Annotated in this window: 56 protein-coding genes and 1 other RNA gene (2 of these 57 only partly in view); 20 read left to right on the forward strand and 37 right to left on the reverse strand. The window is 62.8% G+C overall.

Going from position 1 to position 56036, the window contains the following annotated elements:
• From ACFSNN_RS24585 to ACFSNN_RS24595, 3 genes are all read left to right on the forward strand, one after another.
• Positions 1 to 1020: the 3' portion of a hypothetical protein gene (locus ACFSNN_RS24585; protein ID WP_465263559.1), read on the forward strand. It extends 390 nt beyond the left edge of the window; only the last 1020 of its 1410 coding nucleotides appear in the window; the start codon falls outside the window, past its left edge; its stop codon occupies positions 1018 to 1020.
• Positions 1021 to 1044: 24 nt separating this feature from the next.
• Positions 1045 to 2616 carry a sigma-54 dependent transcriptional regulator gene (locus ACFSNN_RS24590; RefSeq protein ID WP_134458152.1) on the forward strand — a complete coding sequence of 524 codons (1572 nt, stop codon included), beginning with the start codon at positions 1045 to 1047 and terminating at the stop codon, positions 2614 to 2616.
• A gap of 267 nt (positions 2617 to 2883) precedes the next feature.
• Complete coding sequence (locus ACFSNN_RS24595) at positions 2884 to 3384, forward strand: dihydrofolate reductase (protein WP_134458150.1); 501 nt, start codon at positions 2884 to 2886, stop codon at positions 3382 to 3384.
• 157 nt (positions 3385 to 3541) lie between these two features.
• Here the strand turns inward: ACFSNN_RS24595 and pmbA are convergent, their stop codons facing one another.
• Complete coding sequence (gene pmbA, locus ACFSNN_RS24600; protein WP_012433939.1) at positions 3542 to 4912, reverse strand: metalloprotease PmbA; 1371 nt, start codon at positions 4910 to 4912, stop codon at positions 3542 to 3544.
• A 316-nt stretch (positions 4913 to 5228) separates the two neighbouring features.
• Between pmbA and yjgA the strand changes: the two genes are divergently transcribed.
• The gene (yjgA, locus tag ACFSNN_RS24605) at positions 5229 to 5843 is read left to right on the forward strand and encodes a ribosome biogenesis factor YjgA (RefSeq protein WP_106310128.1); all 615 of its coding nucleotides are present in this window, start codon (positions 5229 to 5231) and stop codon (positions 5841 to 5843) included.
• Positions 5824 to 6468, forward strand: a complete 645-nt coding sequence (gene mog, locus ACFSNN_RS24610; protein ID WP_134458148.1) for a molybdopterin adenylyltransferase — start codon at positions 5824 to 5826, stop codon at positions 6466 to 6468. The genes yjgA and mog overlap by 20 nt, the downstream gene beginning before the upstream one ends.
• A 2-nt stretch (positions 6469 to 6470) precedes the next feature.
• On the opposite strand, the gene orn is transcribed toward mog, so the two are convergent.
• Positions 6471 to 7082 (reverse strand): oligoribonuclease, encoded by a 612-nt coding sequence (gene orn / locus ACFSNN_RS24615; protein ID WP_134458146.1) that lies wholly within the window; start codon positions 7080 to 7082, stop codon positions 6471 to 6473.
• Positions 7083 to 7228: 146 nt separating this feature from the next.
• Here orn and ACFSNN_RS24620 point away from each other — a divergent pair, with 146 nt between their 5' ends.
• From ACFSNN_RS24620 to ACFSNN_RS24630, 3 genes are read left to right on the forward strand one after another with little or no spacing between them, the layout of a single operon-like run.
• Positions 7229 to 8488, forward strand: a complete 1260-nt coding sequence (locus ACFSNN_RS24620; RefSeq protein ID WP_134458145.1) for a M48 family metallopeptidase — start codon at positions 7229 to 7231, stop codon at positions 8486 to 8488.
• Complete coding sequence (gene rsgA / locus ACFSNN_RS24625; RefSeq protein WP_012433944.1) at positions 8485 to 9435, forward strand: ribosome small subunit-dependent GTPase A; 951 nt, start codon at positions 8485 to 8487, stop codon at positions 9433 to 9435. Before ACFSNN_RS24620 ends, rsgA begins: the two co-directional genes overlap by 4 nt.
• 1 nt (position 9436) lies before the next feature.
• The gene (locus ACFSNN_RS24630) at positions 9437 to 9757 is read left to right on the forward strand and encodes a putative signal transducing protein (protein ID WP_106309971.1); all 321 of its coding nucleotides are present in this window, start codon (positions 9437 to 9439) and stop codon (positions 9755 to 9757) included.
• A 199-nt stretch (positions 9758 to 9956) separates the two neighbouring features.
• Here ACFSNN_RS24630 and ACFSNN_RS24635 read toward each other — a convergent pair whose 3' ends face one another.
• From ACFSNN_RS24635 to rpsP, 6 genes are all read right to left on the reverse strand, one after another.
• Positions 9957 to 10895: a CobD/CbiB family protein gene (locus ACFSNN_RS24635; protein ID WP_134458144.1), complete on the reverse strand. Its 939-nt coding sequence runs from the start codon at positions 10893 to 10895 to the stop codon at positions 9957 to 9959.
• A 113-nt stretch (positions 10896 to 11008) separates the two neighbouring features.
• The gene (locus ACFSNN_RS24640) at positions 11009 to 11737 is read right to left on the reverse strand and encodes a CoA pyrophosphatase (RefSeq protein ID WP_134458143.1); all 729 of its coding nucleotides are present in this window, start codon (positions 11735 to 11737) and stop codon (positions 11009 to 11011) included.
• Positions 11738 to 11830: 93 nt separating this feature from the next.
• Positions 11831 to 12220 (reverse strand): 50S ribosomal protein L19, encoded by a 390-nt coding sequence (rplS, locus tag ACFSNN_RS24645; RefSeq protein ID WP_012433948.1) that lies wholly within the window; start codon positions 12218 to 12220, stop codon positions 11831 to 11833.
• Positions 12221 to 12365: 145 nt separating this feature from the next.
• A complete protein-coding gene (gene trmD / locus ACFSNN_RS24650) occupies positions 12366 to 13133 on the reverse strand; it encodes a tRNA (guanosine(37)-N1)-methyltransferase TrmD (RefSeq protein ID WP_134458142.1) in 768 nt (255 codons plus the stop codon).
• Positions 13134 to 13158: 25 nt separating this feature from the next.
• Entirely contained in the window at positions 13159 to 13893 is a 735-nt protein-coding gene (gene rimM / locus ACFSNN_RS24655; protein WP_134458141.1) for a ribosome maturation factor RimM, read from the reverse strand.
• A gap of 132 nt (positions 13894 to 14025) precedes the next feature.
• Positions 14026 to 14280, reverse strand: a complete 255-nt coding sequence (rpsP, locus tag ACFSNN_RS24660; protein ID WP_007180912.1) for a 30S ribosomal protein S16 — start codon at positions 14278 to 14280, stop codon at positions 14026 to 14028.
• A 172-nt stretch (positions 14281 to 14452) separates the two neighbouring features.
• Here rpsP and ACFSNN_RS24665 point away from each other — a divergent pair, with 172 nt between their 5' ends.
• Both ACFSNN_RS24665 and ACFSNN_RS24670 read left to right on the forward strand, forming a co-directional pair.
• Positions 14453 to 15640, forward strand: coding sequence for a PQQ-dependent sugar dehydrogenase (locus tag ACFSNN_RS24665; protein WP_134458140.1), 1188 nt, complete (start codon positions 14453 to 14455; stop codon positions 15638 to 15640).
• 309 nt (positions 15641 to 15949) lie between these two features.
• The gene (locus tag ACFSNN_RS24670; protein WP_134458139.1) at positions 15950 to 16417 is read left to right on the forward strand and encodes an NINE protein; all 468 of its coding nucleotides are present in this window, start codon (positions 15950 to 15952) and stop codon (positions 16415 to 16417) included.
• Positions 16418 to 16433: 16 nt separating this feature from the next.
• Here the strand turns inward: ACFSNN_RS24670 and ACFSNN_RS24675 are convergent, their stop codons facing one another.
• Positions 16434 to 17579: a PA0069 family radical SAM protein gene (locus ACFSNN_RS24675; RefSeq protein ID WP_134458138.1), complete on the reverse strand. Its 1146-nt coding sequence runs from the start codon at positions 17577 to 17579 to the stop codon at positions 16434 to 16436.
• 99 nt (positions 17580 to 17678) lie between these two features.
• The gene (locus ACFSNN_RS24680; protein ID WP_106309989.1) at positions 17679 to 18167 is read right to left on the reverse strand and encodes an Lrp/AsnC ligand binding domain-containing protein; all 489 of its coding nucleotides are present in this window, start codon (positions 18165 to 18167) and stop codon (positions 17679 to 17681) included.
• Between the two features lie 167 nt (positions 18168 to 18334).
• Between ACFSNN_RS24680 and ACFSNN_RS24685 the strand changes: the two genes are divergently transcribed.
• Entirely contained in the window at positions 18335 to 19621 is a 1287-nt protein-coding gene (locus ACFSNN_RS24685; protein WP_134458137.1) for a D-amino acid dehydrogenase, read from the forward strand.
• A gap of 135 nt (positions 19622 to 19756) precedes the next feature.
• Here ACFSNN_RS24685 and ACFSNN_RS24690 read toward each other — a convergent pair whose 3' ends face one another.
• The 6 genes from ACFSNN_RS24690 to ACFSNN_RS24715 all read right to left on the reverse strand — a co-directional run bounded on the left by ACFSNN_RS24690 (position 19757) and on the right by ACFSNN_RS24715 (position 26098).
• Entirely contained in the window at positions 19757 to 21547 is a 1791-nt protein-coding gene (locus ACFSNN_RS24690; protein ID WP_134458136.1) for an acyl-CoA dehydrogenase, read from the reverse strand.
• 103 nt (positions 21548 to 21650) lie between these two features.
• The gene (locus ACFSNN_RS24695; protein ID WP_134458135.1) at positions 21651 to 22586 is read right to left on the reverse strand and encodes an electron transfer flavoprotein subunit alpha/FixB family protein; all 936 of its coding nucleotides are present in this window, start codon (positions 22584 to 22586) and stop codon (positions 21651 to 21653) included.
• A 14-nt stretch (positions 22587 to 22600) separates the two neighbouring features.
• The gene (locus ACFSNN_RS24700) at positions 22601 to 23350 is read right to left on the reverse strand and encodes an electron transfer flavoprotein subunit beta/FixA family protein (RefSeq protein ID WP_134458134.1); all 750 of its coding nucleotides are present in this window, start codon (positions 23348 to 23350) and stop codon (positions 22601 to 22603) included.
• 238 nt (positions 23351 to 23588) lie between these two features.
• A complete protein-coding gene (locus ACFSNN_RS24705) occupies positions 23589 to 24386 on the reverse strand; it encodes a MetQ/NlpA family ABC transporter substrate-binding protein (protein ID WP_134458133.1) in 798 nt (265 codons plus the stop codon).
• A gap of 34 nt (positions 24387 to 24420) precedes the next feature.
• Positions 24421 to 25074: a methionine ABC transporter permease gene (locus ACFSNN_RS24710; protein ID WP_132373517.1), complete on the reverse strand. Its 654-nt coding sequence runs from the start codon at positions 25072 to 25074 to the stop codon at positions 24421 to 24423.
• Positions 25064 to 26098, reverse strand: a complete 1035-nt coding sequence (locus ACFSNN_RS24715; RefSeq protein ID WP_012433961.1) for a methionine ABC transporter ATP-binding protein — start codon at positions 26096 to 26098, stop codon at positions 25064 to 25066. The genes ACFSNN_RS24710 and ACFSNN_RS24715 overlap by 11 nt, the downstream gene beginning before the upstream one ends.
• A gap of 240 nt (positions 26099 to 26338) precedes the next feature.
• On the opposite strand from ACFSNN_RS24715, the gene ACFSNN_RS24720 reads away from it, so the two are divergent.
• Positions 26339 to 27250 (forward strand): alpha/beta hydrolase, encoded by a 912-nt coding sequence (locus ACFSNN_RS24720; RefSeq protein WP_134458132.1) that lies wholly within the window; start codon positions 26339 to 26341, stop codon positions 27248 to 27250.
• 28 nt (positions 27251 to 27278) lie between these two features.
• Here ACFSNN_RS24720 and ACFSNN_RS24725 read toward each other — a convergent pair whose 3' ends face one another.
• Together ACFSNN_RS24725 and ACFSNN_RS24730 are read right to left on the reverse strand one after the other, a co-directional pair.
• On the reverse strand, positions 27279 to 28079 hold the full coding sequence (locus ACFSNN_RS24725) for an enoyl-CoA hydratase (RefSeq protein ID WP_134458131.1): 801 nt from the start codon (positions 28077 to 28079) through the stop codon (positions 27279 to 27281).
• Between the two features lie 74 nt (positions 28080 to 28153).
• On the reverse strand, positions 28154 to 29077 hold the full coding sequence (locus tag ACFSNN_RS24730; RefSeq protein ID WP_134458130.1) for a histone deacetylase family protein: 924 nt from the start codon (positions 29075 to 29077) through the stop codon (positions 28154 to 28156).
• A gap of 293 nt (positions 29078 to 29370) precedes the next feature.
• On the opposite strand from ACFSNN_RS24730, the gene mltB reads away from it, so the two are divergent.
• The gene (gene mltB, locus ACFSNN_RS24735) at positions 29371 to 30519 is read left to right on the forward strand and encodes a lytic murein transglycosylase B (protein WP_134459120.1); all 1149 of its coding nucleotides are present in this window, start codon (positions 29371 to 29373) and stop codon (positions 30517 to 30519) included.
• 107 nt (positions 30520 to 30626) lie between these two features.
• Here mltB and cysM read toward each other — a convergent pair whose 3' ends face one another.
• The 15 genes from cysM to serC form a co-directional block, all read right to left on the reverse strand.
• Positions 30627 to 31529: a cysteine synthase CysM gene (cysM, locus tag ACFSNN_RS24740; RefSeq protein WP_134458129.1), complete on the reverse strand. Its 903-nt coding sequence runs from the start codon at positions 31527 to 31529 to the stop codon at positions 30627 to 30629.
• A gap of 274 nt (positions 31530 to 31803) precedes the next feature.
• Positions 31804 to 32169, reverse strand: a complete 366-nt coding sequence (locus ACFSNN_RS24745) for a ComEA family DNA-binding protein (RefSeq protein WP_134458128.1) — start codon at positions 32167 to 32169, stop codon at positions 31804 to 31806.
• Between the two features lie 77 nt (positions 32170 to 32246).
• Positions 32247 to 33239, reverse strand: coding sequence for an ADP-glyceromanno-heptose 6-epimerase (rfaD, locus tag ACFSNN_RS24750; protein ID WP_134458127.1), 993 nt, complete (start codon positions 33237 to 33239; stop codon positions 32247 to 32249).
• A gap of 145 nt (positions 33240 to 33384) precedes the next feature.
• Positions 33385 to 34392, reverse strand: coding sequence for a D-glycero-beta-D-manno-heptose-7-phosphate kinase (gene rfaE1, locus ACFSNN_RS24755; RefSeq protein ID WP_134458126.1), 1008 nt, complete (start codon positions 34390 to 34392; stop codon positions 33385 to 33387).
• Positions 34358 to 35761 carry a UDP-glucose dehydrogenase family protein gene (locus ACFSNN_RS24760; RefSeq protein ID WP_134458125.1) on the reverse strand — a complete coding sequence of 468 codons (1404 nt, stop codon included), beginning with the start codon at positions 35759 to 35761 and terminating at the stop codon, positions 34358 to 34360. The genes rfaE1 and ACFSNN_RS24760 overlap by 35 nt, the downstream gene beginning before the upstream one ends.
• A gap of 150 nt (positions 35762 to 35911) precedes the next feature.
• A complete protein-coding gene (gene lapB / locus ACFSNN_RS24765) occupies positions 35912 to 37087 on the reverse strand; it encodes a lipopolysaccharide assembly protein LapB (RefSeq protein WP_106313802.1) in 1176 nt (391 codons plus the stop codon).
• Positions 37088 to 37155: 68 nt separating this feature from the next.
• Positions 37156 to 37449 carry a LapA family protein gene (locus ACFSNN_RS24770; protein ID WP_012433972.1) on the reverse strand — a complete coding sequence of 98 codons (294 nt, stop codon included), beginning with the start codon at positions 37447 to 37449 and terminating at the stop codon, positions 37156 to 37158.
• Positions 37450 to 37891: 442 nt separating this feature from the next.
• Positions 37892 to 38215: an integration host factor subunit beta gene (locus tag ACFSNN_RS24775; protein ID WP_012433973.1), complete on the reverse strand. Its 324-nt coding sequence runs from the start codon at positions 38213 to 38215 to the stop codon at positions 37892 to 37894.
• Between the two features lie 21 nt (positions 38216 to 38236).
• Positions 38237 to 39970, reverse strand: coding sequence for a 30S ribosomal protein S1 (gene rpsA / locus ACFSNN_RS24780; protein WP_012433974.1), 1734 nt, complete (start codon positions 39968 to 39970; stop codon positions 38237 to 38239).
• Between the two features lie 164 nt (positions 39971 to 40134).
• The gene (cmk, locus tag ACFSNN_RS24785; protein ID WP_134458124.1) at positions 40135 to 40821 is read right to left on the reverse strand and encodes a (d)CMP kinase; all 687 of its coding nucleotides are present in this window, start codon (positions 40819 to 40821) and stop codon (positions 40135 to 40137) included.
• A 35-nt stretch (positions 40822 to 40856) separates the two neighbouring features.
• Positions 40857 to 42161, reverse strand: coding sequence for a 3-phosphoshikimate 1-carboxyvinyltransferase (gene aroA, locus ACFSNN_RS24790; protein ID WP_134458123.1), 1305 nt, complete (start codon positions 42159 to 42161; stop codon positions 40857 to 40859).
• A 19-nt stretch (positions 42162 to 42180) separates the two neighbouring features.
• Complete coding sequence (locus tag ACFSNN_RS24795; protein WP_134458122.1) at positions 42181 to 43122, reverse strand: prephenate dehydrogenase; 942 nt, start codon at positions 43120 to 43122, stop codon at positions 42181 to 42183.
• 52 nt (positions 43123 to 43174) lie between these two features.
• Entirely contained in the window at positions 43175 to 44287 is a 1113-nt protein-coding gene (gene hisC / locus ACFSNN_RS24800; RefSeq protein ID WP_134458121.1) for a histidinol-phosphate transaminase, read from the reverse strand.
• 77 nt (positions 44288 to 44364) lie between these two features.
• A complete protein-coding gene (pheA, locus tag ACFSNN_RS24805; protein ID WP_012433979.1) occupies positions 44365 to 45447 on the reverse strand; it encodes a prephenate dehydratase in 1083 nt (360 codons plus the stop codon).
• 69 nt (positions 45448 to 45516) lie between these two features.
• On the reverse strand, positions 45517 to 46563 hold the full coding sequence (serC, locus tag ACFSNN_RS24810; RefSeq protein ID WP_244322816.1) for a 3-phosphoserine/phosphohydroxythreonine transaminase: 1047 nt from the start codon (positions 46561 to 46563) through the stop codon (positions 45517 to 45519).
• Here serC and ACFSNN_RS24815 point away from each other — a divergent pair.
• The gene (locus ACFSNN_RS24815; RefSeq protein ID WP_244322868.1) at positions 46453 to 46893 is read left to right on the forward strand and encodes a hypothetical protein; all 441 of its coding nucleotides are present in this window, start codon (positions 46453 to 46455) and stop codon (positions 46891 to 46893) included. The two genes, serC and ACFSNN_RS24815, sit on opposite strands and share 111 nt — an antisense overlap.
• 2 nt (positions 46894 to 46895) lie before the next feature.
• Here ACFSNN_RS24815 and ACFSNN_RS24820 read toward each other — a convergent pair whose 3' ends face one another.
• Positions 46896 to 47498, reverse strand: coding sequence for a DUF2059 domain-containing protein (locus tag ACFSNN_RS24820; protein ID WP_012433981.1), 603 nt, complete (start codon positions 47496 to 47498; stop codon positions 46896 to 46898).
• A 123-nt stretch (positions 47499 to 47621) separates the two neighbouring features.
• The gene (gyrA, locus tag ACFSNN_RS24825) at positions 47622 to 50258 is read right to left on the reverse strand and encodes a DNA gyrase subunit A (protein WP_134458119.1); all 2637 of its coding nucleotides are present in this window, start codon (positions 50256 to 50258) and stop codon (positions 47622 to 47624) included.
• 485 nt (positions 50259 to 50743) lie between these two features.
• Between gyrA and ompA the strand changes: the two genes are divergently transcribed.
• The 5 genes from ompA to ACFSNN_RS24850 all read left to right on the forward strand — a co-directional run bounded on the left by ompA (position 50744) and on the right by ACFSNN_RS24850 (position 54143).
• A complete protein-coding gene (ompA, locus tag ACFSNN_RS24830) occupies positions 50744 to 51391 on the forward strand; it encodes an outer membrane protein OmpA (protein ID WP_012433983.1) in 648 nt (215 codons plus the stop codon).
• A 193-nt stretch (positions 51392 to 51584) separates the two neighbouring features.
• On the forward strand, positions 51585 to 52283 hold the full coding sequence (gene ubiG / locus ACFSNN_RS24835) for a bifunctional 2-polyprenyl-6-hydroxyphenol methylase/3-demethylubiquinol 3-O-methyltransferase UbiG (protein WP_134458118.1): 699 nt from the start codon (positions 51585 to 51587) through the stop codon (positions 52281 to 52283).
• 31 nt (positions 52284 to 52314) lie between these two features.
• Positions 52315 to 53028, forward strand: coding sequence for a phosphoglycolate phosphatase (gene gph, locus ACFSNN_RS24840; protein ID WP_134458117.1), 714 nt, complete (start codon positions 52315 to 52317; stop codon positions 53026 to 53028).
• Positions 53029 to 53141: 113 nt separating this feature from the next.
• Positions 53142 to 53511: a transfer-messenger RNA gene (gene ssrA, locus ACFSNN_RS24845) on the forward strand.
• A 272-nt stretch (positions 53512 to 53783) separates the two neighbouring features.
• The gene (locus ACFSNN_RS24850) at positions 53784 to 54143 is read left to right on the forward strand and encodes a COG4315 family predicted lipoprotein (RefSeq protein WP_012433989.1); all 360 of its coding nucleotides are present in this window, start codon (positions 53784 to 53786) and stop codon (positions 54141 to 54143) included.
• Between the two features lie 107 nt (positions 54144 to 54250).
• Here ACFSNN_RS24850 and ACFSNN_RS24855 read toward each other — a convergent pair whose 3' ends face one another.
• Positions 54251 to 54517: a hypothetical protein gene (locus ACFSNN_RS24855; protein WP_134458116.1), complete on the reverse strand. Its 267-nt coding sequence runs from the start codon at positions 54515 to 54517 to the stop codon at positions 54251 to 54253.
• Positions 54518 to 54625: 108 nt separating this feature from the next.
• Entirely contained in the window at positions 54626 to 55705 is a 1080-nt protein-coding gene (locus tag ACFSNN_RS24860; RefSeq protein WP_134458115.1) for a substrate-binding domain-containing protein, read from the reverse strand.
• A 134-nt stretch (positions 55706 to 55839) separates the two neighbouring features.
• Between ACFSNN_RS24860 and ACFSNN_RS24865 the strand changes: the two genes are divergently transcribed.
• Positions 55840 to 56036 carry the beginning of an NAD(P)H-dependent oxidoreductase subunit E gene (locus ACFSNN_RS24865; protein WP_134458114.1) on the forward strand. Its footprint extends 289 nt past the window's final position, so only the first 197 of its 486 coding nucleotides appear in the window; it begins with the start codon at positions 55840 to 55842; the stop codon falls past the right edge of the window.

Consider the following 56036-nt stretch of genomic DNA (forward strand, 5'->3'; position numbering starts at 1 on the left):
CTGCCGCCGGCGAGCGACGGCAGCGGCGCGGTCGGCCAGACGCAGAAAGCGGCCGAGCCGGTGCGCACGCAGGCCGAAGAAGCGGTCGTGCAGCGCGAACATGCTCCGCTCTTCGACCACAAGCTGACAATGGACTGGGGCATCAGCGACACCTACTACGATCGCCGCCAGTTGCAGTTGTCGGGCTTCCTCGCGCTCGACGCGATTTTCCTCGGCAACATCAACCTGGGCGAGACCAAGTCGCACCAGGTGATGGCGGATCTCGATACGCGCTACGGCCTGACCGACCGCATGAGTGTCGACGTCGACGTGCCGTACATCTACCGGCATAGCAACTTCATTGTGGGCGGAGCGGGCGGAGCGGCGAGCACGATGTCGGATGCCTCGGTGAACGGCAGCAATATCGGCGACGTCAACTTCGGGATCTACTACCAGTTCCTGAAAGAGACCAACAGCCTGCCGGACGTGGTCGGCAGCCTGCGCATCAAGGCGCCGACCGGCACCTCGCCTTTCGGCGAGAAGCTGGTGCAGCTGGACGCCAACAACACCAATCTGGTGGCGCCGGGCAAGCTGCCCACCGGCACGGGCTTCTGGAACATCACGGCCGGCGTTTCGCTGTTGAAGACCTATGACCCGGTGGTGCTGTTCGGCAGCCTCTCTTATACCTACAACGTCGCGCGCTCGTTCGCGGATATCTCCTCCGTGCAGGGGCAAACCCAGCCGGCCACCGTCAAGCTCGGCGACATCGTGCAGTTCGGCGGCGGCGTGGCGCTCGCATTCTCCGACAAGGACTCGGCCAGCATCTCCTACACGATGGCGCTCGCACCCGAATCGAAGACGCGCGCCCCCGGGGGCTCATACGAAAAAGTGCCGGGCAGCGAGACGACCGCCGCGGCGCTGAATTTTGGCCTGAACCACGTCGTGAACAAGCATCTGACCATCAACGGCTCGGTCTCCGTGGGCTTGACGCCCGACGCGCCGAACTTCGTGGTCGGCATGCGGTTTCCCTACACATTCTGACGTGTCAACGAAACGAGGTCGAACGTGCGTGAATCACCTCATCTGACCAGTGTTGCTCCGGCCGCCGCCGGAGCGGGATCGGGGGCGCAGCGGGCACGGGCGCTGCCGAACGAGACGGCGGCGGGCTGTCCCGCCGATGTCGCGACAGGCCGGCCTTCGGCGGCAGTGTCGACGATAGGCGGCGCGGCGCCGTCGGCCGCGGTGGCCAATGCCGGCGTCGAGCGCCTGCTGCTTTACGTGGCGCGCACGCCGGACGATACGTTGATCGCGCATCTGAAAAGCCGTGGTTGGCACGTCCTGGCGGCGCGTTCGGCGCACGAACTCGGCCGGCTGGTGAAACCCGATATGGCCTGCGCCGGCATCGTCGATCTGGCGAGCTTTCCGCCGCGCGACCTCGCCAGACTCGAAGCGAGCTTGCGCCAGCAGCAGGTCGGCTGGATCGCGCTTGCCACCAGCGAACGGCTCAACGATCCGGTGGTGCGGCGCCTCGTGCGCCACTACTGTTTCGACTTCGTCAAGGTGCCGGTGGCCAACGCCACGATCGACTATCTGGTCGGCCACGCATACGGCATGGTGACGCTGTGCGATCCCGAACTCGCGCCGCCCGCGAGCGAGTCGGGCGACGAGGAAATGGTCGGCACCTGCGAAGCCATGCAGCAGCTCTTTCGCACCATCCGCAAGGTGGCGAACACCGACGCGAGCGTGTTCATCTCCGGCGAGTCGGGCACCGGCAAGGAGCTGACCGCGCTCGCGATTCACGAGCGTTCGCCCCGCCGCAAGGCGCCGTTCATCGCGATCAACTGCGGCGCGATTCCGCACCATCTGCTCCAATCCGAATTGTTCGGCTATGAGCGCGGCGCATTTACCGGCGCGAATCAGCGCAAGATCGGCCGCGTCGAGGCCGCCGACGGCGGCACGCTGCTGCTCGACGAAATCGGCGATCTGCCGCTCGAAAGCCAGGCGAGCCTGTTGCGCTTTTTGCAGGAAGGCAAGATCGAGCGGCTCGGCGGACGCGAATCGATTCCCGTCGACGTGCGGATCATTTCCGCCACCCACGTCGATCTGGAAGGCGCGATGCGTGACGGCCAGTTCCGCGCCGACCTGTTTCACCGGCTCTGCGTGCTGCGAGTGGACGAGCCGCCGCTGCGCGCGCGCGGCAAGGACATCGAAATTCTCGCGCAGCACATTCTGCACAAGTTCAAGACCGACAGCGCGCGCAAGATCCGCGGCTTCACGCCGTCCGCGATCGAGGCGCTCTATAACTACAACTGGCCCGGCAACGTGCGCGAGCTGATCAACCGCGTGCGCCGCGCGATCGTGATGGCGGAGAACAAGCTGATTTCCGCCGACGACCTCGATCTCGCGCACTTCACCGCGCAGCAGACCATGACGCTCACGCAAGCGCGCGAGGCCGCCGAGAAGCGCGCGATCGAAGCGGCGCTGCTGCGTCATCGTCATCGGCTGAACGAGGCAGCGGCGGATCTGAGTATTTCGCGTGTGACGCTGTATCGCTTGATGGGCCAGCATGGTTTGCGCGAATTGAGCGCCGCCGACGAGAAGGCGGCGTTCGGCGCGGCCGATGGCGCGCCGGTATGAGGCGGCGTGCGTTGGATGCGATCGGTGGGGTCTCGTGAAGCGGCGTGACGCTGCGTGACGCTGCGTGACGCTGCGTGATGCCGCGTGGTGCGCGTGGTGCGCGTGGTGCCTGTCACGCAGCGAGATCGCGCAGCCGCGCTGCGGATAGCGCATGGCTTGGCCGGACGCGTCCCGGCCGGCTGCGCGGCCACGCACCGAAACCCGCCGCCGCGGTCCGAACCTGCGCGTCAGGTAGAATCAGTCCGGTTACGTTCCCCTTTCCATTCGATGACGACGCTCACCCTGATCGTCGCTCGCGCCAACAATGGCGTGATCGGCCGCGATAACCAGTTGCCCTGGCGACTTCCCGAAGACCTCGCGTTCTTCAAGCGCACCACCATGGGCGCGCCCATCATCATGGGACGCAAGACGCACGAGTCGATCGGCCGGCCTTTGCCGGGACGCCGCAACATTGTCGTGACACGGGATGCCACGCGGCGTTTCCAGGGCTGCGACGCGGCCACCACGCTCGAAGACGCGCTCAAGCTCGCCGCTCAGGACCAGGCGCCGGAAGCGTTTCTGATCGGTGGCGCGCAGTTGTATGCGGAAGGTTTGCGGCAGGCGGACAAGCTGATCATCACCGAGATTTCCGCCGACTTCGACGGCGACGCCACATTCCCGGCGCTCGACGAAAACGAGTGGGAAGAAGTCGCGCATGAAACGCATCGCGCGGATGCGCCGAACGATTTCGACTACGCGTTCGTGACGTATAAGCGCAAAGGTGCTTAAAAGGTTTTTTGGCTTGAGACGCCAACGCCGGCGCGCAAAGCAAACGGTCGGCGCTGGCTTCCCGATCATGCATAAAAAAACGCCACGCAGTGACTTGCGTGGCGTTCTGCTTTTTACGGGCCAACTGAAACCGCAACCGGACAGCGGCTAAACCCACTTACTGCCCCGCGATCGTCATCCGTTCGATCAGCACCGAGCCGGTCTGCTTGGTGCCGCGCGTGATCGTATCCGCGCCGATCGCGACGATGTGGTGGAACATCTCCTGCAGCGTGCTCGCCACCGTGATCTCCTCGACCGGGTACTGGATCTTGCCGTTCTCGACCCAGAAGCCCGACGCGCCGCGCGAATAATCGCCCGTCACGTAGTTCACGCCCTGCCCCATCAGTTCGGTCAGCAACAGGCCCGTGCCGAGCTTGCGCAGCATTTCTTCGAAGTCGTCTTCGGGACGCGTGTTCGAGCTGCGCAGCGACAGGTTGTGCGAGCCGCCGGCATTGCCCGTGGTCTGCATGCCGAGCTTGCGCGCCGAGTACGTGGACAGGAAATAGCCTTCCACCACGCCGTCTTTCACCACCGAACGCTGTTTGGTACGCACGCCTTCTTCGTCGAACGGCGCGCTGCCCATGGCGCGCGCGATATGCGGGTCTTCGACCACTTGCACGTGCGGCGCGAACACCGGCTTGCCGAGACTGTCGACGAGGAACGAGGTCTTGCGATACAGCGCGCCGCCGCTTGTGGCCTGCACGAATGCGCCGAGAATGCCCGCGGCGAGCGGCGCTTCGAACAGCACCGGCACCTTGCGCGTATCCAGACCGCGCGCGCCGATGCGCGCCAGCGCGCGTTGCGCCGCGTAACGGCCGACCGCTTCCGGATCGGCGAGTTCTTCCGCACTGCGAGTGGACGTGTACCAGTCGTCGCGCTGCATGTTGCGGGCGCTGCCGGCGATCGGCGCGCACGCAATGTAGTGACGCGAGTACGGATAGCCCGCCAGGAAGCCGCGCGAGGTGGCCAGTACGAACTGCGAGTGCTGCGCCGAGACGCTCGCGCCTTCCGAATTCTTGATCTGCGGATCGGTCGCGAATGCGGCGTCTTCCGCGCGGCGGGCAATTTCCACCGCTTCGTCCGCGGACAGATTCCACGGGTGATAAAGATCGAGGTCGCGCGGCGCCGTTTCCAGCAGTTCGGCTTCAGCAAGACCCGCGCAGTCGTCTTCCGCCGTGAAGCGGGCGATGTTGTAGGCCGCCGCGACCGTGTCCTTCAACGCCTGCGATGAAAAGTCCGAAGTGCTCGCATTGCCGCGCTTGTTGCCGATGAACACCGTCACGCCGACCATCTTGTCGCGGTTGTGTTCGATCGTCTCGACTTCGCCGCGCCGCACGGAGACGGACAGGCCGTCGCCTTCGGAAATCTCGGTCGCCGCATCGGTTCCCCCGAGCGACTTCGCGTGACGAAGGATGTCCGAGGCGATTTCCTTCAGTTCATCCTGGGTGTGCGGAAAGAAGCGCTGCTTGACGTCCATGTCTGCTGCCATTGTCGTTGCCGTCCTGTTCGGGGCCGAGCGGCCCTGGGTGGGTTCGCTATGTTCGCTGTATTCGCTGTGTTCGCACCGGTCACGCCGATGCCAGACGCCTGCGCATGTGTCTGGCGCGTGTGTCCGGCGCGTGTCTCCGTTACCTATCCCGCGATCATAGCAAGGTACGCGACGCCGTACCTGGCATTCGCGGCGCCTCGCGTCGCGTCGGCCAGGCGCCGCCCGCGGCGCCGCGTTGTCATCGCTTTGCCATGTACGAGATCTTGCGCGCGGCGGCACCGCGGGTTCGGCGGGCGCGGCACGTTACAATATCGGCATGACACGCAAAACCCGCATTCAACCTATCGAATCCGCCGAGCCGGAAGTCGACGAGAACGGCTACGACCGTCCCAGCAAGTCCCAGCTCAAGCGCGAAATGCACGAGCTGCAGGAACTGGGCTCGGCGCTGATCGCGCTGCCCAAAGACGCGCTCAAGCGCATGCCGATGCCCGAAAAGCTCGACGACGCCGTGCGCGAAGCGCGCCGCATCACCGACCACGAAGGCAAACGCCGCCAGGTGCAATATGTCGGCCGCGTGATGCGCTCGCTGCTGGACGAGGAAACCGCCGCGCTGCGCACCGCGCTCGACACCTATAACGGCGTCAACAAGGCGGAAACTGCCAAGCTTCACTGGATCGAGCGCACCCGCGAAAAACTGCTCGCTGACGACGCCGCGCTGACCGATTTCATCCGCCAGCACCCGAACGCCGACCCGCAGCAAGGCCGCACGCTGATCCGCAACGCCCGCAAGGAAGCGCAGCAGAGCAAGCCGCCGCGCTACTTCCGCGAACTGTTCCAGTGGATCAAGAACGCGGACGGACCGTCCGCGCAAACCGATTCCGACGCCGACAACGCCCTGGACGAAGACGACGATGACGACCGCGACGCCTAAGGCGGTACGCAAGCACCCCGACGAAATCGTGATCGGCCTCGTGTCGATCAGCGACCGTGCGTCCACCGGCGTGTACGAGGACAAGGGCATTCCGGCCTTGCAGGAGTGGCTCGGCGCGGCGCTGAGCTCGCCGTGGCAAGTGGTCACGCGCCTGATTCAGGACGACGCGCCAACCATTTCCGCCACGCTGACCGAACTGGTCGACGAAGTGGGCTGCGATCTGGTGCTGACCACCGGCGGCACTGGCCCGTCGCGCCGTGACGTGACGCCCGAGGCGACGCTTGCGGTCGCCACCAAGGAAATGCCGGGTTTCGGCGAGCAGATGCGGCAGATCAGCCTGAATTTCGTGCCGACCGCGATTCTGTCGCGCCAGGTCGCGGTGATTCGCGAAACGGCGGAGCACGCGGCGTTGATCATCAATCTGCCGGGTCAGCCGAAGTCGATCAAGGAAACGCTGGAAGGTTTGCGCGACGCCGAAGCAGGCGGCGCGGTGAAGGTGCCGGGCATTTTCGCCGCGGTGCCGTACTGTATCGACCTGATCGGCGGACCGTACGTGGAAACCAACGCCGACGTGGTGAAGGCGTTCCGGCCGAAGAACGCGCAGCGCGCGCCCCGGCCGGCTTAGCTTTATTGCGCGCCGTTAGCGGCATCCGGCGCCGACGGAATCAGGAAGTGCTCGCGGTAGTACTTCAGTTCGTCGATCGACTCGTGGATATCGGCCAGCGCCGTGTGCATCGCGCGCTTCTGGAAGCCCTTGTAGATGGCCGGCTGCCAGCGGCGGCACAGTTCCTTCAGCGTGCTGACGTCGAGATTGCGGTAGTGGAAGAAGCGTTCCAGATCCGGCATCCAGCGCGCCATGAAGCGGCGGTCCTGGCAGATCGAGTTGCCGCACATCGGCGATTTGCCGGGTGGCACGAAAACGCTCAGGAAATCGCGAATCTGTTCGGTGGCATCGGCCTCGCTGACTGTAGACGCCTTCACGCGGTCGATCAGTCCCGAGCGGCCATGCGTGTTCTGATTCCACTGATCCATTTTGGCGAGCGTCTCGTCGCTCTGATGAATCGCCAGAACCGGACCTTCGACCAGCCTGTCGAGCGTCGAATTCGTCACCACCACCGCGATTTCGATGATGCGGTCGGAATCGGGCTCGAGCCCAGTCATTTCCATGTCCAGCCAGACGAGATTCATATCGCTGCGCACGAGCGGCGGCTGTTCGGTGGATGCGAGGATGTCAGTCATGAAGGCAGCCCTGATGGCCGGGCAAACAGCGGCTCTGCAAGCCCGCCTGCCACGGCGCTGGTTCGTTTGAGATTGGTTTAAGCGTGTTCCCGCCGCGCGGCGGGAAGAAACATATAATTCTCGCATAGATACCACGGAATCCCCGGATGCCTACCCTGTACTTCACCGTTCTGTTCGTCGTCGCCGTCGTGGCGATGGTCGGCACCAAACTGTGGCTCGCGTCGCGGCAAATCCGCTTCGTGGCCGGCCATCGCGAGCAGGTGCCGAGCCAGTTCGTCGGCACCATCGCGCTCACCGCGCACCAGCGCGCCGCCGACTACACGGTCGAGCGCACGCGTCTGACCATGATCGAAATCGTCGTCAGCGCGGCCGTGCTGATCGGGCTCACGCTGCTCGGCGGCGTGCAGGCGCTCGATCTCGGCATCTCCGACTGGCTCGGCCGCGGTTACATCGGCCAGATCGCGCTGGTCGCCGCGGTGATCGCGATCACCAGCGTGATCGACCTGCCGTTCGACTACTACCGGCAGTTCGTGGTCGAGCAGCGCTTCGGCTTCAACCGCATGAGCAAGGGCATTTTCTTCGTCGACCGGATCAAGGGCGTGCTGCTTGGCGCCGCTTTCGGCCTGCCGCTGCTGTTCGTCGTGCTGTGGCTAATGAACCAGGCCGGCAGTCTGTGGTGGCTGTGGACGTGGATCGTCTGGGTCGCGTTCCAGATGCTCGTGCTGGTGCTGTATCCGTCGTTTATCGCGCCGCTTTTCAACAAGTTCGAGCCGCTCAAGGACGAAGCGCTGAAAAGCCGCATCGAGGCGCTGATGCAGCGCTGCGGCTTCGCTGCCAAGGGCCTCTTCGTGATGGACGGCAGCCGCCGTTCGGCGCACGGCAACGCCTACTTCACCGGCTTCGGCGCGGCCAAGCGGATCGTGTTCTTCGACACACTGCTCGCGCGTCTGTCGGGCAACGAGATCGAAGCCGTGCTCGCGCATGAACTCGGCCACTTCAAGCGCCGTCACGTCATCAAGCGCATGCTCGTCACGTTCGCGATCAGTCTCGCAATGCTCGCCCTGCTCGGCTGGCTTACGCAGTGCGTGTGGTTCTATGAAGGGCTGGGCGTGCGGCCCTCGCTGATCGGCGGCAATAGCGGCCTCGCGCTGGTGCTGTTCTTCCTCGCGCTGCCGGTGTTCCTGTTTTTCGTGACGCCGCTGGGCAGTCTCAGCTCGCGCAAGCACGAGTTCGAAGCCGACGCGTTTGCGGCGACGCAGACCGATGCGCAAGACCTCGTCAACGCGCTCGTCAAACTGTACGAGGACAACGCGTCGACTCTGACGCCCGACCCGCTCTACACCGCGTTCTACTACTCGCATCCGCCGGCATCGCAGCGGATCGACCGCTTGCTGCGGCACGCATGAGCGGCCGCTCCCCGAAAGCGCCGCGCGCGCCCTCCAGCACGCGCGTAGGCGGCCTCGTGGTGGCCGCGCATGGCCGCCACTATCTGGTCGCGCCGGATGACGGCGGCGCCATGCTCCAGTGCTTCCCGCGCGGCAAGCGCAGCGAGGTGGCCGTCGGCGATCGCGTGGTTTATGAGCTGGCTTCGGCGGATCAAGGCGTGATCGTCGAGATCGGTGAACGGCGCAATCTGCTGTATCGCTCAGATCAGTACAAGTCCAAGCTGTTCGCTGCCAACCTCGATCAGCTGTTGGTCGTGTTGGCCACCGAACCGCATTTCAGCGAAGACCTGCTCGGGCGCGCGCTCGTCGCGGCAGAGGCGAACGAGTTGAAGCCGCTGATCGTGCTGAACAAGACCGACGTCACCGATGCGCTCGAAGGCGCGCGCAAGCGGCTCGAGCCGTACCGCGCGCTGGGTTATACGGTCGTGGAAGTGTCGATCAAGATGCAACCCGAGGCCGCGCGCGCAGCGTTGATCGAACATCTGCAGGGCCATTCGACGCTGCTGCTCGGCCAATCCGGCATGGGCAAATCGACGCTCGTCAATCTGTTGATTCCCGATGCCGAGGTCGCCACGCGCGAGATTTCGACCGCATTGAACAGCGGGCGCCATACGACGACCTTCACGCGTCTCTATCCGCTGCCTGATAGCGCGGACGGCGAAGGCGGCGCGTTGATCGACTCGCCGGGCTTCCAGGAATTCGGCCTGCATCATTTGACCGAAGGCCGGCTCGAGCGCGCGTTTCCGGAGTTCCGGCCGCTGCTGCCGAACTGCCGGTTTTACAACTGCCATCATTTGCAGGAACCCGGTTGCGCGATTCTCGAAGCCGTGGCCGATGGACGCATCCGCCGCGAACGGCATGCGCTGTATGCGCAACTCGTGCACGAAGCCAGCCAGATCGTCCGCTGACATGAAACTGATGCGCGCGCCGAATCTCATCATCGGACAGCATTGGGTCAACGTGCTGGCTACCGCTGGCATTGCTTGCGAGTTGCACAACCGTTATCTGAACGGCGCGCTCGGTGATATTCCGGCGGATCAGTGCTCGCCGGAACTTTGGCTCGTCGATGAACGTGATGAGGCGATGGCGCGGAGGTTGATCGACGCAGCTTCGCATGGACCGGCGGCGGGGTCGCCTGGGTGGAAGTGCCGTCAGTGCGGCGAGGCGCTCGAGGCGCAGTTTACGGTTTGCTGGCAGTGTGGGACGGCACGCGATCCACTGGACGGGTGAAGCGGCTTATCGCTGACCGGTGCATTGCGTACGGTGTCGCGGCACGAATGGAAAAGGCCGTGGGCGATGCACTCCACGATGCGATTTCCGGCGCTTAAAAACAAAACCCTACGTTTCTTCGAAGCGTAGGGTTTGTCGGCGGACTGATACCGGCGCGCGGCTTTGTTTCTCTACAGCAAATAGCGCTAGCTTGATGGCGTCAAGCGAGCCACACCGCGATCGTCAGCATCAGCAGCAAAATCATCCACAGCACCACCGCGCGCCACACCAGGCCCACGGCCGATTGCAGCGTGCGCGGCGTGCAGTCGTCGCCGACCTGCATCGGGCCGCCGTCACCAGTGGCGAGCGCGTCGAGGCTCGATGGTTCAGCCAGCGGCCCGCTCAGACGTGCGCCCAAGGCGCCGCTGCCCGCGGCCAGCAACACGCCGTCGTTCGCGTCCGGCCATTGGCGCGCATGGTTGCGCCATGCATAAATCGCGTCTTCAAAATTACCGACGATCGCAAAGCCCAGCGACGTCAGCCGCGCCGGCACCCAGTCGATCACGAAGAAAGCACGCTGCGCAAAGCTCGAAAACGCGACAGTGCGATCGTCGACCGGCCGCGCCCACGTGCGCGCCAGGTATTCGGCGATCCGATACAGCACCGCACCCGCCGGACCGACCGGAATCAGGAACCAGAAGAACACGCCGAACACGTGCCGATGCGAAGCGACCACCGCATGAATCAGCGTGTGACGCACGATCTCGCTGACAGGCATGTCGACCGTATCGAGCCCGGTCCATTCGTTCAGGATCTCTCGCGCGCGCGGCACGTCGTCGTTATTCAACGCGAGGTGGATGTCCGTGAAATAGTGGCTGAACTGGCGGAAGCCCAGCGTGAAATACAGCACCGCGACGTTCCACAGGAACGCCAGCGCAAAGTGAATGTGATACAGCACGTAATAGACGAGCGCAACGACCAGCGTCCACGGCACCACCACCACGAGCCAGGCGAGCAAGCCGTGCCTCGGCTTGCCGGCATCGAATCCGTGCGCCGCCGACTCCGCATGGTATTGAAGCAACGCGGACACCGGATTGTTCGGCGACAGCGCGCGTACCTGTTCAATGATTAGAGCCAGCAATACGGAGAAAAAAGTCATGCGGTGCGCCGTGCTTTTCGAGTTTTACGATTGTTTTATAACGATAGCACAGGGTCGGATGCCACTGAGCGCGGACCTCGACAAACACCTGACAACTGCACAGTCCATGCGGCTCATGCCGCGAGGAAGCGATAGAAGTTGCGCAGCATGGCGGCCGTCGCGCCCCAGATGAAATAGTGGCTGCCGACTTCGCTGCTGCTCTCGTCAACTTCAGGATCGGCCTCAGCCAATGCGGCGCGCGGATACGGCATCGCGAAAAAGCGCCGTTCGCCGCCTTCATAGCGGAACACGCGGACTTCGTGGTGCACGGGGTTCATCAGAAAGGCGAGCGGCACCTCGAAGACTTCGGCCACTTCGAGCGCGTCCGCCTTTACCGTGAACGGCGGATGCACGAGGCCGATCACCGGCGTCACGCGAAAACCGGTGCCCGTCAGGTAGTCGGGCAACGCGCCCAGAATTTCCACACGCGATGGATCGAGACCGACCTCCTCCTCCGCTTCCCGCAGCGCGGTGGCCGTCGCGTCGGGGTCAAAGGGTTCATGACGGCCGCCGGGAAAGCTCACCTGGCCTGCATGATCGTTCAGATGGTCGGCACGCTGAGTCAGCAGCACGGTCAGGCCGTGTTCGCGGACCACCAGCGGCACCAGCACCGCCGCGACTCGCGGATCGGCATGCGTATCGCGCCAGGGCGCATCGACGACGAGTTCGGGGGTCCAGGCCAGGCGTTGCTCGAAGCGCGCGCGCAGGCCGTCAGGCGTGAGACGGTCGCCTGCCACCGGCGGCAGATCGGTGCCTGTTGCTTCGACAGGCAAGGTTTCAGGCTCAAAGACGGGGCGGGTCAACGGGTCTCTCGAAATGAGCGGATAGGGGACATGCCGCTATTTTGACCTGGCAAACAAAAAAGCACCCGCGAGGGGTGCTTTTTCTTACAGCTTTTACGCTTCCGGAGCAGCGCGGTCTTTCTTCGCGACCAGCTTTTCCTTGATCCGGGCCGACTTGCCCGAACGGTCGCGCAGGTAGTACAGCTTCGCACGACGCACATCGCCACGACGCTTCACGACGATGCTTGCCAGCAGCGGCGAGTACGTCTGGAACGTACGCTCGACGCCTTCGCCCGACGAAATCTTGCGGACGATGAACGACGAATTCAGACCACGGTTACGCTTGGCGATCACGACGCCTTCGTAAGCCTGAACACGCTTACGCGTACCTTCGACCACGTTCACGCTGACGATCACCGTATCGCCGGGGGCGAATTCGGGGATGGTCTTCTCGCCGAGGGCGCGGCCGATTTCTTCCTGCTCGAGTATTGCAATCAGATTCATCACTGACTCCTAGGTCCATCTTGTCGGCGTTCGTACCTGCCTCGTGAAAACACTTGGCTACGGCCCCGATAGAGGATGGGTTCACATCTGGCGCCGTGCACGCATGCGCGGCGCCGCCTAATGTCCGCTCGAAAGACCGAAGGCTTTACGCCTTCGACTCTTCCTTTGCGAGACTCGCAAGCCATGCCTCGTCGGCACGGCTCAACATCTTGTTCTTTCTGGCCTTCACGATCAGATCGGGCCGTTTGTTCGACGTGTTACGCAAGGCTTCACGCCGGCGCCACGCTTCGATCTCCGCATGATGGCCACCGAGCAGCACATCAGGCACGCGCACGCCGTCGTATTCCTCGGGACGCGTGTAATGCGGGCAATCCAGCAGCACGTCGACAAAACTATCCTGCACCGCCGACTGCGAGTCGTTGAGCACGCCGGGCAACTGACGCACCACAGCGTCCATCAAGGCCATGGCCGGCAGTTCGCCGCCCGACAGCACGAAGTCGCCCAGGCTGACTTCTTCGTCGACGACACGGTCGAGCAAACGCTGATCGATCGCTTCATAGCGCCCGCACAACAGGATCAGCCCGGGTTCTGCAGCAAACTGCATGACGCGGTCGTGATTCAACGTGGCACCTTGCGGCGACATCATCACGACACGCGACGCGCTGATACCCTGCTCCGCCTGCGCCGCTTTCGCCGCGCCGATCGCGTCTTCCAGCGGTTTGGCCAGCATCACCATGCCGGGGCCGCCGCCATATGGGCGATCGTCGATCGTGCGGTAGTTGTCGGTCGTGAAATCGCGCGGATTCCACGTACGCAACCCGTAGCGCTCCTGCTTCGCCGCCCGGCTGGTGATACCCCAGTCGGTCAGCGCGCGAAACATGTCAGGAAAGAGCGTAACGACATCGAACTGCATCGCCCTCTCCATTCAGCGAAATTATTTAGTAATCGGCTTCCCAGTCGACAGTGATCTGCTTCGCCGCCTGGTCCACCGTTTTGACAAAGACGCCGACGAACGGGATCAAACGCTCGCCGGTGACCGGCTTGCCGCTTTTGTCGGTAGCCGGGTATTCGATGCGCAACACCGAGTGCGCACCGTTGTCGATCATGTCTGCAACCTTGCCGAGATTGACCCCGGCAACGTTCACCACATCCAGGCCGAGCAGGTCGACCCAGTAGAATTCGTCGGCTTCGAGAGCCGGAAATTCGCTGCGGCTGATATAGACGCGGGAGCCGCGCAGTGCCAGAGCCACATCGCGGTCAGTGACGCCGCCCAGATGGGCAACCACGCTGTCGCTATGCATTTTCGCCTGCAACGACGGCGCCGATTTGCGCTCCTGGCCTTTGATCAGCCACCAGCGCTTCGCGCTCAGCAACGCATCGCCACCGTGGCCGGCATCCGCGTGCGCGGCCACCTTGACCCAGCCTTTAAGGCCGTAAGCGTCGACGATTGCGCCGACCTCGACCGCATCGGCCGGCCAGCTTTCCACCGTTTCCGTGCGCATTTCTGCCGCACCGGAACCGGCGTTAGCAACTTGGGCTTTCGCCCTGCCTTCGGCTTTTTCGACCGGCTTGCGGACGAATGCACCGAACGGCGCCTGACCAGACGTCTTCGCGCGCGGGGCTGCTGCTACTGCCTTTACGCGACCTGAACTGCCGGAATCACGCTCAGACATAAGAACACCTCGAAGAGAACCTCGCTGCCAGCTTCGACGCCTGCTTCAGCAAAACAACTCGCGCATCGGACTGCTCACGCACACCGCGCGAGCCGCCGGTCGAACCGACGACGATACGCATGCTAGCTACCATTAAGCAGCCGGCTGCGCCTTTGCAGCTTCCTTCACGAGGCGCTCGACGGTCGGCGACAGTTGTGCGCCAACGCCTTGCCAGTACGTCAGGCGGTCCTGAGCGATACGGAGGGATTCACCCTTCGTAGCGACCGGGTTGTAGAAGCCAACGCGCTCGATGAAGCGGCCGTCACGACGGTTACGCGAATCGGTTGCGACGATGTTGTAGAACGGGCGCTTCTTGGAGCCGCCACGAGCCAAGCGGATGATGACCATACTAGAATCCTTGAAAACCGGGGTTCGGAACGACTGAAACACGCGATTATAGCGGGAAACCAACGCCATAACAAACACTTACCCGGATAAACTGAGCGACGGGGTTGCGCCGGACATACGGGCGGGAGCCCGGAACCGCGTCGAAACGCCCGAATTACCTGACGGAGCGCCCGTGAAACTCCTGCCGCCAATCGTGTTTTTACGCGCTTTCTGTACCGCCGCCATACGGTTCGCCTCCTCGGCGCGCGATTTGCAAAGCCGGGCCCTCCTTCGCATAGGCACGGCCGCGCTGCTCGCCGCCACTGCCCTGCCTGCGCTCGCCGCGCTGCAGGTGGACCGCATCAAACTGCCGCCGGGCTTCCATATCGAGGTCTTGTCGAACGCCGTGCCGAGCGCGCGAGCCATGACTCTCTCGCCGAAAGGCGTTCTCTATATAGGCAGCCTCGACGGCCACGTCTACGCGCTCGAATTGCAAAACGGACGCGTGACGGCCCGCCACGTGATCGCCTCCGGCCTGGAAACGCCGGCGGGCGTGGCTTGGCACGATGGCGCGCTCTATGTGTCCGCGGTATCGAAAATTGTACGCTTCGATGCGATCGACACTCACCTGAACGATCCGCCCAAACCCGTCGTCGTGATCGACACATTGCCCACGGAGACGCACCACGGCTGGAAATTCATCGCGTTCGGCCCGGACGGCAAGCTCTACGTGCCGCAAGGCGCGCCCTGCAATGTCTGCCTGAAAGATCGGAACCGCTTCGGGTTGATCGGCCGCATGGACCCGGACGGCAGTCACTACGAGGTCGTGGCGCACGGCATCCGCAATTCGGTCGGCTTCGCGTGGCACCCCGTGACGCATGATCTGTGGTTCACGGATAACGGCCGCGACCTGCTCGGCGACGACGTGCCGGACGACAAGCTCAACCGCGCGCCACGCTCCGGAATGGATTTCGGCTTTCCGTACTGCCATGGCGGCGACACACCCGACCCCGAGTTCGGCAAGGACCATCCGTGCAGCGCTTTCACACCGCCCGCGGTCAAACTCGGCGCGCATGTCGCGGCGCTCGGCATGCGCTTTTACGACGGCCCGATGTTTCCGGCCGCGTATCGGAACAGTATTTTTATCGCCGAGCACGGTTCGTGGAATCGCAGCAAGAAGGTCGGCTATCGCGTCGTGCACGTGACTACAGACCCGGATGGCAGCAATGCCCGCCAGGAAGTGTTTGCCGAAGGCTGGCTCCAATCCGGCGAAACCGAGTGGGGACGCCCGGCCGACGTGCTGCCGCTGCCCGACGGCTCGCTGCTGATCAGCGACGACTACGCCGGCGCTATCTATCGCGTGACTTATTCGGCGCCGTAGGGCGCCTTCCGCGGCAAGCGGCGTCAAACGCCGTGCGCTCCCAAGGCTTGGCCGGTCAATCGCGCGCCGGCACCCGCGCCGCCGGTCCGACCAGATCCGGCGCTTCTCGCACCACTCGCCAAGCTGCCATGATCGCCCGCTTCACCGCCGCCGCAACCACCCACCCTTCGCCCCGCGGCTGAGCGCGCCTTCGGCCCTGCCGCGGCCTCCCATCACGTGACCGGCAGCCCGTGGCGGGCGTAGAATGCGCGTCGGTCCGCGCGCCGCGCGTTGCTCCTTTCGACCGCCTGTCACTCTGCTCTGGCCTACATGTCCACCCTTGTCTCGACTTCCTCGCGTTTCAGATCCAAGACGATTACCGCCGCACTGGCGTTCTTCTTCGGCAGCCTCGGCGCTCACCGGTTCTATCTGTACGGCATGCGCGACATCTACGGATGGGCACACGTGATCGGCACGCTGATCGGCATTCCGGGCGCCATGCTGCTGGTAGCGAGCGAACGGTCTTCGATGCTCGGCTGGGCGCTGGCCTTTCCCGGCGCGGTTTCGCTGCTCGCGGCGTTTCTCGCCGCGATCGTCTACGGGCTGCGTCCGGACGAAAAGTGGGACGCGCAGTTCAACGCTCAGACCCAGCGCAAAAGCCGCTCCGGCTGGACGGTCATTTTCGTCGTGATCTTTTCGCTGCTGATCGGCGCCTTCCTGCTGATGACAGGCCTCGCCATTTCGTTCCAGACGTACTTCGAAAGCCAGGTGCAGGCGGCCAAAGCGCTGTCGCAATGAGCCTTTGCGCGTCGCGCTAGAAAAGATTCAGTTGAGGATCGTCGCGTGCCGGTTTATCGGCACGCGGCACGTCTGCCGGGCGAAAGTGCGACATATCCAGAATGCCGCGGTCACGCCGATTCAGGCCCAGACGGCGCACCGCCTTGTGGAATCGCTGTTTGAGCAGATCGGCCCACAAGCCTTCGCCCTTCATGCGCGTGGAGAACGACGAGTCGTAGTCCTTCCCACCCCGCATGTCCCGCACGCGACTCATCACCCGATCGGCACGATCTGGAAAATGCGCCGCGAGCCAATCCTTGAACAGCGGCGCGACTTCCCACGGCAGACGCAGCACGATGTAGCTCGCGTTGCTCGCACCCGCCTCCGCGCAGGCTTCCAGCACGCGCTCCATGTCCGGTTCGGTGACGAACGGAATCACCGGCGCGATGCTGACGCCGACCGGAATGCCCGCCTCGCTCAACGTGCGGATGGCGCGCAGCCGCCGTGACGGCGTGGCGGCGCGCGGTTCCAGCGTGCGAGCGATCTCAGCGTCCAGCGTGGTGATCGTGATGGCCGCCATGAATTGCCCGCGCGCCGCCATGGGCGCCAGCAGATCGAGATCGCGTTCGATCAGCGACGACTTGGTGATCGCCGCAAACGGATGCTGACGTTCGCTGAGCACTTCGATCACCCTGCGCGTGAGCCGCAGGTCACGCTCGACGGGCTGCCAGGCGTCCGTATTGACGCCCAGTGCGATCGGCTCCGGCACGTAGGACTTCTTCGACAATTCCCGCTCGAGCAATTCCGGCGCATTAATCTTGGCGTAGATCCGACTTTCGAAGTCGAGCCCCGGCGACAGCCCTAGATAAGCGTGCGTGGGCCGCGCGAAACAATAAATGCAGCCGTGCTCGCAGCCGCGATACGGGTTCAGCGACACGCTGAACGGAATATCCGGCGACGCGTTGCGCGTAAGAATGGTCTTGGCCCGTTCTTCGAAGACCTGCGTGCGCAAGACCTTGGGCTCGTCATCGTCTTGCGGCGCCGACAGCCAGCCGTCGTCCACCGCTTCGCGCTGGTCGACTTCGTAGCGGCCTTGCAGATTCGTCACCGCGCCACGGCCCTTGCGAGGCGCGGGCGGCGCGATCGGAAATTCGTTGACGAAGTGGGAGTCGGAGTCGGTCACGGCTGGAACACGTAAAAACAGAAAACGGCGCAAAACACCTGTACAAATATACAGTGTTTACGCCGTTTGTCGAGCCCCCGCCGAGCGCCGTCGTGCCGTTCAATCCCCTACCGGAATCATCAGCGTTTCCTTGATTTCCTCCATCACGACATAGCTTTTCGACTGCACCGCGCCGGGCAGCTGCAGCAGGATGTCGCCCAGAAGCTTCCGGTAATCGGCCATTTCACCGATGCGCGCCTTGATCAGATAGTCGAAATCGCCCGACACCAGGTGACATTCCAGCACCTCGGGGATCTTCTGCACCTCGCGGCGGAACTGGTCGAACATGTTGCCACTCTTGTGATCCAGCGTGATCTCGACGAACACCAGCAGCGCCGCGCCCAATTCCGCCGGATTCACGCGCGCGTGGTAGCCGGTGATCACGCCGTCGCGCTCCATACGCTTGACGCGCTCGATGCACGGCGTGACCGACAGTCCCACCTGTTCGGCCAGATCTTTCATGGCCATGCGGCCGTCCTGCTGCAGCAGCCGCAGGATCTTGCGATCGAGTTTGTCGAGGGCCCGGACCGGCTGGCGCTGTGTACGCATGGTGTTTTTGCTGAAAATCTTGAAAATACAATAACAAAACCTGCCTGACTGTTAATAGTATAGCGGTTAACACTGGACGATCCGCGAAACACCTCGTTAATCGAACGAATTCCAACGAATCGACAAACGCACCGTCCACAGACCTCATTTGAATACCTGGAGCATCTATGCGAGTCGTCGTTTTGGGCAGTGGCGTTGTCGGCGTGACCAGCGCGTATTACCTGGCGCGCGCGGGACACGAAGTGACCGTTATCGATCGCGAGGCCGGCCCTGCGCTCGAAACCAGTTTCGCCAACGCCGGCCAGATCTCGCCGGGCTACGCGTCGCCGTGGGCTGCACCGGGCGTGCCGCTGAAGGCGGTCAAGTGGATGTTCCAGAAACACGCGCCGCTGGCGATCCGCCTCGACGGCACCCAATTCCAGTTGCAGTGGATGTGGCAAATGCTGCAGAACTGCACGTCGTCGCGCTATGCGGTGAACAAGGGCCGCATGGTTCGCCTCGCCGAATACAGCCGCGACTGCCTGCAAGCGCTACGCGCCGAAACCGGCATTCAATATGAAGGCCGCACGGGCGGCACGCTCCAGGTGTTCCGCACGCAGCAGCAATTCGATGGCGCCGCGAAAGACATCGCCGTGCTGCAGGAAGCCAATGTGCCGTACGAACTGCTGTCGCCGGCCGAGCTCGCGCGGGCCGAACCGGCGCTCGCCGCGGTGTCGCACAAGCTGACCGGCGGTCTGCGCCTGCCGGGCGACGAAACCGGCGACTGCCAGATGTTCACCACGCGCCTCGCCGCGCTGGCTGAAGAACTGGGCGTCAAATTTCGCTACAACACGCCGATCGACGCGCTCGCGATGGCCGGCGACCGCATCGCCGGCGTGAAGTGCGGGGAAGAACTGGTGCGTGCGGATTCGTTCGTCGTCGCGCTGGGTTCGTACTCGACGCAGTTTCTGTCCGGCCTGGTGAAGATTCCGGTCTATCCGCTCAAGGGTTATTCGATCACCGCGCCGATCGTCAACGAAGCGTCGGCGCCGGTATCGACCGTGCTCGACGAAACGTACAAGATCGCGATCACGCGTTTCGACGACCGGATTCGTGTGGGCGGCATGGCGGAGATCGTCGGCTTCGACAAATCGCTGCGCCAGGCGCGTCGCGAAACGCTGGAACTGTGCGTGAACGATCTGTTCCCGGGCGGCGGCGATACGTCGAAGGCCACCTTCTGGACCGGTCTGCGCCCGATGACGCCGGATGGCACGCCGATCGTCGGCCGCACTCCCGTGCCGAACCTATTCCTTAACACGGGCCACGGCACGCTGGGCTGGACGATGTCGTGCGGCTCGGGCCAACTGCTCGCCGACGTGATGTCGGGCAAGCAACCGGCCATCAAGGCGGACGATCTGTCGGTGCATCGCTATCTCGGCGAGATTGGCGGTGCGCATCGCCCGGCTTATGCCTAAGGTTTAACGATTACGCTTCGCGAGAGCGGCAGCGCTGGTTTGTGATCTCACGGGCCCGCGTCGCAAAAACAAACGGCGCCTAACAAGGCGCCGTTTGTTTTTTCAAGCAATGCAAAAGCAGAAGCCGAAGCAATCTCAGAACTGATCTTCCGACAAAGCCAGCACACTCTCTCCGCCCTTCGCGCTGACAATCGACGCTTCAAGTGCCGACGCCAGCGGCAGCACATGCTCCGCGTAGAACTGCGCGGTCGCGATCTTGGCGCCGTAGAACGACGGATCTTCGTCGCGCTTTTGCGCCGCCACCAGCAACGCACGCGCCATCTGCCAGCCGCCCAGCACAACGCCCGCGAGCTTCAGATACGGCACGCTGCCGGCGAACACCGCGTTCGGATCGCCCTTCGTATTGGCGACGACGAAATCCACCGCCGCGCCCAACGATCGATGACCCTGCGCGAGATACTTCTTCATCGACTCGAACGCCGGACCTTGCTGCGCGCCGAGTGCCTCGATCGTTGCAGCCACCCCGGCGAGCAGCGACTTCGCCACCTTGCCGCCGTCGCGCACGGTCTTGCGGCCGATCAGGTCGTTCGCCTGAATCGCGGTGGTGCCTTCGTAGATCGGCAGGATGCGTGCGTCACGGTAGTACTGCGCGGCGCCGGTTTCTTCGATGAAGCCCATGCCGCCGTGCACCTGCACGCCGAGGCTCGTGACGTCGATCGACAGCTCCGTGCTCCAGCCCTTCACGATCGGCACGAGGTATTCATAGATCGCCTGATGCTCGGCACGCTTTGTTTCGTCCGGATGACGATGCGCGATGTCGCAATGCGCCGCGGCCACGTAAGCCAGTGCGCGCGATGCTTCGGTGAGGCCGCGCATGGTCGCGAGCATACGGCGCACGTCCGGATGCTGAATGATCGCGACCGATTGTTTCGCGGAGCCATCCACGGGACGGCTTTGCACGCGATCTTTCGCGTACGCGACCGCCTTCTGATACGCACGATCCGAAATGCCGACGCCCTGCATGCCGACAGCAAAACGCGCCGCGTTCATCATGATGAACATGTACTCGAGGCCGCGATTCTCCTCGCCAATCAGATGACCGATCGCGCCGCCGTGATCGCCGAATTGCAGCACCGCGGTCGGGCTCGCCTTGATACCGAGCTTGTGTTCGATCGACACGCAATGCACGTCGTTGCGCTCGCCGAGCGACCCGTCTTCGTTGACGAGAAACTTCGGCACGATAAAGAGTGAAATGCCTTTCACGCCTTCCGGTGCATTCGGTGTGCGCGCCAGCACGAGATGCGCGATATTCTTCGCCATGTCGTGCTCGCCCCACGTAATGAAAATCTTCGTGCCGAACAGCTTGAACGAACCGTCGCCCTGCGGCTCGGCGCGCGTACGCACCAGCGCGAGATCGGAACCGGCCTGCGGCTCGGTCAGGTTCATCGTGCCGGTCCACTCGCCGGAAATCAGCTTGGGCACATAGGTTTGTTTTTGCGCTTCCGTGCCGGCGGTGAGCAGCGCTTCGATCGCGCCGTCGGTCAGCAAAGGACACAGCGCGAACGACAGGTTCGACGCGTTGAGCATTTCGACGCACGGCGTCGCGATCAGCTTCGGCAGGCCCTGGCCTTCGTAGTCGACGGGATGTTGCACGCCTTGCCAGCCGCCTTCGCCGAACTGGCGAAACGCTTCCTTGAAGCCGGGCGTCGCGGTGACCACACCGTCTTTCCAGCTGCTCGGATTGCGATCGCCTTCGACATTCAGCGGCGCCAGCACGCCACCGCACAGTTTCGCCGATTCTTCGAGGACGGCCTGCGCCGTTTCGAGGTTCGCGTCTTCGAAGCCCGGCAAGGTCGCGATGTCTTCGAGACCCGCCAGCTCTTTCATGACGAACAGCATGTCTTTGATGGGCGCCGTATAGCTCATTTCAGTTCTCCCCCCGCTTCGGATATAAAAAAAGGGCGCTGGACTTGATCGGTCCCGCGCCCTTCCTGTGCTGCCAGACGCCTTTTATGCGGCGCTACGGCGCTTAGCCAAGTTCGCCGACGAGTTCCGGCACGAGCGTGAACAGATCGCCCACCAGACCGTAATCGGCGACGCTGAAGATCGGCGCTTCTTCGTCTTTATTGATCGCGACGATCACCTTGCTGTCTTTCATGCCGGCCAGATGCTGGATCGCGCCCGAGATGCCGACTGCGATGTACAGCTGCGGTGCGACGATCTTGCCGGTTTGCCCCACTTGATAGTCGTTCGGTACGAAGCCCGCGTCGACGGCTGCACGCGACGCGCCGAGCGCGGCGTTCAGCTTGTCGGCCAGCGGTTCGAGTACCTTGGTGTAGTTCTCGCCGTTGCCCAGACCGCGGCCACCCGAGACGATGACCTTCGCCGACGTCAGTTCCGGACGGTCCAGCTTCGTCACTTCACGGCTCACGAACGACGAGATGCCGCTGTCCGCTGCCGCCTCGATTTTCTCGACCGATGCGCTGCCGCCTTCGGCTGCGACTGCGTCGAAACCGGTTGTGCGGACCGTGATGACCTTGATCGGGTCTTGGGACTGAACGGTAGCGATCGCGTTGCCGGCGTAGATCGGGCGTTCAAAAGTATCAGCCGAATCCACTGCCGTGATATCGCTGATCTGCGCGACATCGAGCTTCGCGGCGATACGCGGCGTGATGTTCTTGCCATAGGCCGTCGCCGGCGCGAGGATATGCGTGTAGTCCTTCGCGATATTCAGCACTGTTGCCTCGACGTTTTCCGCGAGGCCTGCTTCGAGTTGCGGTGCGTCGGCCAGCAGTACTTTGCTAACGCCTGCAATCTTCGCTGCTGCATCTGCTGCGGCTTGCGCGTTGTGACCCGCCACCAGCACGTGGACGTCGCCACCAATCTTCTGCGCGGCGGCAATCGTGTTCAGCGTCGCGGCCTTGATCGACGCGTTGTCGTGTTCTGCAATTACCAGATTCGTCATTTGCTCTGTCTCCCTCACAGCACCTTGGCTTCGGTCTTCAGCTTCTCGACCAGCGTCTTCACATCCGGCACCTTCACACCGGCGGAGCGCTTGGGCGGCTCGACAACCTTCAGCGTTTTCAGGCGCGGCGTGACATCAACGCCGAGGTCTTCCGGCTTGAGAACTTCCAGCGGCTTCTTCTTGGCCTTCATGATGTTCGGCAGCGTGACGTAGCGCGGCTCGTTCAGGCGCAGGTCGGTGGTGACGACAGCGGGCAACTTTAAAGACAGCGTTTCAGCGCCACCGTCCACTTCACGCGACACGGTTGCCTTGCCGTCAGCGACCACAACTTTCGAAGCAAACGTCGCTTGCGGAAGGCTAGCCAACGCAGCGAGCATCTGACCAGTCTGGTTCGAATCGTCGTCGATAGCCTGCTTGCCGAGAATGACCAGCGAAGGCTGCTCCTTGTCGACCAGCGCCTTCAGCAGCTTGGCCACGGCCAGCGGCTGCAGTTCTTGCGAAGACTCGATCAGGATCGCGCGATCCGCGCCGATAGCCAGCGCCGTGCGCAACGTTTCCTGCGATTGCGTCACGCCGCACGACACAGCGATCACTTCCGTCGCCACGCCCGCTTCCTTCAGACGCACGGCTTCTTCAACCGCGATTTCGTCGAACGGATTCATCGACATCTTCACGTTCGCGATGTCGACGCCCGTGCCGTCCGACTTGACTCGAACTTTCACGTTGTAATCGACCACTCTTTTGACTGGCACCAGGATTTTCATGCACACGCTCCAAAGTTACGAATACGTCAACCCAACGAACATTATAACGACTGCCCTCACGGCAGCCCGGTCGCGGGTGCTTTAGCAGGAGGATATCGCTCCTCAGCGGCGTGACGGTAATATCGAACGGTCGTTCTATTTTAAACTCGAAAAAACCCGGGCGACAACCCCGGGTTAAGACCTACGACTCTAAACTTTCCATTGCCGTCGTAACTTGCTTGCTTTGCAGGCCGCCCGCTTACCACGCGGTGATGACCGACCCGCCGAATTTGCTTTCCACGAACTGCTTCACTTCCGGCGAATGATACGCCGCGACCAGCTTGGCAACCCACGGCTTATTTTTGTCCGCCTCGCGGATTGCGATGATGTTCACATAAGGACCCTTCGGGTCTTCGATCGCGATGGCGTCCTGCTTGGGCTTCAGACCCGCTTCCATCGCGAAGTTCGTGTTGATCGCGGCCGCGTCCACGTCGTTCAGCGAGCGCGGAATCTGCGCGGCGTCGAGTTCGACGATCTTCAGCTTCTTCGGATTGTCGACGATATCGAGCGGCGTCGCCTTCAGGCCCGCGTCGGCGCGCAGTTTCAGCAGACCCTGCTTTTGCAGCAACAGCAGCGCGCGGCCGCCGTTGGTCGGATCGTTCGGCACCGCGATCTTCGCGCCCGGCTGCAGTTCGGCGAGCGTCTTCACTTTCTTCGAATAGATGCCCATCGGGTACGTGACCGTATCCGCGATACGGATCAGCTTGTAGCCGCGGTCCTTCACCTGCGCTTGCAGATACGGGTCGTGCTGGTAGCTGTTCGCGTCCAGATCGCCGCCGGCGAGCGCGGCGTTCGGTTGCACGTAGTCGGAGAATTCGACGATCTTGATGTTCAGACCGTTCTTGGCCGCGACCGTCTTCACGACTTCCATGATCTGCGCGTGCGGACCGCCGGTGACGCCGACCTTGATCGTGTCTTCAGCGTAAGCCGCGTTGGCGGCGATGAGCGATGCGGCGCCGAGCGCGGCAGCCAGCTTGAGAATGAAACGACGTTGCATGATGGACCTTTCCAAACCTGTCGACTTTGTTGTTTTACTTATGGCTCAAACGACGCACGAGCCAATCCCCGAACGACTGCACCAACTGCACGAAGACGATCAGAATCACCACGACCGTCAGCATCACTTCCGGCAGGAACCGCTGATACCCATAGCGAATGCCGAGATCGCCGAGACCGCCGCCGCCGATCGCGCCCGCCATCGCCGAATAGCCGACCAGCGAGACGAAGGTGATCGTCAAGCCGGCGACCACGCCCGGCAGCGACTCCGGCAACAACACCTTGAAGACGATCTGGCTGGTGGTCGCGCCCATCGCCTGGGCCGCTTCGATCAGACCGCGATCCACTTCGCGCAGCGCGGTCTCGACCAGACGCGCGATGAACGGCGCGGCGGCGATCGTCAGCGGCACGACAGCTGCCGCCGTGCCGATCGAGGAACCGACCACCAGGCGCGTGAACGGAATCACGGCGACCAGCAGAATGATGAACGGCGTCGAACGGACTGCATTGACGATCACGCCCATCACGCGATTCACGGCGATGTTCTGCAGCACGCCCTGGCGATCCGTGAGATACAGCAGCACGCCGAGCGGCAAGCCAACCAAAGCGCCGACCAGTCCGGAAATGCCCACCATGACGAGCGTTTCCCAGAACGACTGGACGAACATATCGAACATTTCACTCAACATACGAGAGCTCCTCCACCACCACGCCCTGTTCACGCAGATACGTCAGCGCCTGCGCCACCTTCGCCGGTTCGCCGCCCGCGAGCACCGCGAGCGAGCCGAACGCCTGCCCCTGGATTTCGTCGATCTGGCCGTGCAGGATGTTGAAGTCGAGTTCGTAGCGGCGAATCGTTTCGGAGAGAATCGGTTGATCGACGCCCGAGCCGGTGAAGGCGAGGCGCAGCAAGTGGCCGCTGCCGGTCTTTAGCCGCTCGGCGACGCGCGCCTTCATGGCGGGCGGCAACTCCTGCGCGATCACGTCGCCGATCAAAGCGCGCGTGACTTCGTGATGCGGTTGCAGGAACACGTCGATGACCTTGCCTTCTTCGACCACGCGGCCCGCGTCCAGCACGGCGACGCGATCGCAGACCTGCTTGATCACGTCCATCTGGTGCGTGATCAGCACGATCGTCAGGTTCAGTTCGCGATTGATGCGCTTGAGCAAGTCGAGAATCGCGCGCGTGGTTTCGGGATCGAGCGCGGAGGTCGCTTCGTCGGAGAGCAGCACTTTCGGCTTGCTGGCCAGAGCGCGCGCGATGCCGACGCGCTGCTTCTGTCCGCCGCTGATCTGTGCCGGATACCGATCCTTCTGCGCTGAAAGTCCGACCAGTTCGAGCAACGGCAACACGTTCGCTTCGATCTCGTCGCGCTTCATGCCGGCCAGTTCGAGCGGCAGCGCGACGTTCTCATACACCGTGCGCGAGGACAGCAAATTGAAGTGCTGGAAGATCATGCCGATCTCGCGGCGCGCCTCGCGCAATTGCGCGGCGGGCAGCGTCGTCAGATCGCGGCCATTGACGACGATATTGCCTTCGCTTGGGCGCGTCAGCAGGTTGAGGGTGCGCACGAGCGTACTCTTGCCCGCACCGCTGCGGCCGATGATGCCGAACACCTCGCCCGCCGGAATCGACAGATTGACGTTGTGCAGCGCCTCGACCCAGCCCCGGGGCCCGGCAAACCGCTGGGAGATATTGCGTATTTCGATCATGGAAAAACGAAACGGCGGAGTCTGTCAGCGAGCGTTGTGTGCTCCCGACAAGCGGCCGCCGTTACTTTTATTGGGATTTGAGCCCGCAATTCTACCGCAGCGTCGTCATTCCCTTTAATAATCAATTACGATCTTTTCATAACCTGAAAGCATTAGAGGCTCGCTCCGGGCGGGGGACTCGCGCGCGCACGGTCGCTGCGACTATGATCGGCGGAACAAAAACGGGAGAGGCGCGCAGGCATGGAGACATCGCAAAGCAGCAACGTACGGCCCGTCGCGGGCAACAGCGGCGGCAACACCGCCGGCGAGCCTCGACGCGCCTCGGTGACGACTGCCGACGGCGTCGACTTGCCGCTATACCGTTGGCCGGCAACCACGCCAATGCGTGCCACAGTCGCGCTGCTGCACGGCCTCGCCGAGCACGCCGGACGCTACGCGGCATTGGCCGCGCGGCTGAACGCCGCCGGCATCGAACTGGTGGCGATCGACCTGCGCGGCCACGGTCACGCGCCCGGCAAGCGCTCCTACGTAAAACGCTTCGACGACTATCTGCTCGACGCGCAAGCCTTACTCGACGCCGCCGCGCAAAGTTGCGCCCCGCTCTTCCTGATGGGCCACAGCATGGGCGGCGCCGTGGCCGCGCTGTATGCGATTGAACGGCCCGAATCGAGCGGCCGCCGTTTGAACGGCCTGATCCTGTCGAGCCCGGCGCTTGCACCCGGCCGCGACGTGCCGCGCTGGATGCTCAAGCTGAGCCAGGTGATCAGCCGTCTCTACCCGAGCTTCCCGGCGATGAATATCGACGCCGCCTTGCTCTCGCGCCTTCAGCCCGTGGTGAACGCCAATCGCAACGATCCGCTCGTCCATCACGGCGCGATTCCCGCCCGCACCGGCGCGGAACTGCTGCTGGCGATGGCGCGCATCGAACGCGGCCGGGCGGGCTTGCGGGTACCGCTGCTGGTTTATCACGGCACCGCCGACAAGCTCACCGAACCCGAGGGCAGCCGTGAATTCGGCCAGCACGCGGGCTCGCCGGACAAGACGCTCACGCTGCATGAAGGCAGCTATCACGAGACGATGAACGACCTCGATCGCGATCGAGTGATCGGGGCGTTGATCGAGTGGATTGAAAGACGGCTGGTGATCCGATAGAGCCTGAGTCAGGCGCGGTTAGCCCGCGTCACGACTTCCAGTCAGGCGGCCGTTTGTCGATGAAAGCCTGCACGCCTTCGAGCGCCGACTCGTCCATCATGTTGCAGGCCATGGTCTGGCCGGCGAGTTGGTAAGCCGCCTCGATACCCATCTCCAACTGACGATAGAAGAGGCCTTTGCCGGCGCTCACGGCTTCGACGGGCTTCGCGCAAATACTGGTGGCGAGCCGCGCGATTTCCGCGTCGAGCGCATCCGCTGGGACTACGCGGTTGACGAGACCTTGCTGCTTTGCTGCGGCGGCATCGATGAAGTCGCCCGTGAGCAGCATTTCAAGCGCCGCCTTGCGTGACAGGTTGCGCGACAGCGGTACGGAAGGCGTCGCGCAGAAGAGTCCAAGGTTCACGCCCGACACCGCAAAACGCGCCGTGTCGGCGGCGACCGCCAGATCGCACATCGCGACGAGTTGACAGCCGGCCGCCGTGGCAATGCCTTGCACCCGAGCGATCACCGGTTGCGGCAAACGCTGGATCGTCATCATGAGCTTCGTGCAGCGGGCGAACAGCGCCTGGTAGTAAGCGAGCGACGGCGCCGCGCGCATTTCCTTCAGATCGTGTCCCGCGCAGAATGCCCGGCCCGCGCCGGCGATCACGACCACGCGAGCATCCGACCGCCCGATTTCGCTCAATGCGGTCTGCAGCTCGTCGAGCAAAGCTTCCGAGAGCGCGTTGAAGGCATCGGGCCGGTTCATCGTCACGCGCACGACGCCCGGCACGCCGTACGCGCCGTGTTCGATCTCAACCAGTGAAGCGTTGCCCGCATCGGCATTCATGGCTCGGTCCTAATGCGTTTTGAGTGGATGACGCCGCGCGACTCGGTGGCTTAGTGGCTTGGCGGCTTAGCGGCTCAGATCCCCGCCAGCGAGCGCACATGCGCGACTACGCTGCGCCCGAGCGCGGACAGGTTGTAGCCGCCTTCGAGACAGCTGACGATCCGTCCGCGCGCATAACGCTTGGCGATCTCGCGCATCTGATCGGTGATCCAGGCGTAATCGTCTTCGACGAGGCCCATGTTGCCGAGGTCGTCCTCGCGATGCGCGTCGAAGCCTGCCGAGATGAACAGCATCTCCGGCTTGAACTCATGCAGGCGCGGCAACCACAGCATGTCCACCGCTTCGCGCACCGCCATGCCTTTCGAGCGCGCCGGCATCGGCACGTTGCACATGTTGGGCGCCTGATTGTCGGCGCCGGTGAACGGGTAAAACGGATGCTGGAAGATGCTGCACATCAGCACGCGCGAGTCGCCCGAGAAAGCCGCTTCTGTGCCGTTGCCGTGATGCACGTCGAAATCGATAATGGCGACGCGCGCGAGCCCATGCACTTCGAGCGCATGACGCGCGGCGATCGCGACGTTGTTGAAGAAGCAGAAGCCCATGGCGCGTGCCGGCTCCGCGTGGTGGCCGGGCGGCCGCACGCTGCAGAAGGCGTTGTCGTAACGGCCTTCGATCACCGCATCGGTCGCGGCGACCGCGGCGCCGGCCGCGCGCAACGCGGCTTGCAACGTGTGCGGGCACATCGTCGTGTCGGGATCGATTTCGGCGACGCCTTCAGCCGGCGAGCGGCTGCGGATATAGTCGACGTGAGCTTGCGTATGCACGCGCAGCAGCGCGGCATCGTCGGCGAGCGGCGGCGACTCGCGCTCGATCAAGGAGTCGATGCGGCTCGCGATCAACTGATCTTCGATTGCCTGCAGACGTGCGGGGCATTCGGGATGCCATTGCCCCATATCGTGCAGCAGACAGTCGGCGTGGGAATAGAAGCCTGTTGCCATGATTATCTTTCTGCGGCGTCACGCCTTCGAGGCGCGCGCGGCATGTCTCCATCCAGGGGTGCGCGCCCTCGGCGCGCCAACATTCACCAAGTTACCACACGATGCGGCTGTGACGCGTCAGGCACAGTTTTGCGGGAGGCGTCGGGTATACTGCCCCGATCGCTTTTCCCCGTCTTTCACTTGTCTCCTGCGCCACGCGCCTTTAGCTCACTATGACCGTCAAGCTTGCTCTGTCTGCACGAAACCGGCTACGCACCAGAACCATGGCCGCCGCACTGTCCGTCGCATCGTGCATGTTCATGGCAACCAGTCCGGCGAGCGCGCAAAACGCCGCCAAGAAGCCGCCGGTGCTGCTCGCGCAAAGTCAGCCGCAACCCGCGGTGCCGCAAGGGCAAACGTTTGAAGAAGAGATCATCCCGCAGCGCTACGCGAACAATGCCGACGTCAACGCGTTCATCAACGACATGGTCGCGCGCTACGACTTCGACGAATCCACGCTGCACTCGCTCTTTGCCGGCGTGAGTTATTCGGCCACCGCGGTCAAGCTCGTGACGCCATCGCCGTCGCCGTCGGTCAAGAACTGGCGCGTGTATCAGTCGCGCTTTCTCGACCAGGTGCGCATCAATGCCGGCGTGCGCTTCTGGCGCGCGAACCAGGCCACGCTGCAACGCGCCTATGAAGAGTTCGGCGTGCCGCCGGAAGTGATCGTCGGCATCATCGGCGTCGAGACGATTTATGGGCGCTTCATGGGCAACTTCCGCGTGCTCGATGCGCTGACCACGCTCAGCTTCGATTACCCGAACACCGCCAATCGCGCGGATCGCCAGGCGACCTTCCGCAAGAATCTCGAAGACTATCTGGTGTGGACGCGCGACTCGCAGATCGATCCGACCACGGTGCTCGGGTCGTACACCGGCGCGATCGGCATTCCGCAGTTCCTGCCGAGCAGCATCGTGCAATACGCGGTGAGTTACGACGGCAGGAAGCAGATCGACCTTCGCACGAGCCAGGCGGATGCGATCGGCAGCGTGGCGAATTATCTGCGTCAGAACGGCTGGGAAAACGGCCGGCCGGTGGTGTGGAAGATCGGCTCGGACGCCGGCAGTCTGGGTGTCGCGCAAGCCGCCGCCGACGGCCAGCCGGAGCCGCACTGGCCGCTTGAGCAATTGCTGCGCGCCGGCCTGCTGCTGAACGAACCGGGTGTGGATGTGGCGTCGGAAGCCGGCACGCCGGTGACGGTGGTGGACCTGCCCTCGCCGGGACGCGGCACCGAGTTCATGCTGGGCCTGAAGAACTTCTACGTGCTGACGCGCTACAACCGCAGTTTCTTTTATGCGCTGGCGGTGTATCAGTTAGGCCAGCGGGTCAAGGCGCAAATGGAAGCCGGCGACGCAACCAACGCCGTCAACAACGCGGCGCCGCCGGTTGCGGCCTCGCAGTAACCTGTCGTGCGGGCGCCGGGTGCGCCTCCCAAGTCGACGAGACGAAAAAAGCGCCGGTCTTGAACCGGCGCTTTTTTCATTGGCGAGCGAGACTATAAGCGACGCGCTTAAGCGGGAAACACACCCGTCGACAGATAGCGGTCGCCGCGATCGCAAACGATGAACACGATCGTCGCATTCTCGACCTGCCGCGCGATGCGCAGCGCCACTTCGCACGCGCCGCCCGACGAGATGCCCGCAAAAATCCCTTCCACCGACGCCATGCGGCGCGCCATCGCTTCCGCGGCCGCCTGGCCCACGTTCTCGACGCGGTCCACGCGGCTGCGATCGAAAATCTTCGGCAGATAGGCTTCCGGCCATTTGCGGATGCCCGGAATACGCGAACCCTCTTCGGGTTGCGCACCGATGATTTCGATAGCCTGATTCTGTTCTTTCAGAAAACTGGACACGCCCATGATCGTGCCGGTCGTGCCCATCGACGACACGAAGTGGGTGATGCGCCCGTCTGTGTCGCGCCAGATTTCCGGGCCCGTGCCTTCGACGTGCGCGGCCGGATTGTCCGGGTTGGCAAACTGGTCGAGGATGATGCCCTTGCCTTCGCGCTGCATCTGCTCGGCCAGATCGCGTGCGTACTCCATGCCGCCCGTGACCGGCGTGAGCACGATCTGCGCGCCATATGCGGCCATGCTCTGACGGCGTTCCACCGACAGGTCTTCCGGCATGATCAACACCATCTTGTAGCCACGGATCGCGGCCGCCATGGCGAGCGCAATGCCCGTGTTACCGCTGGTCGATTCGATCAGCGTGTCGCCCGGTTTGATACGTCCGCGCGCTTCCGCTTTCTTGATCATCGACAACGCCGGGCGATCCTTTACCGAGCCCGCCGGGTTGTTGCCCTCGAGCTTGGCAAGGACCACGTTATTGCGGCTGCGGATCTCGTCGTCGGGAAGCCGGACGAGTTGTACGAGCGGCGTATTGCCGATCGTGTCTTCAATCGTTTTGTAAGCCATATCGGTTCTGGTGCTGTCGATGCGCGGAGTCTTCGATCCATCGATTCTAAACCACCGTGCCCGCGGCTGCCGTGCGGCCCTTCTGCCCGCATGGATGCAGGCGCCCGCATGCGAGCGCCCGCAACGCAAAAAGCCCGCGGCTGAGTACCGCGGGAGCCAGTCATTTGCATGACAGCTGAAGGAGCGTTCCTGCCAACTCCGACCATGAAGGGAAAACGATGCGGACCAACCCGCGCGCGGCTCATAAGGCCGCGCGCGCCCAGTCCGTGTCAGGCTATTTCTTCACTGCCACCGTGGCACCGCTCTTTGGCGTGGCGGCCGGAACGGCCGCGCCTTTGGTCTGTGCAGACGCCGCAGCCTGCGGGTTAGCAGCCGCGCCAGCCGGACCGACAGCGAGACCCTCCGCCTGCAGGCGCTCGAAGGTATGCCCGCCCATGCCTTTGACGCGCTTGCCGAGGTCGGCCGGGTCCTTGAACGGACCATGCGCTGAACGCTCCTCGAGAATGGCTTTCGCTTTGGCAGGACCGATGCCCTTGATGCCGCGCAGCGCGTCCTCATTAGCCGTGTTGACGTCGACCGCCGCATAAGCGTGGCCAAAAGCGGCGAGCATGGCCGCGGTAACCAGAATTTTTCGAAACATATGGAATCTCCCTCGTACAACCGGTTGGCGACCATCACCAACCGGGAGATTCCAGTTTAAAGAGGGATCCGAATTATTTACACCTGGCCGAATAGCCAACGCACGTAACGGTCGACACCTTCCTGCACGCTCAGGAACGGCGCGTCGTAGCCGGCCGCGCGCAGCTTCGACTGATCGGCCTGCGTAAAGCACTGGTACTTGCCGCGCAGCGCGTCGGGGAACGGAATGTATTCGATCAGCCCGCGCTGCACCTGATCCGCGAGCGAGAGCGCCGGTTCGTTGTTCAGCGAGCGCAGCGTGTTGACCACCGTGCTGGCGATGTCGTTGAACGGTTGCGCGCGGCCGCTGCCCAGATTGAAGATGCCCGACTTGTCCGGATTATCGAAGAAGAAAAGGTTGACCTTGACCACGTCTTCCACCGAAACGAAATCGCGCGTCTGCTCGCCCGCGGCGTAGCCGTTGTATTCGCCGAACAGCTTGACCTTGCCCTCGGCGCGGAACTGGTTGAAGTTGTGAAACGCCACCGACGCCATGCGCGCCTTATGCGTTTCACGCGGCCCGTAGACGTTGAAGTAACGAAAGCCCGCGATCTGGCTCTTCGCGGTAGGCAGCACGCGGCGGATCACCTGGTCGAACAGGAACTTCGAGTAGCCGTACACGTTCAGCGGCTGCTCGACTTCGCGCTCTTCGACGAAGCGGCTCGACCCGCCGTACGTCGCCGCCGAGGACGCGTACAGGAACTGGATGTTCTGCGCGAGGCAGACGTCGAGCACCTCGCGGCTGTAGCGGAAGTTGTTGTCCATCATGTAGCGGCCGTCGGTTTCCATCGTGTCCGAACAGGCGCCTTCGTGGAAAATAGCGCGTACCTTGCCGAAGTCGCCGCGCTTGAGGCGCTCGACGAACTCGGTCTTGTCGAGGTAGTCGTCGATCTCGCAGTCGACGAGGTTCTTGAACTTGTCCGCGCGCGTGAGATTGTCCACGGCGATGATGCGTTGTTCACCGCGCTCGTTGAGCGCCTTCACGAGATTGCTGCCGATAAAACCGGCCGCGCCGGTGACGATGAGGGTCATGATTGATGATCCTGCGATAGTGAGCTTGGCATTGGATCGGAGTCAGCGCGTGGCGCCCGCTCCGATCGACAGGTTCAGTCGACGCCGCGCGAATCCCTTTTGCACGCCGTTCACAGAGGCACAGCGAGGGACCCGGCGCGCCGCATCAGTGAAAAAGTTCGTCGTAATCGACGGTGGCGGTGCCGAGTTTGCCGACCACGATGCCGGCCGCGCGATTCGCGAGCCCGACCGCCTCGACCAGCGTGAGACCCGCGCCGAGCATGGCGGCGAGCGTGGCGATCACGGTGTCGCCCGCGCCCGAGACATCATACACTTCGCGCGCAACCGCCGACGCGTGCAGGATGCCGTCGTCCGAGAAGAGCGTCATGCCCTCTTCCGAACGCGTCAGCAGCAGCGCCTTGAACTGCAGATCGGCGCGCAGCTTCGTCACGCGCGCGATCAGATCTTCTTCGGATTTCCACTGGCCGACCACTTCCCGCAACTCGGCGCGGTTCGGCGTGATCAGCGTCGCGCCGCGATAGCGTTCCCAGTCGTCGCCCTTCGGATCGACCAGCACCGGCTTGCCCGCCGCGTGCGCTTTCGCGATCATCTGCGTGACGTGGGTCAGGCCGCCCTTCGCGTAGTCGGACATGAGAATCACGTCGTGCGACGGCAGCAGTTCGTCGAACCGGGCGAGACCCGCGAGCAGCACTTCGTGCGCCGGCGAGTTTTCGAAGTCGACGCGCAGCAACTGTTGCTGGCGCGACAGCACACGCAGCTTGATCGTGGTGAGCAGCGCCGGATCGCGTTCGAGATGCGGCTTCACGCCGCTTTCGTCGAGCAGCTGCACGATGCGCTCGCCGGGTTCGTCATGGCCGACCACGCACAGCAAGCCGGCTTGCGCGCCGAGCGCGACCGCATTGCGCGCAACGTTCGCCGCGCCGCCGAGACGGTCTTCCTGACGCTGCACGTGCACGACCGGCACGGGCGCTTCCGGCGAGATGCGGTTCACGTCGCCGAACCAGTAGCGATCGAGCATGACGTCGCCCACCACCAGCACGCGTGCCGCGGCGAGCTGTTCGCGCGGGACCACCGTGAGTTGTGGCGCGGGCGTGGCCGGCGTGGCGCCGGGCACGGTCTCAGGCAACGGCCGGAAGTTCAGAGGGTTGGGCATAAGGGCGTCCAATCGAGTGGTAGTCGATGCCGAGCTCGGTCATCGCGTCCGGTTCATACAGGTTGCGGCCGTCGAAAATCAGCGGCGACTTCAGCACCGATTTCAAATGAACGAAATCCGGGCTCTTGAATTCTTTCCATTCGGTCACGATCACGAGGGCGTCGGCGCCCGTGAGCGTTTCGTCCTGCGTGGTCGTGAAGGTCAGACGCGCGAACTGGTCCGGCGCGTCGTGCAGATCCATGGCGAACACGCGGCGTGCCTCGGTCACCGCAACCGGATCGTACGCGCGCACCTGGGCGCCGCGCGCCAGCAGTTCCGCAATCAGACGACGGCTCGGCGCCTCGCGCATGTCATCGGTATTCGGCTTGAAGGCGAGGCCCCATACGGCGAACGTGCGGCCGCTCAGGTCGTCGCCGAGCTTGCCGGTGATCTTGTGTACCAGCACGTCTTTCTGCTTGTGGTTCACTTCCTCGACCGCTTCGAGGATGCGCAGATTGTGGCCGCTCTCGCTAGCCGTGCGGATCAGCGCCTGCACGTCTTTCGGGAAGCATGAACCGCCGTAGCCGCAGCCGGCGTACAGGAAGTGATAGCCGATTCGCGGATCCGAGCCGATCCCGCGGCGCACCGCTTCAATATCCGCACCGACGCGGTCCGCCAGATTCGACATCTCGTTCATGAACGAAATGCGCGTGGCCAACATGGCGTTGGCGGCATATTTCGTGAATTCGGCCGAGCGCACGTCCATGTACAGCGTGCGTTCGTGATTGCGGTTGAACGGCGCGTATAGACGCTTCATCAATTCGCGCGCGCGCATGCCGGGTTCGTCTTCGTCGATGCCGATCACGATGCGGTCGGGGCGCATGAAGTCGTCGACCGCCGCGCCTTCCTTCAGGAACTCGGGGTTGGATACCACCGAGAAGCGATGCTGCGCGCTGGCGGCGAGCCCGCGTTTAGCCAGTTCTTCCTCGACCACCGTGCGTACGCGCTGCGCGGTACCGACCGGCACCGTCGACTTGTCGACGATTACCTTGAAGCCGTTCATCGTGCGGCCGATGTTGCGGGCCGCTTCGAGCACGTATTGCAGATCGGCCGAGCCGTCTTCGTCCGGCGGCGTGCCGACGGCGATGAACTGCACGTCGCCGTGCGCGACGCTGGCTTCGACATCCGTGGAAAACGTGATGCGGCGCGCTGCGCGCGTGCGGGCGATCATTTCCTGCAGGCCCGGCTCGTGAATAGGCACGCCACCGTTGTTGAGGATTTCGATCTTGCGCGGATCGACGTCCAGACAGAAAACGTCGTGACCGATCTCGGCGAGACACGCGCCAGTGACGAGACCCACATAGCCCGTGCCGATAATGGTGATTTTCATACGCTTTCCGGTAGAAGGTTCCGGTGAGGATTCCCGGCGATGAAGCCGGTCATGAACATCTTGCGATAGGCATGCGCACATGCGCACTTGCCCTGCCGCGCCCGGCGACGGCCAAGCCGCACGGCCGGAGCCAGCGTGGCCGCCCGAGCATCAGTTCGATGCGGTAATCGGCTCGACGCGGCGCGGCGCATAGGTTTCCCAACCGCTGCAACCCGGGCACTGCCAGTAGAAAAGCCGCGCCCTGAAACCGCAATTCTGGCATGTATACCGTGGCAGATTTTTGGTGCGCTGGCGGATCAGCGTGCGCATCAGCTCAAGTTCGCTGCGCCGCGGTTCTTCCGCGACGGCTTCCTGCGCTTCGAGCAGCCGCGTCATGCCCGCCAGATTCGGCGACTTCTGCATTTGCGAACGCGCCAGCGCGTGGGCGGCGTCAGGTCCGCGCAATGATGCGACGTGCTGATAGGCAACGTCGAGCAGGTCGTTGGTCGGATAGCGGTCCACCCACGTGGTGAGCAAATCGGCGCCATCTTGCGGGCGGCCGAGCGCCTCGTAGGCCTTCATCAACTTTTCCGCGACCAGCGGCAGATAGGCCGGATTCTGCTCCTCCACCCGGCGCCATTGGGCGATGGCCGCTTCCTGCGCGCCGCCAGCCGCATCGACGTCGCCGAACAGGATCGTGGCGCGTACGTTGGTCGGGTTCGCCTTCAGCGCGAAGCCGAGCTGGCGGCGGGCTTCGTCCGGCTTTTTCTGTTGTAGCGCTTCCTGCGCGAGTTCGCAGTGGAACTGCGCGATTTCCTTGTCCAGCGACTCGGCGCCCATCGTTTCCAGATGGCGGGCCGTGTCGATCGACTTGACCCAGTCCTTCTCGATCTCGTAGATGGTGAGCAGCGCGCGCTGCGCGCCCAGCGCGTAGTCGCCGGTTTCGAGCGAGCGGAATGTTTCTTCCGCGCGATCGAGCAGGCCCGCTTTCAGGAAGTCTTGCCCCAATTCGTAGAGTGCGTGGTCACGCTCGCTGACCGGCAGGTCGGCGCGGCTCAACAGGTTCTGATGCACGCGAATCGCGCGGTCCGTTTCGCCGCGGCGCCGGAACAGATTGCCCAGCGCGAAGTGCAACTCGACCGTTTCCGGATCGAGCTTGACCACTTCGATGAACGCGTCGATTGCCTGGTCGGGTTGCTCGTTAAGCAGGAAGTTCAGGCCGCGAAAATACGAACGCGGCAGGTTGGCGCTTTCGGACAGCAGCGTCTTGAGGTCGTAGCGCGCGGCCATCCAGCCGAACGCGAACGCGACGGGTATGACGAGCAGCCACCAGAAGTCTAGATCCATGCGATTAATGCAAATGTGCGGGAAAGCGAAAACGGAAAGCCGCGCTCAAGGCGCGCGGCGGAAGGCATTCAGATCAACGGCGGCATGGGTGGTTGTTCGACCACGACCGGGGTTTCGCGCGCGACCCGCAACTCGCGCTTAAGCCGGCCATTTTCCATGCGCAAGCGCAGCATGGCCGGCATCGACGACACCAGCCCGGCCAGCAGCCCCACCACGAAAAACGCGAGGCCGATCAGGATCAACGGCGCCGACCATGCGTAGCCGGCGAGGAAATTCAGCGTAGCAGGTTGTGTATTGGCGAGCGCCAGCACCAGCAGCAGCACGAACACCAGCACACGGATCAGCCAGACGATAAATTTCATGAATAGGTCTCTTGACGGCAGTTGCGGGGTGACGCCGGCTTGATGACGCGTCGCGCCACGGTGTTGCCCGCGCCGAAGTGACCCGTATTGTAATTGAAGCCCTCGCGGCTGGGCAGGAAGTGGGGGATTCCGGGTTATGCGAGGTTGGCTTGTTTTGGGCGGGTGGTGGGCGGGGGCGGCGGCGGGTTAGCGTTCGGCGGATTTGTTTGTGGGTGGTGCTGGCGAACAGCGTTGATTCTGGTTGTCTGCGGATCGCCGTGGCGGCCTGCTCGCACGCCACGCTTGCTGGCCACGCGTCGACCCCGGGCAAAACGCCGCGGCGCAAAACGCCAAACATATGGGCGAAAAAAAAGCGCCCGAAGGCGCTTTTTCTGGTCTTTTGCCGACTGGCTTTGGCCGCTGACGCTGCCAATGCCACGCTGCAAACAGCACAGCGAAGCATTTACAGGTCGTCATCCGGCTCTTCGGCCTTCAACGGCTCACCCGCGCGACGATCTACCCGTTCGCGCAATTCCTTGCCAGGCTTGAAGTGCGGCACGTACTTCTCAGGTACCAGCACCTTCTCGCCCGACTTGGGATTGCGCCCCACGCGGGAGGGACGGCGGTTAAGGCCGAAGCTGCCGAAGCCGCGAATTTCGATACGGTGACCGTTGGCAAGTGCCTCCGACATCGCATCAAGCATCGTCTTCACCGCGAAATCCGCATCTTTAAGGACAAGTTGCGGAAATCGCGCAGCCAGCTGGGCGACCAATTCCGATTTGGTCATACTGCAGCAGACCTCTCAGGCTTACTGGTTCTGGCCGTCGAGCTTGGCCTTCAACAGCGCGCCGAGGTTCGTCGTGCCGGTGGCAGCCGAGCTCGAGTCCGACGAAGCCAGGCCGCGGATCGCTTCCTGTTGCTCAGCCGAATCCTTGGCCTTGATCGACAGGTTGATGCCACGCGACTTGCGATCGATGTTGATGATCATCGCGTTGACCTTGTCGCCGTCCTTCAGCACGTTGCGAGCATCTTCCACGCGGTCTTGTGCGATTTCCGAAGCGCGCAGGTAGCCTTCGACTTCCGCCGACAGCTGAACCACAGCACCCTTCGCGTCCACCGTCTTGACCACGCCGTCGACGATCGAACCCTTGTCGTTCATTGCAACGAAGTTGCTGAACGGGTCGCCTTCGAGCTGCTTGATGCCCAGCGAAATGCGTTCCTTCTCGACGTCGATGCCGAGAACGATCGCTTCCACTTCGTCGCCCTTCTTGTACTTGCGAACGGCTTCTTCGCCCGTTTCCGACCACGACAGGTCCGACAGGTGAACCAGACCGTCGATGCCGCCCGGCAGACCGATGAAGACGCCGAAGTCGGTGATCGACTTGATTGCGCCTTGCAGCTTGTCGCCCTTCTTGAAGTTGCGGCTGAAGTCGTCCCACGGGTTCGGCTTGCATTGCTTCATGCCGAGGCTGATACGGCGGCGGTCTTCGTCGATTTCCAGAACCATGACTTCGACTTCGTCGCCCAGTTGCACAACCTTCGACGGTGCAACGTTCTTGTTCGTCCAGTCCATTTCCGACACGTGAACCAGGCCTTCGATGCCCGATTCCACTTCGACGAATGCGCCGTAGTCGGTGATGTTGGTGACCTTACCGAACAGGCGCGTGCCCGACGGGTAACGGCGCGAAATGCCTTCCCACGGATCGTCGCCCAGTTGCTTGATGCCCAGCGAAACGCGGTTCTTCTCTTGATCGAACTTGAGGATCTTCGCGGTGACTTCCTGGCCAACCGACAGCACTTCCGACGGGTGACGCACACGACGCCATGCGATGTCGGTGATGTGCAGCAGGCCGTCGATACCGCCGAGGTCCACGAACGCGCCGTAATCGGTGATGTTCTTCACCACGCCTTCCACGATCGCGCCTTCCTTCAGCGTTTCGAGCAGCTTTGCGCGCTCTTCGCCTTGGGTCGCTTCGATCACGGCACGGCGCGACAGCACGACGTTGTTACGCTTGCGGTCGAGCTTGATGACGCGGAATTCCAGCGTCTTGCCTTCGTACGGGGTCGTGTCCTTGACCGGACGCGTGTCGACCAGCGAACCCGGCAGGAATGCGCGGATGCCGTTGACCATGACGGTCATGCCGCCCTTGACCTTGCCCGTGATCGTGCCGGTCACGAGTTCGTTGTTGTCGAGAGCCTTTTCCAGCGACAGCCACGAAGCCAGACGCTTTGCCTTGTCGCGCGACAGGATCGTGTCGCCATAGCCGTTTTCCAGCGCGTCGATCGCGACGGAAACGAAGTCGCCCGCCTGCACTTCTACCTCGCCCGCGTCGTTCAGGAACTCTTCGAGCGGGATGTAGGCTTCGGACTTGAGACCAGCGTTGACGACCACGAAGTTGTGGTCAACACGCACGACTTCGGCGGAGATCACTTCGCCGGCGCGCATGTCTTGCTTGGTCAGCGACTCTTCGAACAGAGCCGCAAAAGATTCGGTATTCGGGGTAGAGGTTTGCAGGTCGGACATAAAAATCAAAATTTGCATGGTTCTCGCGGTGCCAGGCTGGCCGGATGGTCAGCAACAACGGCCAAGAAAGCGAATGCCACGCGGGGTTAAAGGGTTAAAACAACGCTTTGCGACCATCGCAAAGCACCTACTGACAACCGACTTCTACTGCGCCCACACCTGAAGCACAACGCGTACTTTCGTCAGGCATGCGGGACTAAAGCTTCATACCACTGCACCACTTGCTCGACCGCCTGGTCGACCGACAATGCGGAGGTATCAAGCAGCTTTGCATCCGCTGCGGGCTTGAGCGGCGCGGCTACGCGCTGACTGTCACGCTCATCGCGCTCACGCAAATCCCGGAGCAAGTCATCTATATTAGCAGAAAATCCTTTTTGGATCAATTGCTTATGCCGGCGCGCCGCGCGGGCCTCGACGCTGGCGGTCATGAACACCTTGAGCACGGCGTCCTGGAAGATCACCGTGCCCATGTCGCGGCCGTCGGCGACCAGTCCCGGTTCCTTGCGGAAAGCCCGCTGACGCGCCACCAGCGCGGTGCGCACCGGCGCGTGCACGGCGATCGCGGAGGCGCGGCTGCCGACTTCCTCGGCGCGAATTTCGGCCGATACGTCGACGCCGTCCAGCTGCGCCAATCCCTCGCGAAACGTGATGTGCAGATCGTCGATCAGCTTCGTCAGGGCATCGGCATCGTCCGCCGCAATGTCGTAGCGCAGGCTGGCGAGCGCAGCGAGACGGTACAGCGCGCCGCTATCCAGCAAGTGGAAGCCGAGGCTCGCGGCAACCAGCGCGGCCACGGTGCCTTTGCCGGAGGCACTCGGGCCGTCGATCGTAATGACGGGCGTCTGGTGAAAGGGACGGGTCGGTTTCATCGAAAAAGTCGCACGTCAGTCGATTCGGGATCGAATCAGGGTTGAGCGAGCGCCGTGAAGCGCTCGAAATAATCGGGAAACGTCTTGCCGACGCACTTCGGGTCGTTGATCCGTACCGGCACGCCGCCGAGGCTCACCAGCGAAAAGCACATGGCCATACGGTGATCGTCGTAGGTGTCGATAGCGGCGTTCGGAGTCAGCTTTTCGGGCGGTTCGATCACGAGGTAATCCTCGCCTTCCTGCACCTTGGCGCCGACCTTGCGAAGCTCGGTCGCCATCGCGGCGAGCCGGTCGGTTTCCTTCACGCGCCAGCTGGCGATATTGCGCAGCGTGGTCGCACCGCCCGCGAACAGCGCCGCGACGGCGATCGTCATGGCGGCATCGGGAATCAGGTTGCAGTCCATGTCGATCGGCTCGAGCTTGCCGCTGTCGTGGCCGACGCCGCGCACTTCAATCCAGTCTTCGCCCATCTGCAGGTTCGCGCCCATCTTGATGAGCGCATCGGCAAAGCCGACGTCGCCCTGGATGCTGGCCCGGCCGACGCCTTCCACCCTCAGCGGCCCGCCGCCGAGCGCGCCGGCCGCGAGGAAATACGACGCGGACGACGCATCGCCTTCCACCATGATCGTGCCCGGCGACTGATACCGCTGCCCCGCCGGCACCACGAACTGATGCCAGCCATGGCGCTCGACCTTGATGCCAAAGCGCTCCATCAGCTTGATGGTGATCTCGATGTAGGGCTTCGAGATGAGCTCGCCGTCCACCTGCACGGTGCTTACGCCGCTTTCGGTGCGCAAAAGCGGCAGCGTCATGAGCAGCGAGGTCAGGAACTGGCTCGACACGTCGCCGCGCACGGTGATCGGCGCGTCCGCGTTGATTTGCCCGGGGCGGATGCGCAGCGGCGGATAGCCTTCGTTCTCTTCGTAGTCGATCCTGGCGCCGAGTTGGCGCAGGCCGTCGACCAAGTCGCCGATCGGCCGCTCGTGCATGCGCGGCACGCCGTGAATGCGGTAGTCGCCGCCGTTGACCGCCAGCGCTGCCGTCAACGGACGCACCGCCGTGCCGGCGTTGCCGAGAAACAGATCGGCCGTGCGCGCCGTGAATGCGCCGCGCGTGCCGGTCACGACGCAGGTGTCGCCGTCACGCTTCAGACGCACGCCGAGTTTTTCGAGCGCGTCGAGCATCACGCGGGTGTCGTCGGAGTCGAGCAGATTCGTGATCGTCGTTTCGCCTTCGGCAAGCGCGGCGAGCAGCAGCACCCGGTTCGAAATGCTCTTCGAGCCAGGCAGACGAATCGTGCCGGACGCGCGGGAAAACGGTCCGAGATCGAGGAATTCCATGATTGAGTCCAGTTTCCGGTTATTTCGACGCGTCGCTGTTCGCGACGCCGGCCGCGCGCTGTTCCTGCCATTCGGTGCGCGCCACGCGCGAGCGCGCGAACACGGCTTCGAGGGCGGCGCCGTCGGCCGCTTCGATGGCGGCGCGCAAGCGCGCCAGCACCGCCGTGTAGGCGTCGAGTTCGTCGAGCAGCGCGACGCGATTGGCGACGCACACGTCGCGCCACATTTCCGGGCTCGACGCGGCGATCCGCGTGAAGTCGCGGAAACCGCCCGCGGCGAACGAGAATTTCAGCGCGGCGTCGGGCGAATTGAGAATCTGCTCGACCAGCGCGAATGAGAGCACGTGCGGCAAATGGCTGACCGACGCAAGCACGCGGTCATGCTGCTCGGGCGCCATGTCGCGCACGAGCGCGCCGGTAGCGCGCCACATCGCCGCGACGCGTTCCACGTCTGCCGGCGCATTTTCAGGCAGCGGGCACAACACCACGTTGCGGCCGACATACAGATCGGGCAGCGCCGCTTCCACGCCGCTGGCCTCGCGGCCGGCAATCGGATGCCCCGGCACGAACTGGGCGATGCGCGCGCCGAGCGCTGCGCGGGCTGCGGCGACCACGTCCGATTTGGTGCTGCCGGCGTCGGTGACGATCGTCGCGGCATCGAGAAACGGCGCGATGCGTTCGAGCAGCGGCTGCGTCTGCGCGACCGGCGCAGCCAGCAGGACGAAGTCGGCGCCCTTAAGCGCGTCACTGAGCGCGGCGTCGTCGTTCAGCGCCGCCGCACCGTCGATCACGCCGAGTTCCAGCGCGCGCTCAGTCGATGCGGCTGAACGTCCCACACCGATCACCTTGCGCGCGCCATCGGCCTCGCGACGTTCGCGCAACGCGCGCGCAAGCGATCCGCCGATCAGGCCGACACCGAAAATTACCAGCTTGTTAAATGAGAACGCGGCCACGTCGGTCACAGATAAAGCGCGCCTTTCATGCCGACGAGGCGCGCGGGTCAAGGGTTACCGCTTATGCGGCGGCGAGCGTTTTTTCGAGCGCCGCGATAAATGCTTCGTTTTCTTCCGGCAGGCCGATCGTGATGCGCAGCCACTGCAGCAAACCGTAGTTGCCGACCGGACGCACGATCACACCTTGCTTCAGCAATTCGAGGTTGACGCGGTTGCCGGCCGCGTCGTCGTTGCCGACACGCACCAGCACGAAGTTGCCGTCCGACGGTACATACTCCAGGCCGAGCTTGTCGAACGCTTCGGTCAGTCGGCGATAGCCCTGCGCGTTCAGCGCGGCGCTCTTTTCCAGGAACGCCTTGTCGTTCAGCGCGGCGATCGCCGCGGCTTGCGCGAGCGTGTTCACGTTGAACGGCTGACGCACACGATTCAGCAAATCGGTCAGCTCAGGTTGCGCGATCGCGAAACCCACGCGCAAACCGGCAAGACCGAAAGCCTTCGAGAACGTGCGCGACACCAGCAGATTCGGATAGCGACGCACCCACGCGATCGAGTCGTAGCGCTTCTCTTGCGGCAGATATTCCGTGTACGCCTCGTCCAGCACCACGACCACGTGGCGCGGCACCTTGTCGAGAAACGCCTCGAGCCTGGACCCTTCGATAAACGTGCCGGTCGGGTTGTTCGGATTCGCGACGAAAATCAGGCGTGTGTCGTCCGTAACGGCGGCAAGCATTGCGTCGAGGTCGTGACCATATTTAACGGCCGGCACGACGATCGCGCGTGCACCCAAGCCTTGCGTGGCCAGCGCGTAAACCGCGAATGAGTACTGCGCATAAACGATTGACTGGCCTTTTTCGACAAACGCGTGGGCAGCGATTTCGAGGATGTCGTTGCTGCCGTTACCAAGTGTGACCCACTCGGCCGGCACGCCGTAGCGCTCGCTCAGCGCCGCCTTCAACTCGAACGCATTCGCGTCCGGGTAACGGCCCAGTTCGCTCGCGGCCTGCGCCATGGCGCGTTGCGCCGACTCCGGCATGCCGAGCGGATTTTCGTTCGACGCGAGTTTCACGATGGTCGCTTCGTCCAGACCGAACTCGCGGGCCACTTCCGAAATCGGTTTGCCTGCGATGTAAGGCGCAATCGCGCGCACGTAGGAAGGACCGAAAGACGCTGTCATGAGAATCTCCGAACGACTATGAGTAATTGAATGGCGGCGGCCACGGCAAGATGCCACGCGCCGCCGCTTGAATTTCGTTACCGGGCGCGCGGATACGAGCCCAGAATCTTCAGGAACGCGGCCTTCTCGCCGAGTTCGGTGAGCGCGGCGGCAACCGCCGGATCGTCGCGATGGCCTTCGACGTCGATGTAGAAGTAGTACTCCCACGTGCCGACGCGCGCCGGACGCGATTCGAAACGCGTCATGGACACGCTGTGACGCGCCAGCGGCTCCAGCAGCTTGACCATCGCGCCCGGTTCGTTCACCACCGACACGATCAGCGACGTCTGGTCGTAACCGCTCGGGCCGGCCGGCTGCTTGCCGATCATCACGAAGCGCGTGCGGTTGTGCGGATCGTCCTGGATCAGCGCATACGCCACTTGCAGGCCGTAATGGGTCGCAGCGCGATCGCCCGCGATCGCCGCCACGGTGGGATCTTCCGCCGCCATGCGTGCCGCTTCGGCGTTGCTCGACACCGCCTGGCGCTCGAGATGCGGCGCGTTGGTCGACAGCCAGCGTTGGCACTGCGCAAGCGCCTGCGCATGCGCGCACACGCGCGTCACGCCGGTGAGGCCGCCGTTCAGCGTCAAGAGATTGTGATGAATCGGCAAAGCCAGTTCGCCGCCGATCGTAAGTTGCGTTTGCAGCAGCAGGTCGAGCGTGCGCGACACCGCGCCTTCGGTCGAATTCTCGACGGGCACAACGCCGAATTCCGCAGCGCCGGCTTCGACCGAACGGAACACTTCGTCGATCGACGGACAGGGCAGGCCTTCGATCGACTGACCGAAGTACTCGTGCATCGCCTGTTCGCTATACGTGCCAACCGGCCCGAGATACGCGGCCTTGATGGTTTTCTCGAGCGCGCGGCTCGCGGCCATGATCTCGCGCCAGATCGCGCTGATATGCTCGCTCGCGAGCGGCCCTTCGCTCATGTCCTGCAAACGCGCGATCACTTGCTGTTCACGCTCGGGCCGAAACACCGGCGCGTTGAAATGCTTCTTGACTTCGCCCACTTCGAGCGCCACGGCGGCGCGCTGATTGAGAAGCGCGATCAATTGCGCGTCGAGCGCGTCGATGCGTTCGCGAAGGGGTTTGAGTCGGGTATTGAGTTCGTCGTCCATGCGTGAAAACGGCCCTGCCGGTAGCTGCTGCACAAATGCGTGCTGGAAAGGATGCGCGCGCCGTAATACTTAGGCGCTGCACTGTTCGAATTCCTTCATGTATTCGACAAGCGCTTTGACGCCCTCGAGCGGGACGGCGTTATAAATCGACGCCCGCATGCCGCCGACGGACTTGTGGCCCTTTAGCTGCACCATTCCCCGCGCTTTCGCGCCGGCCAGGAAATCTTCGTTGCGCGACTCGTCGGCGAGGAAAAACGGGACGTTCATCCGCGAGCGCGAGCCACGCTCGACCCTGTTCAGATAGAAGCTGCTCGAGTCGATGGCGTCGTACAGCAGTTTCGACTTTTCGACATTACGCGCTTCCATCGCGGCAAGGCCACCCTGCTTTTTCAACCACTTGAACACCAGCCCGGCGATGTAGATCGCATAAGTGGGCGGCGTGTTGTACATCGAATTGTTCTCGGCGACGGTCTTCCATTCGAACGCCGAAGGGCAGATCGACTGCGCGCGATCCAGCATGTCTTCGCGCACGATCACCACCGTTACGCCGGCCATGCCGATGTTCTTCTGCGCGCCGCCGAACAGCACGCCATATTTGGCGATGTCCATGGGACGCGACAGGATGTGCGATGAGGCGTCGGCCACGAGCGGAATATCGCCGAGATCGGGAATCTCGAATGTCTCGACGCCGTGGATCGTCTCGTTCGTGCACAGATGCACGTAAGCCGGGTCGTCCGACAGTTGCCATTCAGAGCGGGCGGGTGCGCGCGTGAAACCGTCAGCCGTCTGACCGCTCGCCGCCAGATGCACCGTACCGTACTTCTGCGCTTCCTTGAACGACTTCTGCGACCACGAACCCGTTACGACGAAATCCGCGCGCGGCTTCGCGCCCATCAGGTTCATCGGCACGATTGCGTTCTCGCCGAGTCCGCCGCCTTGCAGGAACAGGATGCGATGGCTCGCCGGCACCTCGAGCAGATCGCGCAGATCGACGAGCGCTTCCTCGTGGATCGACATGAATTCTTTCCCGCGATGGCTCATCTCCATCACGCTCATGCCGCTGCCTTGCCAATCGAGCATTTCGTCGGCGGCTTGACGCAGCACTTCTTCGGGCATGGCCGCGGGGCCGGCGGAGAAATTAAAGACGCGCATCGTGAGATCCTGGAAGCAGGCGCAAAAAAGGAAGAACGCGCAAAGATCGGCGAAGCTGGCAGCCGTGCAAACAACGCCGGTGACGCTAGCAACGCAATTTTGCCGGCGCGATTTTCTGACGCGGATTCGGACCATTTCGCGCCGAAAAAAGATAATGGCCGTCTGCGCGCGTGCGCAAACGGCCATTATCGCATTGTCATCGCCAAGCCGCCAAACCCGGCGCGCCATTCAACCTATGAGGCGGACCTGCGGGGCGGCGGCTGGCGCGATGTCAGCGCAGCCTCTCGACCTTAGCTTTACTTGGCCGGCTTGACCGAAGCGACTTCCTTGTCAGCCTGGTCACGCGTTGCCTTGATCGATTGCGGCATGTACTTTTGCATCAAGCCATTCACGACGTCGCGGCCAACCTGGTCTTGCACCTGGATGAACTTGCGGCCGGTCGGGCTCTTGTAGAACGTGGTCAGATCCTTGATTTCCGACGTGCTGTAGTACTTCGCGTAAGCGTCGTACTGAGCTTGCATGGCGTCCTGACGGAACGAATCCGTTGCGAACACCTGGCCTGCGCCGTCAACCAGCTTCGGCACGGCGTTCTTTTGCAGCGTCGGCACGGAAGCCTGCTTCTGCTTGTCCGTCATCGTCTTGTTTTCGCTCAGCGCGTCCGACAGGATGGCCGGCACCAGCTGCTTGGCTTGCATCTGGGCGCTGTTGCCGATCGCGCCGACGAGCTTCTGCGCGTCGATTGCGTCCAACAGGTCCTTGATTGCAGCCTGCTTGGCCGGATCAACCGGTGCCGCGGCAGCAGCCGGAGCCGCCGGAGCCGAGCTCTGAAGCGCTTGAGCCATGGCAAAGGTCGGCACGAGGGCAGCCAGCAACACCAGTTGTTTGAATCGTTTTTGCATCATTACTCCCTAATAGAAATGAACTTGAGCAGCAAGCCGCGCGGGACACGTATCAGCCCGACACGCCATTATTCCCGGCGCAGCTTTCAACTAATCACTGAGACTGCGAGACGCTGACGCGAATCAGGCCGCACCGCCTTCTTCGCCACCGTTGTCGCCTTCTGCGGGACCTTCGGCGTCGCCTTCCACGTCACTTTCTGCCTCGGCCTCAGCAACCTGTTGCAGACCTGAAAGCTTGGTCCCTTCGTCAAGGCTGATGAGTGTAACACCTTGGGTTGCACGTCCCATTTCTCGAATTTCCGAGACGCGCGTACGGATCAGCACGCCCGTATTGGTGATCAGCATGATCTGCGCTTCCTGATCCACCAGCGTGGCGGCCACGACCTTGCCGTTACGCTCCGACGTCTGGATCGCGATCATGCCCTTCGTGCCGCGACCATGGCGGGTGTACTCGGTGATCGGCGTGCGCTTGCCAAAACCGTTTTCCGTTGCGGTCAGCACCGACTGCTGCTCGTCGCCGGCCACCAGCAGCGCGATCACGTTCTGACCATCTTCGAGCTGCATGCCGCGCACGCCGCGTGCTTCCCGGCCCATCGGACGCACGTCGTTCTCGTCGAAGCGCACCGCCTTGCCCGAATCCGAGAACAGCATCACGTCGTGCTGACCGTCAGTAATGGCGGCGCCGATCAGGTAATCGCCGTCATCCAGGCCGACCGCAATAATACCCTTGCGCAGCACGCGGCCAAAGGCTTCCAGCGGCGTCTTTTTTACGGTTCCTAACGCGGTGCCCATGAAGACGAATTTGTCAGCCGAAAATTCCTTGACCGGCAGGACGACCGTGATCTTCTCGCCTTCCTGAAGCGGGAAGATATTGATGATCGGACGGCCGCGCGAGTTCCGCGAGCCTTGCGGCACTTCGTAGACCTTCACGCTATAGACGCGGCCGCGATTCGAGAAGCACAGAATGTGATCGTGCGTGTTCGCGATGAACAGCGTGTCGATCCAGTCGTCTTCCTTCATTGCCGTGGCCTGCTTGCCGCGGCCGCCGCGCTTCTGCGCGCTGTACTCGGACAACGGCTGCGATTTCACGTAGCCCGCGTGCGACATGGTCACGACCATCTCTTGCGGCGTGATCAGGTCTTCGGTGTTCAGTTCGGTGGCGTTCAGCTCGATCTTCGAGCGGCGCGCGTCGCCGAATTCGGCTTTGATCGACGTGAGTTCGTCGACGATGATCGCCGTAATGCGCTCCGGGCGAGCCAGAATGTCCAGCAGGTCGGCGATTTGCGCCATCACTTCGCGGTACTCGCCGATGATCTTGTCCTGCTCCAGGCCAGTCAGGCGCTGCAGACGCATCTGCAGAATTTCCTGAGCCTGGGTGTCGGACAGACGGTAAAGGCCGTCGGACTGCATGCCGAACGACGGATTCAGTCCGTCAGGACGGTAGGCATCGCGACCGCCCGCCGTCGCGTTTTCCGTCTCGGCGCGCGACAACATTTCGCGCACCAGCGACGAATCCCACGGACGCGCCATCAATTCCTGCTTGGCGATCGGCGGAGTCGGAGCGGCTTTGATGATCGCGATGAACTCGTCGATATTGGCGAGCGCAACCGCCAGACCTTCGAGCACGTGGCCGCGTTCGCGCGCTTTACGCAGTTCGTATACAGTGCGCCGCGTCAGCACTTCCCGGCGATGCGACAGGAAGCACGACAGCATTTCCTTCAGGTTCAGCAGCTTCGGTTGGCCGTCGACCAGCGCGACCATGTTCATGCCGAAGGTGTCCTGAAGCTGGGTCGCCTTGTACAGATTGTTCAGAACGACTTCCGGCACTTCGCCGCGCTTGAGCTCGATCACAACGCGCATGCCGCTCTTGTCCGACTCGTCGCGGATGTCGGAAATGCCTTCGAGCTTCTTCTCGTTGACCAGCTCGGCGATGCGCTCCAGAAGTGAGCGCTTGTTCACTTGGTACGGCAGTTCGTCGACGATGATCGACATGCGCTGACCGCGGTCGATTTCCTCGAAGTGCGTGAGCGCGCGCATCACCACGCGGCCGCGGCCGGTGCGATAGCCGTCGCGCACGCCGGCCACGCCGTAGATGATGCCGGCGGTTGGGAAGTCGGGCGCCGGAATGATCTCGATCAGTTCGTCGATCGTGGCTTCCGGGTTCTTGAGCAGATGCTGGCAGGCGTCGACAACCTCGTTGAGGTTGTGCGGCGGGATGTTGGTCGCCATGCCGACCGCGATGCCGGACGAGCCATTGATCAGCAGATTGGGGATGCGCGCCGGCAGAATGGCCGGTTCGTTTTCGCTGCCGTCGTAGTTCGGCGTGAAATCGACCGTTTCCTTGTCGATGTCGGCCAGCAGCTCGTGACCAATCTTCGCCATGCGGATTTCGGTGTACCGCATCGCCGCGGCATTGTCGCCGTCGACCGAGCCGAAGTTGCCCTGACCGTCCACCAGCATGTAGCGCAGCGAGAAGTCTTGCGCCATCCGGACGATGGTGTCGTAAACAGCCGTATCGCCGTGCGGGTGATATTTACCGATGACGTCGCCGACAATACGCGCCGACTTCTTGTACGCCCGGTTCCAGTCGTTGTTCAGTTCGTGCATCGCGTACAGCACGCGCCGGTGCACCGGCTTCAAACCATCGCGAACATCGGGAAGCGCACGCCCCACGATCACGCTCATCGCGTAATCGAGATACGAACGGCGCATTTCCTCCTCTAGGGAGATTGGCAGAGTCTCTTTGGCGAATTGATCCATTATCCGTATCTTTTACGTGCCAAGACGACGGCTTAACTTCAATTCGCCGCGCCTTCGCGTAAGCATTGCAGCGCAACGCATCACGCGATTCTAACATGCCGCGAATCCGCTCCCGACGAAGGTACGTATACCTATTAGTGAGACACGCGCGAAGCGCTCCTGGGCACTCATTTTTGGAACCGGTCAGGCTCGATTCGTGCGTGGGGCAATTCGCCGCTCAGCCATGACTGGCGGAGCCTCCAGGGAATTGCTTTTGTTGCGCATGCACCACATTTGGAGGGTGATTTGATGGGGGGCAGATTTTTTTATCGTTGGAAGGGAACGATATGGCAAAATGCCAACGCACAAAGAGTTAGACACTGCTCGAAGTCTACACAGCACGTTTTTTGTTCTACACCGATGTTATACTTCGAGCAATGTATGACTTGTCTTCGTCAACAGGCTCGCAGTAAACCTGCGGTAATCTCAATTTCGAGAGGAGAAATATGAATAAACTTTCAAAGCTCGCGTTCATTGCAGCTACCGCGGTTATGGCTGCATCCGCCATGGCACAGTCGGTGCCGGCGTCGCGACAAGCTACGAACGACAACTGGGTGAATGGTACCGGCGAATACGTGTGGATGAACGGCACGAACGAGCTGTGCTGGCGCGATGCATTCTGGACTCCGGCAACGGCCAACGCAAAGTGCGACGGCGCTCTGGTTGCTCAAGCTCCGACTCCGCCGGCTCCGGTCGCACCTGCACCGGCTATTACTAGCCAGAAGATTACGTATCAAGCTGACGCACTGTTCGACTTTGACAAGGCAATCCTGAAGCCGGCTGGCAAGGAAAAGCTGGACGATCTGGCATCGAAGATCGGCGCGCTGAACCTGGAAGTCGTCGTCGCAACGGGTTACACGGACCGCATCGGTTCGGACAAGTACAACGACCGTCTGTCGCTGCGTCGCGCTCAAGCTGTGAAGGCATACCTGGTCAGCAAGGGTATCGAATCCAACCGTATCTACACGGAAGGCAAGGGCAAGCGCAACCCGGTCACGACCGGTTGCAACCAGAAGAACCGCAAGCAACTCATCGCCTGCCTCGCACCGGATCGTCGCGTGGAAGTCGAAGTTGTCGGTACTTCGAAGCAGTAAGCTACAAAATACCGCAGTATCAAAGCCCCGCTTCGGCGGGGCTTTTTTTATGCCCGGCCAAAAGTGCGACGCCACTTCGGGCACCGCGCCGACCCTCGAGCGGGAGGCATTTTGCCGCTCCGTCCCGCGCCCTATATACTCGGGGTTTATCCTCGAGCGCCCGCTCACCGCTCTCTTCGAGGCAGTTTCCGCCATGACCAACGCCGATCCCCACGAACTCCAGAAATTCAGCGATCTTGCGCATCGTTGGTGGGACCCGAATGCCGAATTCAAGCCGTTACATGAGCTCAATCCGATTCGCCTGAACTGGATCGACGCGCACGCGCATCTCGCGGGCAAGACCGTGCTGGATATCGGCTGCGGCGGCGGCATTCTGTCCGAGTCGATGGCCGGTTTGGGAGCGCATGTGAAGGGCATCGACCTGTCGACCCAAGCTTTGGGCGTGGCCGATCTTCACAGCCTTGAAAGTGGTGTAACCGTCGATTACGAAGAAATCGCCGCCGAGGCGCTCGCCGCCCGCGAACCCGCGAAGTACGACGTCGTGACCTGCATGGAAATGCTCGAGCACGTGCCTCAGCCTGCCGCCATCGTCGAGGCGTGCAAGACGCTGGTGAAACCCGGCGGCTGGGTGTTCTTTTCCACCCTGAACCGCAACGTGAAGTCATACCTGTTCGCCGTGATCGGCGCCGAATACATCGCGCGCATGCTGCCCAAGGGCACGCACGACTACGCGCGCTTCATTCGCCCGTCTGAACTGGCGAGCTTCGTGCGCGGCGCCGATCTGCGTACGGCCGACATCAAAGGCATCGTGTACAACCCGCTCAGCAAGCATTTCATGCTGTCCGCCGACACGAGCGTGAACTACATGCTCGCCTGCCGCCGCGACGTTTGATCCGCCCCGACCTGCCGGACCTATCGAACCAATGAGCGATCCCACGCCCCTGCCTCAACGCGAAGACAACGAAGATGCACTCGGTCTTTGCCATGCCGTCCTGTTCGACCTCGACGGCACGCTAGCCGACACGGCGCCCGACCTCGCGGCGGCCGTCAACAAGATGCGCCACGATCGCGGGCTCGAGATGGTGCCGCTCGAAAATCTGCGCCCGCTTGCGTCCGCGGGCGCGCGCGGGCTGATTGGCGGCGCGTTCGGGATCGGCCCCGATAGCCACGAGTTCGCGTCGATGCGCGAGGAGTTCCTCGCCAACTACGAGGCGGACCTATGCATCGAGACCACGCTGTTTCCAGGCATTCCCGAGATGCTCGACGAGCTGGACGCGCGCGGCGTGCGCTGGGGCATCGTCACGAACAAGGTGGCGCGGCTCACCGAGCCGCTGATCGCGCAACTCGGCCTCGAAGAGCGCGCGGGTTGTGTCGTGAGTGGCGACACTACGCCGCATTCGAAACCGCACCCGGCGCCGTTGCTGCATGCGGCGCGCGAACTGGACGTGATGCCGGAGCGCATCGTCTACGTCGGCGATGATTTGCGCGACGTGCAGGCTGGTTTCGCCGCCGGCATGAAGACGGTCGCGGCGGCATACGGTTACTGCGGCAACGACATCCCGCCGACGCAATGGCATGCGCAACACGTTGTCCAATCGCCGACGGAATTGCAGAGGCTGCTGCGCGACATAGGCTGAAGCGCAGGCGGCAAAAGCCGAGCCGCCGCGCCGGCCGCGCCAATGAGTCAGGACGTGGCCGTCGATCTATTGTAAAATCTCCGTCTGGCTCAGAAACTTGAGCAACGAACCGCGGGGGCGACCTGGTTTCGACAGGGGTTGCGAAGCGGCTAGGGCATGTCGAGGCCCCGTCACCTCGTAAATCAGCGGGAAAAACGTAACTGCAAACGACGAAACGTTCGCACTGGCAGCCTAAGGGCCGCCGTCCTCTGCCTAGTTCACTGACGGGCTAGAGTCGCAAGACCGGTAGCAATACCGACAGAGGTCATATACGTCAGTTAAGCCTTGGTGGTGTCACGACATCCGGGTCGAAAACCTAGTGAATCGCCGTAGTGCAGCGTGTTCGTCCGCGTCACTATGGTTAAATCAAAAGACAGAACTACACATGTAGAACTAGTCGTAGAGTGCTTCTGGACGCGGGTTCGATTCCCGCCGCCTCCACCAGAGCATGTTTCACGCTGCACCATCAAGTCTCACCGGAAACCCGTAAGCGGCCTGCTGCTTGCGGGTTTTTTCTTATCCCTCGCGCCCTCCCGCTGCGCGCTTTCGCGCACTATCCTTTTCCTATCTCATCCACGCGCCGTTCTCTGACGGATCTATTCCGATCGTCTTGCGAAGAAGTGGATTGGAATAAACGCATCCGCTCAGTCGTTTGATCCTCACGCGCGCACGCCGTGCCTCGCGTGAGACCAACACCAAAATCAGGAGCCGACATCATGCGCAAGACTCTCTTCTGCCTCGCCCTTCTCGCCCTGCAACAAAGCGCTTTCGCCGAAGCACCGAAAATCGTCGACGGGCGTTTCGTCAGTGCAGACGGCATGACGCTCTACACCTTCGACAAGGACACCACACCCGGCGTGAGCGCCTGCACGGGCGGCTGCATGAACTACTGGCCCGCGGCCACGGCGAGCGCCTCAGACAAACCGTCGGGCGACTGGACCGTGATCACTGGCGCGGACGGCAAGCCGCAATGGGCGTACAAAGGCCATCCGCTCTATCGCTACGCAGCGGACAAACAGGCGGGAGACATGAAAGGAGAAGGCTTCAAGGACATGTGGCACACGGCAAAACCTTAAGCGCGCGCCGCGAGCCAACAACAACTACGCCAGACTGAACCTGGGAGCCGAACGGAAGACGCCGGCAGAACGCCGGCGTCGCACTAACAACGAACACGCGCGTCCGCTTATTCGTCTTTAGGACACTGCAGATTGCAGCCATTCGGATCGCCCATATCGCCGCGTTTGCGCATGGCCGATTTTTTGCCAGTCTGGTATTTGCCCGAAGGAGCCGACGCCGCAAACGGCATTTGCGGATGCTCCGCGAGACGAAACTGATCTTGCAGAATGCCGCCCGGAACACCCGGCGAATTCTGTGCGAAAGCAACCGATGCGGTCGCGAGGAGCACACCAGCCGTCGCAACGGCAGCACATGCGTGAAGAATGACTTTCATAGGGATCGGCGCGACGTAGCGCGCGGTTTAGGCGGAAGCGGAAGCTTAGAGAGTATCCCAAACGGACGCCAGACGCAGCGCCAGACACACGCGAATGTTTACCGCCGCTTACGCCCCCGCTTCGCCCAAGCCCTCTTCGAGATCGACCACCTTGCCGCAGTCTTGCGGGTCATAGCCTTCGAGCTGATCGACGCTACGGCGAAACGCGCTGCCGCGCAGCAATCCGAGCACCGTCGCCAGCGGCATACGTTCGAGGCGCGCGCGGTCGCAGGCGAAATAATAGTCTTCGTCGACAATCGGGATGAAGTCCAGACCGAAATGGTGCGCCGCCGGCTCCACGCCGAAACCCACATCCGCCATGCCACTCGCGACAAACGCCGCAATCGCCGAATGCGTGAGTTCGGCCGACGCATAGCCATTGACCCGATCCGGATCGACTCCGACTTTCCGTAGCGCGAGATCGAGCAACATACGGGTGCCAGAACCAGGCTGCCGATTCACGAAGCGGATATCGTCGCGCGCGAGATCGCCCAGGCCGGCAATTCCCTTCGGATTGCCCTTGCCGAGAAAAAGCCCTTGCTTGCGTCGCGTGAGATGCACGAGCACGTGACGCTGCGGGTCGAGCCAGCGCCGATACGCATCGGCACAAGCCGAGCGAAACTCGCCGAGCGGCAAATGGAAGCCGGCCAGATCGCATTCGCCGCGCGCAAGCGCGCTGACGGCGTCCGCGCTGTCGCGATACTTGATGTCGACCGGCAGTTCGTTGGCGACCAGCGCCGTCACGAGCGCGGCCACGGCATAGCCGTGCGACGCGAAGATGCGCACGTCGTCGGCGGGCGGCGCGAGCCAGCGGTTCAGATCGCTCGCCACTTCGCTGGCGAGTGCCTGCATATTGCCGTCGAGCCGCTCGCCGCACAGACGCTGCGCGCGCAACACCGCTTGCCCGAGTTCGGAGAGAACCGAGCCGCGGCCACGCTCCTTTGCGATCAGCGGACCGCCTAAGCGCTCCTCGATGCTGCGCAGCAAACCCCACGCGTGACGGTAGGACAAACCCTTAAGCGTCGCCGCCTGCGCGATGCTGCCGGACTCGTCCACTAGCGCGAGCAGCGGCACCACGTCCGACAGGCTTGCCTCCCGGCCGTCCGGACCCTTCACCACCAGTTGCACCTGACACTCGATTCTGACCATATATGTTGAACTCTTTCCTATTGCATCGGCCGAATTGCCCGCCTATTGTTCGGCTATCCCATATCGAATAAACGAAGCATAAGTGCACGCATTATGAATAACAAGTGCATATATGACTTTGGAGGAGCCCCCACTTGGACGATTCCATCGCCATCGCGCCGGATCAACTCGTTGAGCGTCACGCGCAACCGGGCGTGTCGCTGCTAGCGGTCTTGCACGCGATCCAGGACGAAGTTGGCTACGTGCCACCCGCCGCGGTCGCGCCGCTCGCGCGCGCCATGAATCTGTCGCGCGCGGAAGTGCACGGCGTCATCACCTACTACCACCATTT

The sequence above is a fragment of the Paraburkholderia dipogonis genome, from assembly GCF_042680985.1.
GTDB classification, from domain to species: domain Bacteria; phylum Pseudomonadota; class Gammaproteobacteria; order Burkholderiales; family Burkholderiaceae; genus Paraburkholderia; species Paraburkholderia phytofirmans.

Coding starts and splice junctions, on each gene's coding strand:
- gph (WP_134458117.1), top strand. CDS start 52,315: ATGAGCGATCCCACGCCCCTGCCTCAACGCGAAGACAACGAAGATGCA.
- orn (WP_134458146.1), bottom strand. CDS start 7,082: ATGACTGACATCCTCGCATCCACCGAACAGCCGCCGCTCGTGCGCAGC.
- ACFSNN_RS24760 (WP_134458125.1), bottom strand. CDS start 35,761: ATGAAAATCACCATTATCGGCACGGGCTATGTGGGTCTCGTCACTGGC.
- pheA (WP_012433979.1), bottom strand. CDS start 45,447: ATGGACGACGAACTCAATACCCGACTCAAACCCCTTCGCGAACGCATC.
- rfaD (WP_134458127.1), bottom strand. CDS start 33,239: ATGACCCTCATCGTCACCGGCGCGGCCGGTTTTATCGGCAGCAATCTC.
- cmk (WP_134458124.1), bottom strand. CDS start 40,821: ATGAAACCGACCCGTCCCTTTCACCAGACGCCCGTCATTACGATCGAC.
- ACFSNN_RS24700 (WP_134458134.1), bottom strand. CDS start 23,350: ATGAAAATCCTGGTGCCAGTCAAAAGAGTGGTCGATTACAACGTGAAA.
- ACFSNN_RS24635 (WP_134458144.1), bottom strand. CDS start 10,895: ATGACTTTTTTCTCCGTATTGCTGGCTCTAATCATTGAACAGGTACGC.
- rplS (WP_012433948.1), bottom strand. CDS start 12,220: ATGAATCTGATTGCAATACTCGAGCAGGAAGAAATCGGCCGCGCCCTC.
- ACFSNN_RS24670 (WP_134458139.1), top strand. CDS start 15,950: ATGTCCACCCTTGTCTCGACTTCCTCGCGTTTCAGATCCAAGACGATT.
- ACFSNN_RS24820 (WP_012433981.1), bottom strand. CDS start 47,498: ATGCAAAAACGATTCAAACAACTGGTGTTGCTGGCTGCCCTCGTGCCG.
- yjgA (WP_106310128.1), top strand. CDS start 5,229: ATGACACGCAAAACCCGCATTCAACCTATCGAATCCGCCGAGCCGGAA.
- ACFSNN_RS24690 (WP_134458136.1), bottom strand. CDS start 21,547: ATGAGCTATACGGCGCCCATCAAAGACATGCTGTTCGTCATGAAAGAG.
- rfaE1 (WP_134458126.1), bottom strand. CDS start 34,392: ATGCCCAACCCTCTGAACTTCCGGCCGTTGCCTGAGACCGTGCCCGGC.
- ompA (WP_012433983.1), top strand. CDS start 50,744: ATGAATAAACTTTCAAAGCTCGCGTTCATTGCAGCTACCGCGGTTATG.
- rpsP (WP_007180912.1), bottom strand. CDS start 14,280: ATGGTCATCATCCGCTTGGCTCGTGGCGGCTCCAAGAAGCGCCCGTTC.
- ubiG (WP_134458118.1), top strand. CDS start 51,585: ATGACCAACGCCGATCCCCACGAACTCCAGAAATTCAGCGATCTTGCG.
- ACFSNN_RS24860 (WP_134458115.1), bottom strand. CDS start 55,705: ATGGTCAGAATCGAGTGTCAGGTGCAACTGGTGGTGAAGGGTCCGGAC.
- ACFSNN_RS24620 (WP_134458145.1), top strand. CDS start 7,229: ATGCCTACCCTGTACTTCACCGTTCTGTTCGTCGTCGCCGTCGTGGCG.
- ACFSNN_RS24850 (WP_012433989.1), top strand. CDS start 53,784: ATGCGCAAGACTCTCTTCTGCCTCGCCCTTCTCGCCCTGCAACAAAGC.
- cysM (WP_134458129.1), bottom strand. CDS start 31,529: ATGGCTTACAAAACGATTGAAGACACGATCGGCAATACGCCGCTCGTA.
- pmbA (WP_012433939.1), bottom strand. CDS start 4,912: ATGGCAGCAGACATGGACGTCAAGCAGCGCTTCTTTCCGCACACCCAG.
- ACFSNN_RS24745 (WP_134458128.1), bottom strand. CDS start 32,169: ATGTTTCGAAAAATTCTGGTTACCGCGGCCATGCTCGCCGCTTTTGGC.
- gyrA (WP_134458119.1), bottom strand. CDS start 50,258: ATGGATCAATTCGCCAAAGAGACTCTGCCAATCTCCCTAGAGGAGGAA.
- ACFSNN_RS24715 (WP_012433961.1), bottom strand. CDS start 26,098: ATGATCGAAATACGCAATATCTCCCAGCGGTTTGCCGGGCCCCGGGGC.
- rimM (WP_134458141.1), bottom strand. CDS start 13,893: ATGTCTGAGCGTGATTCCGGCAGTTCAGGTCGCGTAAAGGCAGTAGCA.
- ACFSNN_RS24770 (WP_012433972.1), bottom strand. CDS start 37,449: ATGAAATTTATCGTCTGGCTGATCCGTGTGCTGGTGTTCGTGCTGCTG.
- rsgA (WP_012433944.1), top strand. CDS start 8,485: ATGAGCGGCCGCTCCCCGAAAGCGCCGCGCGCGCCCTCCAGCACGCGC.
- ACFSNN_RS24855 (WP_134458116.1), bottom strand. CDS start 54,517: ATGAAAGTCATTCTTCACGCATGTGCTGCCGTTGCGACGGCTGGTGTG.
- trmD (WP_134458142.1), bottom strand. CDS start 13,133: ATGCAGTTCGATGTCGTTACGCTCTTTCCTGACATGTTTCGCGCGCTG.
- ACFSNN_RS24685 (WP_134458137.1), top strand. CDS start 18,335: ATGCGAGTCGTCGTTTTGGGCAGTGGCGTTGTCGGCGTGACCAGCGCG.
- ACFSNN_RS24705 (WP_134458133.1), bottom strand. CDS start 24,386: ATGCAACGTCGTTTCATTCTCAAGCTGGCTGCCGCGCTCGGCGCCGCA.
- ACFSNN_RS24710 (WP_132373517.1), bottom strand. CDS start 25,074: ATGTTGAGTGAAATGTTCGATATGTTCGTCCAGTCGTTCTGGGAAACG.
- mltB (WP_134459120.1), top strand. CDS start 29,371: ATGTTCATGGCAACCAGTCCGGCGAGCGCGCAAAACGCCGCCAAGAAG.
- aroA (WP_134458123.1), bottom strand. CDS start 42,161: ATGGAATTCCTCGATCTCGGACCGTTTTCCCGCGCGTCCGGCACGATT.
- ACFSNN_RS24725 (WP_134458131.1), bottom strand. CDS start 28,079: ATGAATGCCGATGCGGGCAACGCTTCACTGGTTGAGATCGAACACGGC.
- ACFSNN_RS24720 (WP_134458132.1), top strand. CDS start 26,339: ATGGAGACATCGCAAAGCAGCAACGTACGGCCCGTCGCGGGCAACAGC.
- hisC (WP_134458121.1), bottom strand. CDS start 44,287: ATGACAGCGTCTTTCGGTCCTTCCTACGTGCGCGCGATTGCGCCTTAC.
- serC (WP_244322816.1), bottom strand. CDS start 46,563: ATGCCCGAAGAAGTGCTGCGTCAAGCCGCCGACGAAATGCTCGATTGG.
- ACFSNN_RS24730 (WP_134458130.1), bottom strand. CDS start 29,077: ATGGCAACAGGCTTCTATTCCCACGCCGACTGTCTGCTGCACGATATG.
- ACFSNN_RS24630 (WP_106309971.1), top strand. CDS start 9,437: ATGAAACTGATGCGCGCGCCGAATCTCATCATCGGACAGCATTGGGTC.
- ACFSNN_RS24680 (WP_106309989.1), bottom strand. CDS start 18,167: ATGCGTACACAGCGCCAGCCGGTCCGGGCCCTCGACAAACTCGATCGC.
- ACFSNN_RS24775 (WP_012433973.1), bottom strand. CDS start 38,215: ATGACCAAATCGGAATTGGTCGCCCAGCTGGCTGCGCGATTTCCGCAA.
- rpsA (WP_012433974.1), bottom strand. CDS start 39,970: ATGCAAATTTTGATTTTTATGTCCGACCTGCAAACCTCTACCCCGAAT.
- lapB (WP_106313802.1), bottom strand. CDS start 37,087: ATGGATCTAGACTTCTGGTGGCTGCTCGTCATACCCGTCGCGTTCGCG.
- ACFSNN_RS24695 (WP_134458135.1), bottom strand. CDS start 22,586: ATGACGAATCTGGTAATTGCAGAACACGACAACGCGTCGATCAAGGCC.
- ACFSNN_RS24595 (WP_134458150.1), top strand. CDS start 2,884: ATGACGACGCTCACCCTGATCGTCGCTCGCGCCAACAATGGCGTGATC.
- mog (WP_134458148.1), top strand. CDS start 5,824: ATGACGACCGCGACGCCTAAGGCGGTACGCAAGCACCCCGACGAAATC.